Source organism: Corynebacterium sp. HMSC076C10, assembly GCF_001812455.1.
Taxonomy (GTDB): Bacteria; Actinomycetota; Actinomycetes; order Mycobacteriales; family Mycobacteriaceae; genus Corynebacterium; species Corynebacterium jeikeium_D.
In genome coordinates this window covers 1-48,058 of record NZ_KV809134.1, presented here as the reverse complement: position 1 = coordinate 48,058, position 48,058 = coordinate 1, and the positions used below count along the sequence as shown (strand labels likewise).

Annotated in this window: 48 protein-coding genes; 33 read left to right on the top strand and 15 right to left on the bottom strand. The window is 60.1% G+C overall.

Annotated elements, in window-relative coordinates:
- Positions 1 to 149: 149 nt before the first annotated feature.
- Positions 150 to 1,985, bottom strand: a complete 1,836-nt coding sequence (locus HMPREF2857_RS06820) for a long-chain-fatty-acid--CoA ligase (RefSeq protein ID WP_083310526.1) — start codon at positions 1,983 to 1,985, stop codon at positions 150 to 152.
- Between the two features lie 259 nt (positions 1,986 to 2,244).
- On the opposite strand from HMPREF2857_RS06820, the gene mshA reads away from it, so the two are divergent.
- The 5 genes from mshA to HMPREF2857_RS06795 all read left to right on the top strand — a co-directional run bounded on the left by mshA (position 2,245) and on the right by HMPREF2857_RS06795 (position 7,007).
- Entirely contained in the window at positions 2,245 to 3,507 is a 1,263-nt protein-coding gene (gene mshA, locus HMPREF2857_RS06815) for a D-inositol-3-phosphate glycosyltransferase (RefSeq protein ID WP_172620248.1), read from the top strand.
- A gap of 59 nt (positions 3,508 to 3,566) precedes the next feature.
- Complete coding sequence (locus HMPREF2857_RS06810) at positions 3,567 to 4,052, top strand: type III secretion system chaperone family protein (RefSeq protein WP_070643274.1); 486 nt, start codon at positions 3,567 to 3,569, stop codon at positions 4,050 to 4,052.
- 70 nt (positions 4,053 to 4,122) lie between these two features.
- On the top strand, positions 4,123 to 4,869 hold the full coding sequence (locus tag HMPREF2857_RS06805) for a phosphoglyceromutase (RefSeq protein ID WP_070643272.1): 747 nt from the start codon (positions 4,123 to 4,125) through the stop codon (positions 4,867 to 4,869).
- Between the two features lie 131 nt (positions 4,870 to 5,000).
- Positions 5,001 to 6,308 carry a sensor histidine kinase gene (locus HMPREF2857_RS06800; RefSeq protein ID WP_070643271.1) on the top strand — a complete coding sequence of 436 codons (1,308 nt, stop codon included), beginning with the start codon at positions 5,001 to 5,003 and terminating at the stop codon, positions 6,306 to 6,308.
- Positions 6,309 to 6,311: 3 nt separating this feature from the next.
- The gene (locus tag HMPREF2857_RS06795; protein WP_016421979.1) at positions 6,312 to 7,007 is read left to right on the top strand and encodes a response regulator transcription factor; all 696 of its coding nucleotides are present in this window, start codon (positions 6,312 to 6,314) and stop codon (positions 7,005 to 7,007) included.
- Between the two features lie 51 nt (positions 7,008 to 7,058).
- Here HMPREF2857_RS06795 and HMPREF2857_RS06790 read toward each other — a convergent pair whose 3' ends face one another.
- Entirely contained in the window at positions 7,059 to 7,991 is a 933-nt protein-coding gene (locus tag HMPREF2857_RS06790) for a DUF3109 family protein (RefSeq protein ID WP_070643269.1), read from the bottom strand.
- A 34-nt stretch (positions 7,992 to 8,025) separates the two neighbouring features.
- Here HMPREF2857_RS06790 and HMPREF2857_RS06785 point away from each other — a divergent pair, with 34 nt between their 5' ends.
- From HMPREF2857_RS06785 to HMPREF2857_RS10925, 5 genes are all read left to right on the top strand, one after another.
- The gene (locus HMPREF2857_RS06785) at positions 8,026 to 8,964 is read left to right on the top strand and encodes a Ppx/GppA family phosphatase (protein WP_161798518.1); all 939 of its coding nucleotides are present in this window, start codon (positions 8,026 to 8,028) and stop codon (positions 8,962 to 8,964) included.
- A 1-nt stretch (position 8,965) separates the two neighbouring features.
- Positions 8,966 to 10,369: a hypothetical protein gene (locus HMPREF2857_RS06780; RefSeq protein ID WP_070643268.1), complete on the top strand. Its 1,404-nt coding sequence runs from the start codon at positions 8,966 to 8,968 to the stop codon at positions 10,367 to 10,369.
- Between the two features lie 102 nt (positions 10,370 to 10,471).
- On the top strand, positions 10,472 to 11,281 hold the full coding sequence (proC, locus tag HMPREF2857_RS06775) for a pyrroline-5-carboxylate reductase (RefSeq protein ID WP_070604898.1): 810 nt from the start codon (positions 10,472 to 10,474) through the stop codon (positions 11,279 to 11,281).
- A gap of 263 nt (positions 11,282 to 11,544) precedes the next feature.
- Positions 11,545 to 11,736 carry a helix-turn-helix domain-containing protein gene (locus HMPREF2857_RS06770; RefSeq protein ID WP_005509751.1) on the top strand — a complete coding sequence of 64 codons (192 nt, stop codon included), beginning with the start codon at positions 11,545 to 11,547 and terminating at the stop codon, positions 11,734 to 11,736.
- Positions 11,737 to 11,978: 242 nt separating this feature from the next.
- Entirely contained in the window at positions 11,979 to 12,080 is a 102-nt protein-coding gene (locus HMPREF2857_RS10925; RefSeq protein WP_003855542.1) for a 30S ribosomal protein bS22, read from the top strand.
- A 238-nt stretch (positions 12,081 to 12,318) separates the two neighbouring features.
- On the opposite strand, the gene HMPREF2857_RS06765 is transcribed toward HMPREF2857_RS10925, so the two are convergent.
- On the bottom strand, positions 12,319 to 13,443 hold the full coding sequence (locus HMPREF2857_RS06765; RefSeq protein WP_016421984.1) for an HAD family hydrolase: 1,125 nt from the start codon (positions 13,441 to 13,443) through the stop codon (positions 12,319 to 12,321).
- A 164-nt stretch (positions 13,444 to 13,607) separates the two neighbouring features.
- On the opposite strand from HMPREF2857_RS06765, the gene HMPREF2857_RS06760 reads away from it, so the two are divergent.
- From HMPREF2857_RS06760 to rfbA, 17 genes are all read left to right on the top strand, one after another.
- The gene (locus tag HMPREF2857_RS06760; protein ID WP_070643266.1) at positions 13,608 to 13,850 is read left to right on the top strand and encodes a glutaredoxin family protein; all 243 of its coding nucleotides are present in this window, start codon (positions 13,608 to 13,610) and stop codon (positions 13,848 to 13,850) included.
- A gap of 225 nt (positions 13,851 to 14,075) precedes the next feature.
- Complete coding sequence (locus tag HMPREF2857_RS06755) at positions 14,076 to 15,518, top strand: glutamyl-tRNA reductase (protein WP_083310525.1); 1,443 nt, start codon at positions 14,076 to 14,078, stop codon at positions 15,516 to 15,518.
- Between the two features lie 15 nt (positions 15,519 to 15,533).
- Positions 15,534 to 16,466 (top strand): hydroxymethylbilane synthase, encoded by a 933-nt coding sequence (hemC, locus tag HMPREF2857_RS06750; RefSeq protein WP_049190547.1) that lies wholly within the window; start codon positions 15,534 to 15,536, stop codon positions 16,464 to 16,466.
- A 204-nt stretch (positions 16,467 to 16,670) separates the two neighbouring features.
- Positions 16,671 to 18,338: a bifunctional uroporphyrinogen-III C-methyltransferase/uroporphyrinogen-III synthase gene (locus HMPREF2857_RS06745; protein ID WP_070643265.1), complete on the top strand. Its 1,668-nt coding sequence runs from the start codon at positions 16,671 to 16,673 to the stop codon at positions 18,336 to 18,338.
- A 47-nt stretch (positions 18,339 to 18,385) separates the two neighbouring features.
- Complete coding sequence (hemB, locus tag HMPREF2857_RS06740) at positions 18,386 to 19,444, top strand: porphobilinogen synthase (protein WP_049172406.1); 1,059 nt, start codon at positions 18,386 to 18,388, stop codon at positions 19,442 to 19,444.
- Between the two features lie 45 nt (positions 19,445 to 19,489).
- Positions 19,490 to 20,134: a hypothetical protein gene (locus tag HMPREF2857_RS06735; protein ID WP_016421990.1), complete on the top strand. Its 645-nt coding sequence runs from the start codon at positions 19,490 to 19,492 to the stop codon at positions 20,132 to 20,134.
- Positions 20,131 to 20,511 carry a hypothetical protein gene (locus HMPREF2857_RS06730; protein ID WP_016421991.1) on the top strand — a complete coding sequence of 127 codons (381 nt, stop codon included), beginning with the start codon at positions 20,131 to 20,133 and terminating at the stop codon, positions 20,509 to 20,511. Before HMPREF2857_RS06735 ends, HMPREF2857_RS06730 begins: the two co-directional genes overlap by 4 nt.
- Before the next feature lie 19 nt (positions 20,512 to 20,530).
- Positions 20,531 to 23,122 carry a heavy metal translocating P-type ATPase gene (locus HMPREF2857_RS06725; RefSeq protein WP_069359109.1) on the top strand — a complete coding sequence of 864 codons (2,592 nt, stop codon included), beginning with the start codon at positions 20,531 to 20,533 and terminating at the stop codon, positions 23,120 to 23,122.
- A gap of 35 nt (positions 23,123 to 23,157) precedes the next feature.
- Positions 23,158 to 24,504 (top strand): glutamate-1-semialdehyde 2,1-aminomutase, encoded by a 1,347-nt coding sequence (gene hemL, locus HMPREF2857_RS06720; protein WP_070643263.1) that lies wholly within the window; start codon positions 23,158 to 23,160, stop codon positions 24,502 to 24,504.
- A 7-nt stretch (positions 24,505 to 24,511) separates the two neighbouring features.
- Positions 24,512 to 25,210: a histidine phosphatase family protein gene (locus HMPREF2857_RS06715; protein WP_083310524.1), complete on the top strand. Its 699-nt coding sequence runs from the start codon at positions 24,512 to 24,514 to the stop codon at positions 25,208 to 25,210.
- 54 nt (positions 25,211 to 25,264) lie between these two features.
- Complete coding sequence (locus HMPREF2857_RS06710) at positions 25,265 to 25,879, top strand: TlpA disulfide reductase family protein (protein ID WP_048732366.1); 615 nt, start codon at positions 25,265 to 25,267, stop codon at positions 25,877 to 25,879.
- A 23-nt stretch (positions 25,880 to 25,902) separates the two neighbouring features.
- Positions 25,903 to 26,763, top strand: a complete 861-nt coding sequence (locus tag HMPREF2857_RS06705; RefSeq protein WP_070643261.1) for a cytochrome c biogenesis CcdA family protein — start codon at positions 25,903 to 25,905, stop codon at positions 26,761 to 26,763.
- 15 nt (positions 26,764 to 26,778) lie between these two features.
- Entirely contained in the window at positions 26,779 to 28,482 is a 1,704-nt protein-coding gene (locus HMPREF2857_RS06700; RefSeq protein WP_070643259.1) for a cytochrome c biogenesis protein ResB, read from the top strand.
- Positions 28,483 to 28,656: 174 nt separating this feature from the next.
- Entirely contained in the window at positions 28,657 to 29,667 is a 1,011-nt protein-coding gene (gene ccsB, locus HMPREF2857_RS06695; protein WP_070643257.1) for a c-type cytochrome biogenesis protein CcsB, read from the top strand.
- Positions 29,668 to 29,720: 53 nt separating this feature from the next.
- Positions 29,721 to 30,713, top strand: coding sequence for a dTDP-glucose 4,6-dehydratase (rfbB, locus tag HMPREF2857_RS06690; RefSeq protein ID WP_070643256.1), 993 nt, complete (start codon positions 29,721 to 29,723; stop codon positions 30,711 to 30,713).
- Between the two features lie 102 nt (positions 30,714 to 30,815).
- Positions 30,816 to 31,505 (top strand): dTDP-4-dehydrorhamnose 3,5-epimerase family protein, encoded by a 690-nt coding sequence (locus HMPREF2857_RS06685; protein ID WP_070643254.1) that lies wholly within the window; start codon positions 30,816 to 30,818, stop codon positions 31,503 to 31,505.
- Positions 31,506 to 31,525: 20 nt separating this feature from the next.
- Positions 31,526 to 32,401, top strand: coding sequence for a glucose-1-phosphate thymidylyltransferase RfbA (gene rfbA, locus HMPREF2857_RS06680; protein WP_070643252.1), 876 nt, complete (start codon positions 31,526 to 31,528; stop codon positions 32,399 to 32,401).
- Here the strand turns inward: rfbA and HMPREF2857_RS06675 are convergent.
- Entirely contained in the window at positions 32,398 to 32,664 is a 267-nt protein-coding gene (locus HMPREF2857_RS06675) for a hypothetical protein (RefSeq protein WP_016422002.1), read from the bottom strand. The two genes, rfbA and HMPREF2857_RS06675, sit on opposite strands and share 4 nt — an antisense overlap.
- Before the next feature lie 194 nt (positions 32,665 to 32,858).
- On the opposite strand from HMPREF2857_RS06675, the gene HMPREF2857_RS06670 reads away from it, so the two are divergent.
- On the top strand, positions 32,859 to 33,218 hold the full coding sequence (locus tag HMPREF2857_RS06670) for a DUF4229 domain-containing protein (protein WP_070643251.1): 360 nt from the start codon (positions 32,859 to 32,861) through the stop codon (positions 33,216 to 33,218).
- Here HMPREF2857_RS06670 and HMPREF2857_RS06665 read toward each other — a convergent pair.
- Genes HMPREF2857_RS06665 through menE form a run of 3 tightly spaced genes read right to left on the bottom strand, consistent with a single transcriptional unit; the run spans position 33,215 to position 36,498 of the window.
- Complete coding sequence (locus HMPREF2857_RS06665) at positions 33,215 to 34,375, bottom strand: alpha/beta fold hydrolase (protein WP_083310523.1); 1,161 nt, start codon at positions 34,373 to 34,375, stop codon at positions 33,215 to 33,217. The two genes, HMPREF2857_RS06670 and HMPREF2857_RS06665, sit on opposite strands and share 4 nt — an antisense overlap.
- 9 nt (positions 34,376 to 34,384) lie before the next feature.
- Positions 34,385 to 35,281 carry a 1,4-dihydroxy-2-naphthoate polyprenyltransferase gene (locus tag HMPREF2857_RS06660; RefSeq protein WP_070643249.1) on the bottom strand — a complete coding sequence of 299 codons (897 nt, stop codon included), beginning with the start codon at positions 35,279 to 35,281 and terminating at the stop codon, positions 34,385 to 34,387.
- A gap of 56 nt (positions 35,282 to 35,337) precedes the next feature.
- Positions 35,338 to 36,498 carry an o-succinylbenzoate--CoA ligase gene (menE, locus tag HMPREF2857_RS06655; RefSeq protein WP_070643248.1) on the bottom strand — a complete coding sequence of 387 codons (1,161 nt, stop codon included), beginning with the start codon at positions 36,496 to 36,498 and terminating at the stop codon, positions 35,338 to 35,340.
- Positions 36,499 to 36,600: 102 nt separating this feature from the next.
- Here menE and msrA point away from each other — a divergent pair, with 102 nt between their 5' ends.
- Positions 36,601 to 37,257: a peptide-methionine (S)-S-oxide reductase MsrA gene (gene msrA / locus HMPREF2857_RS06650; protein WP_016422007.1), complete on the top strand. Its 657-nt coding sequence runs from the start codon at positions 36,601 to 36,603 to the stop codon at positions 37,255 to 37,257.
- Between the two features lie 99 nt (positions 37,258 to 37,356).
- Positions 37,357 to 38,538: a YkvI family membrane protein gene (locus HMPREF2857_RS06645; RefSeq protein ID WP_070643246.1), complete on the top strand. Its 1,182-nt coding sequence runs from the start codon at positions 37,357 to 37,359 to the stop codon at positions 38,536 to 38,538.
- Positions 38,539 to 38,561: 23 nt separating this feature from the next.
- Here HMPREF2857_RS06645 and HMPREF2857_RS06640 read toward each other — a convergent pair whose 3' ends face one another.
- The 7 genes from HMPREF2857_RS06640 to HMPREF2857_RS06615 form a co-directional block, all read right to left on the bottom strand.
- Complete coding sequence (locus HMPREF2857_RS06640) at positions 38,562 to 39,995, bottom strand: ABC-2 family transporter permease (RefSeq protein WP_070643244.1); 1,434 nt, start codon at positions 39,993 to 39,995, stop codon at positions 38,562 to 38,564.
- The gene (locus tag HMPREF2857_RS06635; protein WP_070643242.1) at positions 39,992 to 40,735 is read right to left on the bottom strand and encodes an ABC transporter ATP-binding protein; all 744 of its coding nucleotides are present in this window, start codon (positions 40,733 to 40,735) and stop codon (positions 39,992 to 39,994) included. The genes HMPREF2857_RS06640 and HMPREF2857_RS06635 overlap by 4 nt, the downstream gene beginning before the upstream one ends.
- A gap of 116 nt (positions 40,736 to 40,851) precedes the next feature.
- Positions 40,852 to 41,559, bottom strand: a complete 708-nt coding sequence (locus HMPREF2857_RS06630; protein ID WP_070643241.1) for a response regulator — start codon at positions 41,557 to 41,559, stop codon at positions 40,852 to 40,854.
- 52 nt (positions 41,560 to 41,611) lie between these two features.
- Positions 41,612 to 41,854, bottom strand: coding sequence for an ATP-binding protein (locus HMPREF2857_RS11315; RefSeq protein ID WP_246819647.1), 243 nt, complete (start codon positions 41,852 to 41,854; stop codon positions 41,612 to 41,614).
- A gap of 54 nt (positions 41,855 to 41,908) precedes the next feature.
- On the bottom strand, positions 41,909 to 42,841 hold the full coding sequence (locus HMPREF2857_RS06625; RefSeq protein WP_246819645.1) for a sensor histidine kinase: 933 nt from the start codon (positions 42,839 to 42,841) through the stop codon (positions 41,909 to 41,911).
- 33 nt (positions 42,842 to 42,874) lie between these two features.
- Positions 42,875 to 43,555: an alpha-ketoglutarate-dependent dioxygenase AlkB family protein gene (locus HMPREF2857_RS06620; protein ID WP_070643239.1), complete on the bottom strand. Its 681-nt coding sequence runs from the start codon at positions 43,553 to 43,555 to the stop codon at positions 42,875 to 42,877.
- 16 nt (positions 43,556 to 43,571) lie between these two features.
- A complete protein-coding gene (locus HMPREF2857_RS06615) occupies positions 43,572 to 44,354 on the bottom strand; it encodes an SDR family oxidoreductase (RefSeq protein WP_048759274.1) in 783 nt (260 codons plus the stop codon).
- A 139-nt stretch (positions 44,355 to 44,493) separates the two neighbouring features.
- On the opposite strand from HMPREF2857_RS06615, the gene arfB reads away from it, so the two are divergent.
- Entirely contained in the window at positions 44,494 to 44,937 is a 444-nt protein-coding gene (gene arfB, locus HMPREF2857_RS06610) for an alternative ribosome rescue aminoacyl-tRNA hydrolase ArfB (protein WP_070643237.1), read from the top strand.
- A 41-nt stretch (positions 44,938 to 44,978) separates the two neighbouring features.
- Positions 44,979 to 45,905 carry a pyridoxal kinase PdxY gene (gene pdxY, locus HMPREF2857_RS06605; protein ID WP_246819643.1) on the top strand — a complete coding sequence of 309 codons (927 nt, stop codon included), beginning with the start codon at positions 44,979 to 44,981 and terminating at the stop codon, positions 45,903 to 45,905.
- A 65-nt stretch (positions 45,906 to 45,970) separates the two neighbouring features.
- Here pdxY and HMPREF2857_RS06600 read toward each other — a convergent pair whose 3' ends face one another.
- Complete coding sequence (locus tag HMPREF2857_RS06600; protein ID WP_016422029.1) at positions 45,971 to 46,951, bottom strand: 1,4-dihydroxy-2-naphthoyl-CoA synthase; 981 nt, start codon at positions 46,949 to 46,951, stop codon at positions 45,971 to 45,973.
- Positions 46,952 to 46,964: 13 nt separating this feature from the next.
- On the opposite strand from HMPREF2857_RS06600, the gene HMPREF2857_RS06595 reads away from it, so the two are divergent.
- Positions 46,965 to 47,990 (top strand): o-succinylbenzoate synthase, encoded by a 1,026-nt coding sequence (locus tag HMPREF2857_RS06595; protein ID WP_070604640.1) that lies wholly within the window; start codon positions 46,965 to 46,967, stop codon positions 47,988 to 47,990.
- The last annotated feature ends 68 nt before the right edge of the window (positions 47,991 to 48,058 follow it).

Genomic DNA, 48,058 nt, shown 5'->3' with positions numbered 1-48,058 from the left:
AAAGTGGTGATGCATTCACCGCCTGACCCTACCCTCAGTTTTTTGTCATAAACCTAGTCACTAAGTCCGGGGGGAGCCGGGGATCAACCTTAAGGGGATAGGAGCCCGCTCTACTCAGGCCCCTATCCCAACTACAAAACCACCGTGAACTAATGGTGCTTGCGGTGGGAAAGCGAATCGACGCTCTGGCCCTTCTGCTCCAGCTGTGTGAGCAGTACGTCGCGGACATCGCGGCGGCGGACCTTGCCCATCTGGTCGCGAGGAAGTTCCTCCAGGTGGAAGAATGCGCGCGGCACCTTGTACCGGGTCAGGTTGTCGTAGCAGTGGTCGCGGTAGGCGTCGGAATCCAGTCGGGCGTAGTCAGCAAGGGTGATCGCGGCCACGACCATCTCGGAGCCGTCACTCTTCGGCAGGCCGACGACCGTGGCATCGGTGATGTCCGGGTGGGAGAGCAGTACTTCCTCGACCTCGGCCGGGTAGACATTGAAGCCACCGGTGATGATGACCTCCTTGATGCGGGCAACCAGTTTGATGAAGCCGTCCGACTCCATGACTCCGACATCGCCGGTGCGGTACCAACGGTCGCCAGCGGGAAGCTCAGTAGGCCCATTGGTGAAGGACTTCTCCGTTGCCTCCGGGAGGTTGAGATAGCCGGCGAAAACCTGTGGACCTCGGACGATGACCTCGCCCTCCTCGCCGTCAGCGCGGAGCTTGGTGGGATCTTCGGGGTCAACGATGGCGACCTCGGTGTCAGGGAATGGCAGACCAACGTAGCCGGGGCGGCGGTTGCCGTCCATCGGGTTGCCGACGATAATCGGCGAGGTTTCGGTGAGACCGTAGCCCTCGACGAGACGACCTCCAGTGAGCTTCTCCCACTTCTGTACAAGGGAAACCGGCAGGGTAGCGGCGCCACAAAAGGCGAACTTCACGCCGGAGAGGTCGACATTATCGCGCTCGGCTGCTTCGACAATCTTCTCGTAGAGAGTCGGCACACCAGGAACCCATGTCGGGCGGTTGTTCTTCATCACCTTCATAATCAGCGGAATCTCCGGTGCCGGCACTAGCACCAGTTCAGCGCCAATCAGCATGGACAAGTTGGTGACAATGGTCAGGCCGTAGGCATGGAACATCGGCAGAACGCCGAGGGAGATTTCCCGCTCCTTACCAAGGCCCGGCACCCAGGCCTTGCCCTGCAGAATGTTGGCTACCAACCCCTGGTGGCTCAACTGCGCGCCCTTTGGCGAGCCCGTGGTGCCAGAGGTGTACATCATCACTGCAGTGTCATCGGCAGTGATGGATTCATCGGCCTGGAGGTCGTGGCCGTCTCCGCCGACGGCGTCGTGAAGCAAAGCGTCAAAACCCATGACCTGCGGTGCGGAGGAGTGCAGCTTAGCGCGGGCGGCGCGGAGCTTCGGCAGCGGGATCGACAGGGCGGTGCGCATGACAAACGGCAGGTCCTGCAGCATATTGACCGCGATGATGGTCTCGAGCGGGGTGTTGTTGCGGAGGGCTTCAAGTACGGGGACGATCTTGTCCCAGCAGATGGCAAAGCGGGCGCCGTGGTCGTTGAACGGGTGGCGCAGTTCGTGGGCGGTGTAGAGGGGGTTGTGTTCTACGGCAACAGCGCCGAGGTGCAGAACTGCCCAGTAGGCGATGACGTGCTGCGGGCAGTTCGGCATGAGCAGTGCCACGCGATCGCCTTTGCGTACACCGAGTGCGCGCAGGCCGGCGGCAACGCTGCGAACCTTGACATCCAGCTCGGCATAGGAGGTGGAGCGACCGAAGAAGGTCAGTGCCTTGCGGCGCGGGTGGTTGCTCAGAGTGTGGCGGTAGACGTCTAGGAGGGTGTCGAAGTTGTAGTCGATGTGGGGTGGGGTCCATTCCGGATACAAGTTCAGCCAGGCCTTGGAAACCGCAGCGTTGGGTGTGGAACCGTGAGCTGGGGCGGAGTCATTTGCAGCGTGTGAGCTGGATGTATCGGCCATGGGATCCTCCTGGGTTTTTGTTTACCGCCTGATTATGTCGTGAGGTGATAATAACCTACGACGTAGTAGGTATCGACCTCTATTGTGCCGTACGTCGCACTGCGATGCCGGAATTCCGATACACGTATTTGAGGTACTCATTTGCGGGGTTGCCCCTGGCGTAGGCACTCTGGGCAGTATGAGCGAAACATTTCCGGCGGCAACGGCGGGCGCAGACGCAGCCACCTCTAATACCCCGGCGTGGCCGAACCGCATCGCGATGATCTCCATGCACACCTCTCCGCTGGAACAACCGGGCATCGGTGACGCTGGTGGCATGAATGTCTACGTGCTGCGCACCTGCGAGGAGCTGGCGCGACGCGGTGTGAAGGTGGATGTTTTCACCCGCGCCACGCGTTCCAGCGATGGGCCGGTGATTCAGGTCAGTGAGAACTTCCGCGTCATCAACATTGTGGCTGGTCCCTATGAGGGGTTAGAGAAGTCAGACCTGGCTACGCAGATGCCGGCCTTTGCCGGTGGGGTCATTGAATTCGCCCGCAAACAGGGGATTGAATACGACCTGATCCATTCGCACTACTGGCTCTCTGGCCAGGTGGGGTGGCTGCTGTCGGATTTGCTTGACATTCCGTTTGTGCACACGGCGCACACGCTGGCGGCAGTGAAGAATCTCCATCTGGCGGAGGGAGATACGCCGGAGCCGGAGTCTCGGCGTATCTGTGAGCAGCAGATTGTGGACAATGCGTGCCGGCTCATTGTCAACACAGATGCCGAGGCTAAGCAGCTAGCGGATCTCCACGATGCCGACCCGTGGCGCATTAATGTCGTGCCGCCCGGGGTGGACGTGGAGCTCTTTTCGCCGGGCAGTGATCGTGCCACCGAGCGGTCCCGTCGTGAGCTGGGCATCCCGTTGCACACTAAGGTCATTTTGTTCGTCGGTAGGCTGCAGCGGCTGAAAGGCCCGCAGGTATTGCTGCGGGGTGTCGGTGAGCTCATGCGTCGCCATCCCGCCACTAATGTCCGAGTGATTATCTGCGGTGGACTTTCCGGTTCTGGGCTGCATGCGCCCGACGAATTCACCAATCTCGCCGCGGAAGAGGGGATCGACCACCTGGTCCGTTTCATGCCCCCGCGCCCGCCGCAGGACCTGGCGAAGCTCTACCAGGCCGCAGATATTGTCGCCGTGCCCAGTTACAACGAAACTTTCGGGTTGGTGGCGATGGAGGCTCAGGCCACTGGCACTCCCGTTGTCGCGGCGAATGTCGGCGGGCTCTCCATCGCTGTCGACGATGGGGTCAGCGGTTTGCTTGTCGACGGTCACGAGCCCGCAGCCTGGGCCGATGCCCTCGGTCGCCTGGTGGAGGACGACGAGCTGCGCATTAAGTTGGCCACCCAGGCGCGCGAGCACTCCTTGGAGTTTTCCTGGCAAAAGACCGTGGATCGGTTGGCCGATGTCTATCATCGAACCGAACTCCAAAAGGAAAATTGTCCCGGCTCTATCCGGGATGCGGGCGGCTCCCGGTAGGTTTCGTTAGCTTCAGTACCGCCAGAGCCGTAGCCACAAAAGCAGGGAGATGATTCACGATGAGCACGGACATCCAAGTACAGCTGAAATCCCTCGGTGAGCAGCTGGAACGCCTCGGTGTCGAGCATGGTCTTGCAGACAATGCCGCCGTGGTGGTCCTGCCTGGTAAGAAGAAGCTCAAGACTGTCGTCGGCCTCATCCCGGCGCCCGACTCCCTGCGTGTTGAAGCCTTCGTCTGTCGCGCGGTCGAAGAAAACCACGAGGCCGTCTACAAGTGGTTGCTGCAGCGCAACCGTCGTCTGTTCGGCATCGGTTACACCATCGACGCCGCCGGCGACATCTACCTGGTCGGTCAACTGCCCGCTGAGCTTTCCGACGATGACCTCGACCGTCTCCTCGGTCAGCTGCTGGAGACGGCCGATGGGGACTTCAACCAGATCCTCGAACGCGGCTTTGCATCGGCAATTAAGCGCGAGTGGGAGTGGCGGGTTGACCGTGGGGAAAACCTGGCCAATCTGGAGCAGTTCCGCCACATGGTTGAGTAGCCGGGGGTAGCAACCCACATAGCGGGGCAACGAACGGCGGGCTTTCCCGTTTTGGGGCACAATTAGGGGTATGAGCAATGGAAAACTGATTCTTGTCCGTCATGGCCAGAGTGAGTGGAACGCATCCAACCAGTTCACGGGCTGGGTCGACGTTGCACTGACCGACAAGGGCCGCGCTGAGGCAGTACGTGCCGGTGAGATGCTCGTAGAGGCAGGCCTGAAGCCGCAGGTTCTCTACACGTCGCTGCTGCGTCGCGCAATTAACACCGCACACATTGCCCTGGATACCGCTGACCTGTTGTGGATTCCGGTTATCCGTGACTGGCGTCTGAACGAGCGCCACTATGGTGCTCTGCAGGGTCTGAACAAGGCAGAGACCAAGGAGAAGTACGGCGAGGACCAGTTCATGTCCTGGCGTCGCTCCTACGACACTCCGCCGCCGGAGCTGTCGGATGACAGTGAGTTCTCGCAGGCTAATGACCCGCGTTACGCCAACCTGGATGAGGTTCCGCGCACGGAGTGCCTCCTGGACGTCGTGAAGCGTTTCATTCCTTACTTTGAAGAGGAAATCCTGCCGCGTCTGAAGTCCGGTGAGACTGTCATGGTGGCAGCTCACGGTAACTCCCTGCGTGCACTGGTCAAGCACCTGGACAACATCTCGGACGAGGACATTGCCGCTCTGAACATCCCGACCGGTATCCCGCTGGTTTACGACTTTGATGCTGAGGGCAAGGTTTTGAACCCGGGTGGCACCTACCTGGATCCGGAAGCTGCAGCTGCAGGTGCTGCTGCTGTTGCTGCTCAGGGCAACAAGTAAATATGTAGGTGTTTGATAGGCCGATAAGGGGCGCAGCCAAGTGGGGCTGTGCTCCTTGGTCTATTTAGAGCTAGCTAGCGCAATGATTTTTCAGCGCGCGCGGATTGTGAAAAGAGCTTAGGGTAAGACCCGTGTCAAAAATCATTATCGCCGCTCTATTAGGTGCTGCGGTTATGGCAGCTGTGCTGATTCTTGGTGGAGTTGTCTCGGGTGCCTATAACGCCGCTCGGCGTCAGAAGAGCGACGAGGAAAGTTCAATAACCACCATGGCGCAGGTCATGCACCTGGCCATTCAGAAGTCTCCGACGGGTGTGGTGGTCGTTGACATCTCACGTGATTTGATTTTGTCGAACTCCATGGCGCACAAGTTGGGGCTGGTCTATGAGCGCCGCCTCAATGACGTGGGCTGGGAAGCTGCGCTCAAGGTCTTTGACTCGCAGGAGGACCAGGAGCTAACGCTGGTGCTGCCGTCGCGCCGGGCGGGGGCGCCGGACACGATCGTCCGTTGCCAGCTAACTCCGTTGTCACTGGTGGACGACCGTTTTGTGGTGATTTATGCGGCGGATGTCTCCGAACAGGCCCGTATGGAGGCCGCGCGACGTGACTTTGTGGCCAACGTTTCCCATGAGCTTAAGACTCCCGTGGGGGCTATCAGTCTGTTGGTTGAGGCGTTGAATGAAGCTACCGACGACCCGGTGGCAGTGCGTCACTTTAGTGAGAGTCTGACGCAGGAATCCAAGCGGATGTCGACGATGATTACGGAGCTCATCTCGCTGTCGAAGCTGCAGGGGGCAGAGCCGCTGCCGGACATGTCTCCCGTGAAGGTTGAAGAGATCGTCCAGGCAGCGGTGCGTCGTAACCAGATGCTCGCGGAGCAAGCGGGTATTGAAATCACCGTTGACTGTGAGCCGGAGTTGGTCGTTGAAGGTGATCGCAGCCTGCTGATCACTGCGGTGTCCAACCTGATTTCAAACGCCATCAACTACTCGCCAGAGGCCACGCCTGTGTCCGTGACTGCAGTCACGGAGGATAACGACACCGTCGCTATCCGTGTAACTGACCGCGGTATTGGCATTTCTCAGGCGAACCAGAAGCGCATCTTCGAGCGCTTCTTCCGTGCGGATAAGGCACGCTCGCGGGCGACAGGTGGTACAGGCCTGGGCTTGGCAATTGTTAAGCACGTCGCAGCGAATCACAAGGGAACCGTCAAGCTGTGGAGTCGGCTGGGCACCGGATCGACCTTCACCATTGAGCTTCCGCTGATGGAAAAGAACGGTTCCGCGTCGAATGATGGCGATGTATCTGCACGTTTGCCAATCGGCCACACCCAGCCTGCGGGTAAAATTGCGGCTAAGAAAAACGCGCAGCGAGGTACGGGCAAAACCCGTGGCAAGGATAAGGATTCCCAGAACAAGGATTCCAAGGAAGGAATGAAGTAATCCGTGACTGAGGTACTTATTGTCGAAGACGAGACGGCTTTGGCGGAGCCGCTTGCGTTTCTGCTGCAGCGCGAAGGATTCGAGGTGCGGATGGCCGCTGACGGCCAGGAAGCACTTGCAGAATTCTCCAAGGCAGAACCGGACATTGTGCTGCTGGACCTCATGCTGCCAGGTATGAGTGGCACCGAGGTCTGCAAAAACATCCGCTTAAAGTCCTCTGTCCCAGTGATTATGGTCACCGCCCGTGACACTGAGATTGACAAGGTCGTCGGCCTCGAAATTGGTGCGGATGACTATGTGACCAAGCCGTATTCCTCTCGGGAACTTATTGCCCGTATCCGAGCTGTGCTGCGCCGTGGTCGCCACGACGACTCCGACGATGTCGAAGATATCTACGAGGAGGTCTTGCGCGGCGGTCCGGTCGTGCTGGATGTCGAGCGCCACGTGGTCACCGTTGACGGTGACGATGTTGCAATGCCGCTCAAGGAATTCGACCTGCTGGAGTACCTGCTGCGCAACCGTGGTCGTGTGCTAACCCGCGGCCAGCTCATCGACCGCGTCTGGGGCTCCGACTACGTCGGCGACACCAAGACGCTGGACGTACACATCAAGCGCCTGCGCTCCAAGATCGAGCGCAATCCTTCCTCGCCGGAATTCCTGGTCACCGTTCGCGGCTTGGGTTACAAGTTCGAGGACTAGCTCAGCAGACTGCTGCCGACGGAATCCGCCGGCGGTCTGAGAAACCTCGACTTAAACCTCGTCCGGTGCCAGCCCCTCGGCCGCTGCGCGTGTGGCCGGGTGAATCGCCAGCAGTGGGTAGCCACTCGGCCCGAAAGCCTTGGCCGCGCCCGCTGCCTCTCGGGCCCGGCAGTGCTCCGCCAGAATTTCGTAGCATTCTTCGCCGATGAGCTCTATTAGCTCGGACTTGTGCGTGCGCCACACCGGCTCGCCACCGGCATGTGTGGCCGGCGCTCCCGTGCAGAACCACTCAAAGTCCTCGCCGCCATCGCCCCAGGCACGACGATCATATTCAGTAATGGTCGTGCGCAGAATCTCCTGGCCGTCTGGGCGTTCCTCCCAGTCCTCCAGTCGGCGCAGCGGCACCTGCCAGCACACATCCGGCTTGACCTTCACGGGGTCAATGTCGTTGGCCATTGCCCACTGGTGGATGGCACAGCCCGCACCATTGCGCCACCCGTCACGGTTGGCAAAAATGCAGGCATTCTTCACGACCTTCGTTTTCAGAGCAGGCTCAGGCTCTCCGTTTTCGTCGTCAAGCTCGTCCCACACTAACCACGGTTCCAACGGTTCGGAGGGGTCGGTTTCGTAGGTTTCGAGCCACTTCAGGGTTTGTTTGGGGCGGTTTTGCCACCACTGGGGCTCTGCGGAGTCGCCTTCCATTCGCTTTACGACGTCAATAACCCTCTCGCGGTCTTCTTCGTCGGTGATAAAGGCGCCATGGCCGCAGCATCCGACATCCGCGTTCGCGGAGTCGATGCCCTGGCAAGCGGAGGTGCCGAAAGCGCATTGATAGGAGCTCATCAACCAGGTTAGGTCGCAGGTGATGATGTGTTCTGGGTCCTCCGGGTGGGCGAACTCGAACCACTCGCGGGGAAAGTCATAGGCGACTTCAGCGGGAGACGGTTGCGGTCCGCGACCGGGGCGGGGGTGGGGTTGATTCACACCAATACACCGTAGACCGTCTAACCTACTAAGAGTGAGATTAGGTGTATTAGATGTAGGTAGTAATACCGTCCACTTGGTGATGGTGGACGCCCGCCGGGGCGGACATCCGACTCCGATGAGCGATTCCAAGTCGACGATGAAGCTGGTCGAGTACCTGGATAAGGACAACAACCTGTCCAAGAAGGGCATTGACAAGCTGACGGGCTACGTCGCTGAATCCAAGGAATTGGTTGAGCAGATGAAGTGCGAAGAGATGATTAGCTTCGCCACTTCAGCTGTTCGCGATGCCACGAATGCGGACGAGGTTCTCGCCCACGTTGAGAAAGAAACTGGCATTAAGCTGCAGATTCTCTCCGGTGAAGATGAGGCTCGTCTGACCTTTTTGGCAGTACGGCGCTGGTACGGCTGGTCTGCTGGTCGTCTAATCAACCTGGATATCGGTGGCGGTTCTCTTGAGCTGACGTCGGGTACTGATGAAGATCCGGAGGCGGCGTACTCACTGCTGCTCGGTGCGGGACGGTTGACCCACGAGTGGTTCGAAACCGATCCGCCGGAGCGCAAGAAGATTGACCTGCTGCGCGATTACATTGATGCTGAGCTCGCTGAGCCAGCTCGTCATCTGCGTACGCTTGGTGAGCCGGACTTGGCTGTCGCCACCTCGAAGACTTTCCGCACTCTCGCCCGCCTGACCGGTGCGGCGCCTTCCGCTGCTGGTCCCCGGGTTAAGCGCACTCTGACTGCCGCTGGTTTGCGCCAGTTGATTGCGTTTATTTCCCGCATGACGGCGGCTGACCGTGCTGAACTTGAGGGTGTTAGTGCGAATCGTTCTCACCAAATTGTCGCAGGTGCTCTCGTTGCAGAGGCTAGTATGCGAGCATTGGGATTAGAGAAGGTCGAGATTTGTCCTTGGGCGCTGCGCGAGGGCATTATCTTCCGACGACTGGACAGTGACCTATACGGAAAGGGTTGAGATGAGCGAGGAAAAGCTCACCGTTGCCGAACTGCTGGCGCGGCGGCAGAAGGAGGGAGCTCCCTCTGAACCACCGCGGCGCCGCCGTCGACGCAGCCTTGAAGAAGGCGGTGTGTCCGTTCAGGAACTCACCGGCTCAATCCCTCGTGTAAAGGCCGACGAACCGCGACGTGGTGCTCACGCTCTTTCCAACGCAGACGACGATCAGACGACTACAAGCGATCTGCTTGCCGACGAAGCTGCGGCCAACGCCGCCGACGAAGCGCAGGCAACCGAACCGGAGGTAGAAGCTCCGGTGCACTCGGAGGCTGTCGCTGAGCCAGTGGTAGTTGCTGAAGGGGCGGATTCGTCGGAGCATGAGGTTCAAGCTGAGGCCGAGGCTGAAGCTGCTGCTCAGGAAGAAGAGGAGTCGGAATTAGCTGAGGCTGATGCCGAAGTAGCAGACGCCGAGGTCGCTGAGGCCGAAGCTGACGAGGTTACCGAAGTTGCTGAAGAACCGGCTGCACCGGTTGCACCGGCAGCTCCGCAGCAGGAGCAAGCCGCGCAGAGCACACCAACTGCGCAGCCAGCAGCCCCTGCAGTGCCATTGGCAATTCCGATGGAACCCCGTCCGGTCATGGTCAACTCCGAGCGTTCGGAGATTACCTATACCTTCACCGAGCTGCGTGACATGGCAGACGAGTCGCAGCAGCTTGGGGAGCCGGGGCCAGTCGCTCGTGCAGTACTCACCGGTTCCAACGCTTACGACGACCGTCCGACTGCCTCCATTCCGGTTGTCCAGGACAAGATCGACGAAGCGTCTGAGGCATCCGTTGAAACGGATGGCGTCGACGGTGAACAGCTTGCTGAGGCTGAAGCTGCTCAGGAAACCGCTACCTTCGAGGCTGCCGACGCTGACGCCGATACCGGTGCCGCTTCCAAGGCGGCAGTGGCAGCCGCTGTTGCTCCTGGAGTTGCACAGGCGGAAGACGCACAGGCCGATATTGAGCAGGCCGAGGACGCCCCCGCTGAGGCTGCACAGGTCGAGACCACACCGACCCAGGCCGCAGCTGACGAGAAGCAGGCGGAGCCCCGGGACGTCGTTAAGCGTGAAGAATCCAAGAGCTCCAAGGGCAAGGCCGTCGCGCGCGATGGCTACGCCGAGGACAATTCCCTCTCGGTGCCGTTGCTGCTAATCCAGGTCTTCGTGGGTCTGATTGCTGGTGCATTGGTGTTCCTGGGCTTCACCATGGCCTGGTCGTCGCTGCCAAAGATTGTGGTTGTCATCATGGCTCTCGTGGTCGCTGGTGGCTTCGCGGGAATGGCGAACTACCTGCGCCGTGAGAAGGACAAACTGACACCGATTCTCGCAGGACTTGTCGGTTTGGCGCTGACATTTGGCCCCTGGATTCTCTTCCAGTTGTAGTGGGGTCAACAGAATAATCATCACCTGATGCAGGGGTCGGAAGCGTAGTTTTCCGGTCCCTGCATTCGCATGTGTGGGCCAGTTTTGGCACACTTAGCGTCCATGACAAGAATTGCTGTAATTGGTGGCGGAAAGATTGGTAGCGCACTCGTCGGTGGTCTCATCGACGGTGGTGTCTCGCCCTCCTCGATTTATGTGGTGGGGCGCACCAAGGAGAGCCTGGCCGGTCTGAAGGAGACCTACGGCATTGTCGATACCGACGACCCAGTAGGGGCCGTTGACGGTGCCGACGTGGTGTTCTTGTGCGTAAAGCCGTACTTGATTATCGACATGCTCGAGCAGATTGCCGACGTGCTCGATGACTCTGAGGTCGACACCATTGTGGTGTCGATGGCGGCTGGCATCACGCTGGACAAGATGGAAAGCGTCTGTGCTGTCGGTACTCCGGTGATCCGCGTCATGCCGAATACCCCGATGCTGGTGGGCAAGGGGGTCTGTGCAGTCGCGCCGGGCCGCTTTGTCACGGAGAGCCAGACCGACGAGGTTGTCGAACTGTTGAAGAAGGTCGGCAGCGTTGAGGTTGTCGATGAGTCGCTGATGTCTGCAGTCACTGCAGTCTCGGGCTCCGGTCCGGCTTACTTCTTCCAGTTTGTCGAGGCGATGACCGACGCGGGTGTGAACCTGGGGCTCAAGCGTGATCAGGCTAAGCGTCTGGCGTCGGCTACGGCTGCTGGTGCAGCCGAGATGATGATGCAGGAAGGTGCGGACCCGACTGCGCTGCGTGCCGATGTCACTTCGCCGGGCGGTACAACCGCTGCGGCCACCCGAGTTTTCGAGGAAGAGGGCATTCGTCGCGCGGTGCATCGTGCGCTGCAGGCTTGCTATGACAAGGCCAACGAGATGGGTAAATAAGTATTTCGCCGCGTGGAAGCGGGTGTACAAGTAACCCCAATATTTGGGGCATTGGAAATGGTCAGGGGCAGTAGCTAATCCGATACGCAGGGACGATGGGTTAGTCACAACTGTCACACCATTCGCCAATGCCCCTATTTTTTATCAAAAATCGCACCGGCACCTTGCCTACCGGTAGGATATGAAAAGCACGTGCGTGTCACGATTTTCTGCAGGAGGGGAAGCCTGCAGCGCGTCGCGTGCGCTGAAGGGAATATTTACTAATGCAGAATGCAGATAAAGGCACCTTTCTGACCGTTGCGGAAGTTGCTGACATCATGCGCGTATCCAAGATGACCGTCTACCGCCTGGTTCACGCTGGCGAGCTGCCGGCAGTGCGCGTTGGCCGTTCTTTCCGCGTCCATGAGTCCGCAGTCAAGGAATACCTGGACTCCTCCTTCTACAACGCGGGTTAATTTTTTCTGCCTTTAAGCGGGGCTGTTTGACCTGAACGCATATGTCCCCGCTATGATTAATCCGATTAGTACATGGTGCTGTGCTGCGCCCCTGTTTCCTATCGTCTTCAAGTCATGAAGTATCTAGCTGTGAAGGCGGAAGGAAAAAGGGCGTGACATCTCGGCGGTTGTAAGGCCGCATTGAGTACGCCGCCATTGTGCAAGAAAAGAAATTTCCGTCAACGAATAGCGAGGTCGAGCCGATGGGTTCCGTCATTAAGAAGCGTCGCAAGCGCATGTCGAAGAAGAAGCACCGCAAGATGCTTCGCCGTACCCGCGTGCAGCGTCGTAAGCTCGGCAAGTAAGCCAGCATTCCTGCCGTTATCGCAGGAGCGCGCGTGCTGCGTCGCGTACACGTTTTAAAAGCAGAACCCGCCCGGTCTCGTTGAGATAGGGCGGGTTTTGTCGTTGGGGGCTAATCACGGGCTGCCGATTACGGGCTGCAAATGTGAAACTGTAGGAGTTTATGACACTTTCATGCCATTTTTCGAGCCATTTTTGTCATAAACGCAGTCACTAACTCTCGAGTGCGCCTAGCAGCGTTTAACTTTCCTTGTTCGCGTCCCACAGTCGCTTGCCGACGAGTCCCGCGCCCCCGACAGCTCCTGCCAGCAGTGCTCCGATCGAGAGCCACCGCATCGTGGCGAAGGTTGCGGAGCGAAAGTGGCGATAGTCGTAGATAGTCCACCCCATCTTCTGGGCGTAATTCCGCAACTTGCGGTCCGGGTTGATGGCCACGGCGGTGCCCACCATGGACAGCATGGGAATGTCGTTGGCGGAATCTGAGTATGCCGTGCAGCGAGACATGTCCAACCCGGAAGAGGCTGCCAGAGCTGCCACCGCGTGCTTCTTACCCGGGCCGTGGAGAATATCGCCTACCAGGCGGCCAGTGAACTTGCCATCTTTGACCTCGGCGACCGTGCCAAGGGCGCCGGTCAGTCCGATGTGCTTAGCGATAACCTGGGCCAGCTGCACCGGGGTGGCGGTGACCAGCCAGACCTCTTGGCCAGCCTGGATATGTAGTTCCGCCAGATCGCGGGTGCCCTGGTAAACGCGGTCGCTGATCTTTTCTTCAAAGATTTCTTCGCCGAGTTTGACCATTTCATTCACATCGTGGCCGGCGAAAAACTCCAATGCCTGTTCACGGGCCTTAGCTACGTCGGCAGCGTTTTCCGCGCCTGAGATTCGGAATTTCAGCTGCTTCCAAATCATGCCGGCCAAATCACGCTTCTTGATGAAGCCGCGCTCGACCAAACCCATGGCAAAGAGGAAGATTGATGCGCCTTGGACAAGCGTGTTGTCCACATCGAAGAAAGCGGCTGCGCCCTGATCGCGTTCGACACCTGGAATGGGCTGCGAGAGCACACGGGCACCGCCAGCGGCATCTTCGGCACCAGCTACACTGCGAAATCCCGTAGCCAGTTCTTCGCCGCCGACGTCGTAGACTTCGCCGAGAGCTTCCAGTGCATTGGCAGCCGCTGCAGCACCAGCTTCCTCCTGTGCTTCGTCATTGAGCGGAGCGAGAACTACCTGCTCGAGGAAGTTGCGGACGTTACCCTGCGAGGACGCAAGGTCACCCAGCATGTCGATGGGGAAGGGGGAGCGGTTGTCGGCACTGAACTCACTCACGGCACGAAAATCTCTTTCCACGGTGTATGCAACCGACATCCGTTATCGGAAGCTCTTGTTGAATAGTATCCGGTCTTTAGGCAAAGCTGCGCGCTGAGATTCAAGGAGCGGATGGGGCAAGGATAAGAAGAGTCACTTTTGCAGGGGAAGTGTGGGGAGGGGGACGTCGTAAAGCGAAACAGTCGACCTTTAGACTGGCCGTTATGGTGACTGTGACGGTGATGAGTAGGAAGACCTGCGGTTCGTGCGCTCGCGTGATTGCGCAGATTGAGCCGCTAGTTCGGGACCAAAATGCGCAGTTCCAGGTGGAAGACGTCGATGCCGATCCGAACTTGGCCATGGAATTTGGCGATCGCGTGCCGGTGATTTTGGTCAATGATGAGGAAATCGCTTGCTGGGAAATCGATGATGATGAACTCCTGGAAGCGATAGTGGAGGCCGAATAAGTTCGGGAGACAACTCTGCCGAACTGCTAGGAGCTGCGGAGACATGGCAGAATGTGGAGTAGCGGCAAAGAAGTAGGGGGAGTGCTGCGAACATCGAGGTAGAGACTAAGTAAAGTATGCCTTTGTTGTGACGAGATGGCAGAGTTGTCTAGCGTTAACAGTCATAGCTGTGTGAAAAAGCCCGTAGCGGGGCCTGTGAAGGAGCAATAGAGCGGTGATTGAGCGGTGAGTGTGCTTCTCGTCGGAATGTCGTACCGGTCTGCACCGGTGACCCTTCTTGAAAAGGTCTCCGTCGGTGAAACTGAGCGAGAGGCCATTTTGGCTCGGCTGGTCGCGGATGAAGCGATCAGCGAAGCGATGCTGTTGTCGACCTGTAACCGCGTTGAGTACTACGTGGTGGCCAACGGCTTCCACTCTGGCCTATCGGCCGTGGTCCGTGAAATTGTCGGTCGTACTGGGCTCGAACTCGATGAACTGACACCGCACCTCTATGTGCGGTACGCACAGGCCGCAGCGGAGCATGCCTTCTCGGTGTGTGCGGGTCTTGACTCGATGGTGCTGGGGGAACAGCAGATTATCGGTCAGCTTCGCAATGCTTACCAGGAAGCGGACGAAGCCGGCACCGTCGGTCGCATGCTGCATGACTTGGCGCAGAAGGCGCTGCACACAGGCAAGCGAGTCCACAGCGAAACAGTGATCGATAATGCGGGCGCATCGATGGTCTCCGTGGCCATCGACGAGGCGATTGCTGCGCTGCATCCTGGGTTCAACTCTGGTGTTGACGTCGCTGAGGGTGCCGATATTCTGGCCGGACGTTCGGCCCTTATCCTCGGCGCCGGTGCGATGAGTTCGCTGGCCGCCAGTTACCTGGGGCGCTGCGGCATTGATCGTCTGATTATTGCCAACCGCACCGTTGACCGGGCGCAGAACCTGGCTAACCACTCGATCGAAGCGGGCATCCCCGCTACTGCTATTGCGTTGCATGATTTCGCTGATGTCCTCGATGATGTGGACATTCTCGTCAGTGCCACCGGAGCCATGACTCCAGTGGTCTCAGCTGCAGATGTTGTCAACCACGGCCCGCTCGCCATCGTCGATTTGTCTATGCCTCGCGACGTCGCGGAGGATGTCTCCGGGCTTGAGGGGATCGCACTCTTCAACATCGAATTGCTGCAGATGACTCGCACGGAGGTTCCGGGTCGTGATGATGAGGCTGCAGCGCGCGACATTGTGGCCGAAGAGTTGGAGTCCTACCTCACGGCGCAGCGCGCAAGCGAGGTAGCACCGACTGTTCGCGCTCTGCGTGAGCGCGCGGCGGATGTGGCGGCGGCTGAGCTCGCTCGCCTGGAGGCGAAGACACCGGGTCTTACTCAAAAGGAACGTCGCGAGGTCGAGTCCACGGTTCGCCGCGTCGTCGATAAGCTCTTGCACGCGCCAACGGTGCAGGTCAAGAAGCTTTCTAGCCAGCAGGGCGGTGGCAACTACGCGCTTGCCCTGCAGAAGCTCTTCGACCTGCCCCTATCCACCCCCTCTGGCCTGTATGCTGACACCGATATCCCCGCAGATCTCATGGTAGAGGGCCGAATTGGGCGGATGCAGGGATTTGAGCAGTATGGTCTTGACAGTAGTGCCATCATTGAAGGCGTTGCTGAAACCACCAAAAATTAACACCCGGAGGGAAACATGCCTGACCCAGCGACTATTCGTATCGGTACCAGGGGCTCGGAACTGGCTACGACACAGGCCGGTCACGTCCGTGATGCACTGATTGAGCTGGGGCAGCCTGCAGAGCTGGTAATTGTGAAGACCGCCGGTGACCATAACCGCCACGACCCGGTGGAAAAGATTGGCATCGGTGTCTTCACCCAGGCGCTGCGTCATGCACTCCGCGAGGGGGTGTGCGATATTATCGTGCACTCGTTTAAGGACTTGCCGACGTTGCCGGAAGACGACATGATGGTCGCAGCCGTGCCGGAGCGCGTCGATCCGCGAGAAGCGCTGATTTCCCGTGATGCTACGCCGCTGATGGACCTGCCTGAGGGTGCTCGAGTGGGTACCTCCGCGCCGCGTCGTGTCTCTCAGTTGCGTGCGCTGCGCTCCGATCTGGAACTTGTACCATTGCGTGGAAACATCGAAACCCGCATGGGGCGCGTCTCTGAGGACTTGGACGCTGTCATTCTGGCTCGCGCTGGGCTGGAGCGCACGGGTCGCCTCGGAGAGATTGCGGAATCCCTGGATGTGGATGTCCTCATGCCAGCCCCGGCTCAGGGCGCCCTGGCGCTGGAGTGCCGCACTGCTGACCGTGAAATTGTGGATATTCTGCGCAAGATTGACCACCCGGTGTCCCATGCCCGCGCTGTCGCTGAGCGCGCGGTACTCAATGAGCTGGAAGCGGGCTGCACCGCTCCGGTCGCGGCCTACTCAACCGTGAGCGACAGCGGTGAACTCACCCTGCAGGCGGGGGTGTTCGCACTCGACGGTTCGCGTCAGTTGCTCGAGACCGCTACCGCAAACGTGGATAAGGCCGATGAGCTTGGCCGGAAGGTTGCAGCGGCGCTGCTCGAACGGGGTGCTCATGAGGTAATGGGCGATACCCTGCGGGAATCTCAAAAGTAGCCGGTTAGTTAATTTGGCTCAAACCCTTTATGCTAATAGGCCTGTATGCATGCCGTTGGGATAAGGGTTTCCTTCGTGCGCTCGCATGTGAGATTCAGGTATCTACCTGCCACTTACATGCGTTGGCGCATGTCCTCTTTCTTCCTTAGAGACTCATCGGCACGAAAAGTGAACAACCAATAGAAAAGAAATCACTCCGCAACGATGAACACCTCCCTCCCCTCAGCAACGGGACGCATCCTGTTCGTCGGCGCTGGTCCTGGAAATCCCGACCTGCTGACGCTTCGCGCCCGTGAGATTCTCGCAGACACCGCTATCGCCTACGTCGACGCCGATGTCATGCCGGGGGTTCGAGAGCTCGTCGCAACCGATGTGCCTGTTCCTCCCGAGCTGCTGAAGGAAGCCGAGGAAGAGTACGAGCGCATGTGCGCCGCCGCCAAGGCCAAGGGATCTCGTCGTAAGCCGCCGCGCCCGGCACCACCGACCGCCGCAGATCTGCGCGAGCCTATCGACGATCCCAAAAAGATGGCCGAATTGCTCGTCGAAGAAGCTGCTAAAGGCAGTGACGTGGTGCGTTTGGTGGCAGGCAATCCGCTGACCAACGATTCGCTGCTGGCCGAAATCAACGAGGTCTCGCACGCCGATGTTGAGTTCCAGATTGTCCCTGGCATGTCCGTGCCCTCCACCGTTCCGGCATTTGCCGGTATCGCGTTGGGCTCGACGTACACGGAGACCGATCTCGGTCGCGCCGATGTGGACTGGGACGAGCTGGCCCAGGCACCGCAGCCGCTGGTACTGCAGGCCGTGCAGGACGACCTGTCCGCCATTGCCTCTGAGCTCGGTGAACGCGGTCTTCCGTCGTCGTTGCCAGTGTCGGTGACTGTCAACGGTACGACTCGTCTGCAGCGCACCTACGACGTCACGCTGGGCACCTTGGCGCAGCTCTCGGGTGACCTGACCGGTCCGCTGGTGGTCACGCTTGGCAAGGGTGTGGACAATCGTTCGAAGTACTCATGGTGGGAAAACCGCGCTCTCTACGGATGGAAGGTGCTGGTCCCACGTGCCAAGGCGCAGGCAGGCCCGATGAGTGCCCGTCTCGTTGCGCACGGCGCCATCCCGATTGAGGTCCCGACCATCTCAATCGAGCCACCGCGCAGCCCGGCGCAGATGGAACGCGCCATCAAGGGGCTTGTCGACGGCCGTTACCAGTGGGTTGTCTTCACTTCCGTCAACGCCGTCACCGCAGTGTGGGAGAAGTTCCAGGAATTCGGCTTGGACGCGCGCTCCTTCGCTGGGGTCCGCATCGCAGCCGTCGGCCATCGCACCGCCGCTGCCATCCGCGATCTCGGCATCACTCCGGAGCTGCTTCCGGATGACACTCGTCAAAATGCCGCGGGCATTGTCGACGTGTTCCCGGAGTACATCGAGGATCTCGATCCGGTCAACCGCGTGCTGCTGCCGCGCGCCGATATCGGCACCGATGTGCTTGTCGACGGTCTGATTGACCTGGGCTGGGAAGTTGATGATGTGGTCGCTTACCGTACCGTGCGGGCAGCGCCACCGAGTGCGGATATCCGCGACATGATTAAGTCCGGTGGCTTCGACGCAGTGTGCTTCACCTCGGGGTCGACGGTGAAGAACCTGGTCGGCATCGCGGGTAAGCCGCATGCTCGCACCATCATTGCCTGCATCGGGCCGATGGCCGCAGCCACGGCTCGCGAGTACGGCCTGCGGGTAGATGTCGTGCCGGAGCGCGCAAGCATCCCGGAGCTGGTGGATGCGCTGGCAGAGCATGTTGCGCAACTGCGGGCGGCAGGGCAGCTGCCACCACCGCGCAAGAAGCGTCGTCGTTCGCGTAAAACCAAGGACTGAGCAGGGGCGTACCGGAGCGAGTTCGCGTTTTGATTAAGGTTGTCTTTATGACTACATCTGGAGCTTCTGAATCATCCCGCGAAATCGATCTCGAACAGTTTGGATTTCCTCTCCCGATTCGTCGCCCACGCAGGCTGCGCACCAACCCGGTGATGCGTGCGATGACGGCGGAGACGACACTGACTCCGAAAAATCTCATCCTGCCCATGTTTGTTGCAGATGGGATTGATGAGCCGAAGCCAATCAGCTCCCTGCCCGGGGTAGTGCAGCATACCGAGGACTCCCTGGTAGAAGCTGTGCGCGAGGCTGTTGAGGCAGGTATCTCGGCAGTTGACCTCTTCGGTGTCCCGCTGGATGCGGACAAGGACGGCGAGGGCTCTGAGTCCTGGAATCCGGAGGGCGTACTCAACCGTGCCCTGCGTCGTCTCCGCGACGAGTTCGGGAATGACATTTTGATCATGGCCGACACCTGCCTGGATGAGTTCACTGACCACGGCCACTGTGGTGTGCTGGGCAAGGACCGCTTCGGCAACACGGTCGTTGAGAATGACCGCACGCTGATTAACTACATCAAGATGGCCGTTGCGCAGGCCGACGCCGGTGCCCATATCGTGTCCCCTTCGGGCATGATGGACGGCCAGATTGCCGCAATTCGCGAGGGCTTGGATGCCGCTGGCCATGAGGATGTCTCCATCATGGCGTACTCGGCAAAGTACGCCTCCGCCTTCTACGGTCCATTCCGTGAAGCTGTGGGCAGCTCGCTGCAGGGTGATCGCCGTACCTACCAGCAGGATCCTGCAAACCGTCGTGAGTCCCTGCTTGAAGTGCAGCTCGACGTTGACGAAGGTGCGGACATGGTGATGGTCAAGCCGGCCATGAGCTACCTGGACATTCTGCGCGAGGTCGCGGATATGTCGCCGGTGCCGGTTGCCGCCTACCAGGTCTCTGGTGAGTACGCGATGATTCACGCCGCTGCCGCCAACGGGTGGATTGACCTGGATGCTGCGATGATGGAGGCAGTACTGAGCATTCGCCGTGCCGGTGCGGAGCAGATTTTGACCTACGCAGCGGTGGACTTGGCGAAGAAGCTGCGCGCCCAGTTCTAATTTGCTCGGGTGAACGTGCAGTAATAATTATCGAGAAGTGGACGGATGACTAAAGAAGAGAAGAAGCCCGCAATTCCCGAGCAGGTCGAGGGAGCTAGGCAGGCGTGGCGGGTTACGGCCGTGTTGCAGCTGCTCGTCGCTGCGGTAGCTACGGTGACCTACTGGCTGCATCCGGAAATGCTGATGAGCCCCTCAACCGCTAAGGAGAATTTCCCGGGGTTCAGCGAGGGCCAGATTGATGCTGCCATGAAGGCGACTATCGTTATCGCGTTCTTTTTCGCAGTGGGGCTTTGCATCGCGTTCTTCGCCATCATCGAGCGAATGCGCAAGGGGAGCGAAGGTGCTCGCACCGTGCTGGTTATCGGCTCGCTTTACCTGGCACTGTCGGCGCTGATGTCCTTCTTCTCTTCTACGGCTTCAGAATCGGGAGTGCCGGCATCCCTCGTTCTTATCAGCGGAATTGTGCGAATCGCCTCGGCCACTGCCGCGGTAGCGGGCCTAGTGCTCGCCGCTTCGAAGGAATCCAAGGACTACTTCGATCATCAGCGCCCGTCGAAACCGTGGACGCCGTCCGCTCCGGAATCGCATCTGCCGAGAGCGTCGAAGCATGGCGCTGATCCAAAGCGGCAACAGCAGCTGGGCCAGTCACAGCCCAAGCAATCCAAGCAGCCTGAGGAGTCCAAGCGATGATGTCCCTGCCGAGTCGGCCCTGGCAGTGGGTGCTCTTCGTCGCGCTCATCGCCCAGATTGTCCTGAGCTTGATACTGGTCACCGGCGACTACTCGCAGGCTCCCGCCGCCGTTGGCCGCGATATCTACATCGTCGCCGGTGTGACGCTGGTCTGCTCGCTTATTGGTAGCGGCTGCTTGCCGACGGCCACTGAGTTCAAACTCTCCCGGAACTGCCTGCTCATCATGGTGATTATCACGGCTCTCGCCATGTTCTTTGCCATTATGGCTGGAGCGCTGACTGTATGGGTTATCGCGCCCAGCCTGGCGATGGCGTGTGGACTACTGTTGCTCTATCGTGAATTAGCGCTCACGCGCGCCAACCAGCCACAGGATTAGACGGAAAGTTTCAAAGGCCATGAGTGACACCGGTGAGTTTGATTTCTCTCTGGACAATCGCGTTGAACAAGCGATTGTGGATGCCAAGGTCGCTGCTCGTAAGGCATTGCCACGAAGCCGTCAGGACATCGACGAAGAAAGTGCCCATCAGCGGCTTGCACACCGCAGAGGCCAGTCCAACACAGCTTTCGCACTCATCCTGGAAAACTTGGAAAACGCCGAGAGTGCTGAGCGTGCTGAGCATGTTTTGGAATCCTTTCCAGATGTGACGGCCTCTGTGGTCTACAAGCCCGGACGCGCGTGGATTACAGCGCCCGATACCATCGATCCGAATCAGTTCATCGAAGCTCTCCGCGAAATTGGGGTCGAGTCGTACCTCACGCGCAGCACGCTTCGGCGTCGTGCAACTCGGCTGGATGTGTCACAACATCGCCGTCCCGCTGTTCCGGCTGCCGCTCAACAGAATGAGGAGGAGCGCATTCGCCGTCGTGAAGCGGCCCTGCGCCGAAGCGGCGGCGGTGCGGAAGTATTGTTCACGGCGCGTGAACTGGTGACCAAGCAGCGCTTTTGGGGCAGCCTGTTCCTATCGATTCCGGTGCTGGTGACGTCGTTGAACGTCAACTGGCAGTTCCCGGGTTGGCAGTGGATGTGTCTTGTGCTGACCACGATTGTGGTGTGGTGGGGTGGCTGGCCGTTCCACCGTGCAATGGCGGCGTCTCTGCGTCGGCGGATGTCGGCGCTGGATGGGGCGAGCTCCATTGCCATCCTGCTGGCGTGGCTGTGGTCACTGGCGCAGCTTATTTTTGGCCCCGCGGGACAGATTGGCTATACCACTGCGCCCACGTGGTTTGCTTTCAACTACCGGGAAAGCGCCTCGGCAGAGGTGTTTTTCGACGTTGCCTGCGGTCTGACCGTGCTGTTGCTAACAGGTCGCATGTTTACGCGCTACAACAAGGTGCGTACTGGACAGATTTTGCGCAACCTGCGCATTCCAGCTGAGCGAAACGTGACAGTCGTGCGCAAGAGTGCCAAATCCGCGGAGCCGAAACGGGTGGAGGTGACGGTCGCGGAGCTCAATATCGGTGATGACATCGTGGTTCCACCGCACTCGGTGATTCCGGTTGATGGCTCAGTCATCGGTGGTGCGTCCACGATGGATGCGCAGCTACTCGGTATCGGCGTTGAACCACAGAAGGTCAAGGTCAATTCCAAGGTTTGGGCCGGCGCAATCAACCTGGATTCGGAGCTCAAGGTGCGTGTGGAGCGCACTGGTTTCAAGACCCGGGCGTCATCGATAGCACGTTGGCTGCGTCAAGCGGTTCGAGAAGAAACGGTGATGCACCAGACCGCAGTGCACTCGGCATCAGAGCTGGTGCCATGGACGCTGTCGTTGGCGGGCGTGGCTTTTTGCGGTTGGTGGCTGGCGACGGGCACGATGAGCGGTGCCCTCGCGGTGGCGCTGGCTATGCTCTCGGGCATCGCGCCGGTGGCATTGGCAATGTCTACGTCGACCGTGCAGCGCATCGGGATTCTGGCCGGTGCTAGTAACGGAATCTTGATTCGTGGCAATGAGACTTTCCGAAAGCTGGCCGCTGCCGATGTGGTGATTTTTAACCGAGTTGGAACGCTGACCGAGGGTGACACCCACGTGCTCGGTGTCGCCGCTGAGCGCAATGAAAATCCGGATCTGGTTCTGCGTGTGGCGGGCGCTCTCATGATGGAGAGCAACCACCCGGCATCGGCGGCCATCGTACGCGCGTGCCGTGCATCCCGCGACGCCGGTTCCGGCGGTGGCGAGGTGCCGCACTGGATTGAGACCGTACACGTCGCAATTGCGGAAGATGGTGCGTTCGTTGGCCAGGTAGAGATTCCGGTGAAGGACTCCGACGACAAGTTAGAGATGCGCTTTGTTGAGGGGCGTGTTTGGCGTCCGCGTGATCTCACTGCACTCAGCGAGAAAATGGCTGTGGCTGCGCTCAGTGGCGGTACTCCGATGGTGGTGTCGTGGCGTGGCAAGGTCCGTGGTGTCATCACCATTGGTGAGGACATTAAGCCTGATGCGGTCGAGAGCATTGATCAGCTTGAGGATATGGGCGTGGACACCATGATGATCACGCGAGATCCGTATCCAGTAGCCCGTCGTTTTGCTGACCGGCTGAATATCTCACGAGTATTCGCGGGCATCATTGCCTCCCGCAAGGCCATTGCGGTGCGTTCGGTCCACAGTGACGGCGAGACTGTCGTGATGGTTGGCGACAAGGACATCCGGGACTCTCTGCGTGCCGCTGACGTGGGTGTTTTGATGGACAACACCGAAGGCAATCAGAATCTCGATGTTGATTACGCCGATGTCGTGGCACTGCGTAACAACGTGTTGTCGATTCCGGAGGCCATTGAAATCGCACGTGCTGTGGTGCGGATGATGGACTCCAACATCTACTTTGCGTGGTTCTACAACGTTGCGGTCATCCTGCTGGGTATGACCGGTATGATTCACCCGCTGCTGGCATCGCTATTGATGATTTTCTCCAGCTTGTGGATCGACTGGCGATCCCGTCGAGTGTCCTCTCGCCGCAAGCATCTATTCAGGGTGAAGCTGGGACGTTGGTAGGGCAGGGTAGCCCTTCATCCGAGTGGCCGTCTACGATGGTCACCGTGACTCAAGACATTAATGCTCCTCATGTCCCAGAAAACGTTGAGCTCACCGATCGTTCGGCAGAGTTCTTTACGCAGGCTCAGGCAGTGACGCCGGGTGGCGTGAACTCGCCGGTCCGCGCCTTCGGCTCCGTCGGTGGCACCCCACGTTTCATTGACCACGCCGCGGGCTCTCGTCTCGTGGATGTTGATGGCAACGAATATGTGGACTTGGTCTGCTCGTGGGGTCCAATGATTCTGGGCCACGCGCACCCGGCAGTGGTGGAGGCCGTTCAGAGCGCCGCCACTCGCGGTTTGTCTTTCGGCGCTCCGACGACGGCTGAGACCGACCTGGCTCGTCACATCGTTGAGCGCACGTCGGTAGATGAGGTGCGTCTGGTCAATTCCGGCACTGAGGCCACCATGTCCGCAGTTCGCCTGGCTCGCGGTTTCACTGGTCGTTCCAAGATCATCAAGTTCGCCGGCTGCTACCACGGTCACGTGGACGCGCTGCTGGCATCGGCCGGTTCCGGTGTCGCTACTTTTGGTCTGCCGGATTCGCCGGGTGTCACCGGTGCATCGGCTGCCGACACCATTGTTGTTCCTTATAACGACATTGAGGCCGTCAAGGCCGCATTCGCTGAGAACCCGGGCGAGATTGCCTGTGTCATCACTGAGGCGGCAGCGGGCAACATGGGTACCGTCGCACCGCAGGACAACTTCAACGCGAAGTTGAAGGAAGTCTGCCATGCAGACGGCGCACTGCTGATTCTCGATGAGGTCATGACTGGCTTCCGCGCTTCCTACAACGGCTGGGACGGCATTGATGGTGTGGCCGGTGACCTGACCACCTTCGGCAAGGTCGTCTCCGGTGGTTTGCCGGCAGCTGCCTTTGGTGGTCGCCGCGACGTCATGGAGTACTTGGCTCCGAACGGTCCGGTGTACCAGGCAGGCACACTCTCCGGTAACCCGGTCGCTATGGCAGCTGGCCTGGCCAACCTGGAAAATGCCACGAAGGATGTCTATGACACCGTTGCGGCCAATGCAGATCGCCTGGCCACGATTCTGTCCGACGCCCTGACCAAGCAGGGCGTGGCCCACCACATTCAGCGTGCGGGCACGATGCTCTCGCCACGCTTCGCCGAGGGCGAGGGCCACAACTTTGAGCAGATGCAGGCAGCGGATACTTTCCGCTACCCGGCTTTCTTCCACGCCCTACTGGCCAATGGTGTCTACCCGCCGGCTTCTTGCTACGAGACCTGGTTCGTCTCCGCTGCGCTGACCGACGCCGACTTCGAAATCATCGAGCGTGCAGCAGCCCGCGCGGCCGAGGCGGCGGCAGCCGCCAAGCCGGAGTAGGTGACACGTGTCGAACAAGACCAATTCGCAGGCAGCACAGCAGGAATCGCAGCCGACACAGCCGGAAAACCAGGCGTCTAAGCGTGCAACAAAGCACGCCAAGACCACGGTCGTACATCTCGTCCGCCACGGCGAGGTTTATAACCCGGATAAGATTCTCTACGGTCGCCTGCCCGGCTGGCACTTGTCTGAGCGCGGTCAGCGTCAGGCGGCGGCCACGGCCTCGTCCTTCGTAGGCCACGACATCCGCTACTTCGCCTGCTCCCCGCTGCAGCGCACGCAGGAAACCTCACAGCCATTCACAGAGGTAATCGGCGCGAAGCCGACCCTGGATGAAGATTTGCTGGAGGCTGGCAACTCCTTTGAGGGTTTGCACATCAAAGGCATTGACTCCGCACTGTGGAATCCGAAGTACTGGCCACGGCTGCGTCGTCCGAGCGTGCCCAGTTGGGGCGAGCCCTACGAGGAGATCGCGGACCGTATGTTCCACGCCATCGAGCGAGCCCGCGAGGCCGCCGAGGGAGGGGAAGCGGTGCTGGTGACGCACCAGCTGTGCATCATTGCAGCTCAGCGTCGTGCGCGGTACTTGAAGCTCGCCCACAACCCGGCAACTAGGCAGTGTGATTTGGCGAGCGTGACCTCTTTGATCTTCGTCGGAGACACCATTGTCGACGTGCGCTACAGTGAGCCGGCCGGTCACCTGTAAGGTGAATAAATAGTTTTGTTGAAGTTTCACTGACCCCGGAAGGTGGCACCCCAGGTGGCCAAGGTCTCATCGTCCCGAATTGCAGCAACGCTGGCGGCAGCAACTCTGTCTCTGTCGCTCGCGGCATGTAACCCCGGAGAGTCGGTGGGACACGACGCCGTTGCCGTTGGCGGTCAGTTCGAGTTCGTTTCTCCGGGTGGTCAGCAAATCATTGATTACGCACCGGAGGAGCGCAAGCCGGTCGGCAATGTTTTCGGTCCTTCTCTCGAGGATGACGACAAGGAAATCTCCCTTGAAGACTTCAAGGACCAGATTGTGGTTCTGAACGCCTGGGGCCAGTGGTGCGCACCGTGCCGCTCCGAGTCTGATGACCTGCAGTACGTTCAGGAACAGATGGAAGAGCAGGGAATTGGCACTGTCCTCGGCATTAACGTCCGCGACAATGTCCGCCAAGCTCCCATCGACTTTGTGAAGGACAACGGCATCACCTACCCGTCCATCTACGATCCGGCTTTCGTCAACGCCGGTGCGCTCGGTGGTATCCCGGCGTCGGTGATTCCGACGACCATCATCCTGGACAAGCAGCACCGCCCGGCGAAGGTCTTCCTCCGCGAGGTCGATCACACAATGCTGATGAAGGCCGTCAATGAAGTGAAGGCGGAGGGCTAGGCCCCGGCATGTCAACTCTTGCCATGGACACGATCTTTTCTGCCGATGGCATCGGCCAACAGTTCGCCGACGTCGCCACCGGCGGTCCCATTGTGTTGGGGCTGCTCGCCGCTGCACTGGCCGGTCTCGTCTCCTTCGCCAGCCCGTGCGTTATTCCGCTTGTGCCCGGTTATGTCTCCTATCTCACTGGTATTTCCGGAGCATCGGGGGCGCAGGGCAATGGCGTGACGACGGGAGTTGCGGACGCAACCGCCGTCGATAAGCAGGACGGCGATGGACACCGTGGCCAGCGTTCCTCAACAGCCCGCGTCGGCCTGGCTGCGTTGCTGTTCGTGTTGGGCTTTACTGTCATTTTTGTGCTGGGTTCGGCCTCTATTTTCGGGCTCGTGTCCACGTTGCGTTTGCAGGCGCGCACGCTGACGATTGTCGGTGGCGTGGTGACCATCGTGATGGGACTCGCCTTCATGGGCATGGTGCCGGCGCTGCAGAAGGACACCCGCATGGCGCCGAAGCGCTGGACCACGTGGCTGGGAGCGCCACTGCTTGGCGCGGTGTTCGCGCTGGGGTGGACGCCGTGTCTGGGCCCGACGCTGACTGCAATTATTTCGGTGTCCGCGGGCACGCAGGGTATGACCGCGGCCAGGGGAGTGGCGCTGATTATCGCTTACTGCCTGGGGCTGGGGCTGCCGTTCATTTTGGTGGCGCTGGGGTCGGCACGCGCGATGCGTGGAGTGGACTTCCTGCGTAAGCACTCGCGAACTATTCAGCTCATCGGTGGTGTGGCGCTGGTGCTGGTCGGAATTGCCCTGGTCACGGGACTGTGGGATGTTTTTGTTGCCTGGGTTCAGGCCGCTTTTATTACTGATACGGTAACGCCAATTTAGTGAAAGATTTTTTCAATGTCGGTGAATTGGAATAAGGTACGACAGCCCTTCCAGCAGGTCTGGAATTGGTTGACCAGCATGCGCACGGCGCTGATTCTGCTGTTCATCCTCGCTTTCGCAGCGGTTCCGGGTGCCCTGTTGCCACAGCGCTCGCTGAATAAGGACAAGGTCGACCAGTATCTTGCCGCCAACGGCAAGACCGCCGAGATCATGGATAAGCTGCAGCTTTTCGATGTCTTCTCGTCCGTCTGGTTCGTCGCCATCGTGGCGTTACTGCTGATTTCCCTGGTCGGCTGCATTATTCCGCGCACCATCGACCACTACAAGGCCATGAAGACACCGCCGGCCAGGGCACCGAAACGGTTGGCGCGTCTTCCGCTTCACGACGAAGCCGTGGTCGATGCTTCCGCGGACGAAGTTTCTGAGCGGGTGCGTGAGCGCCTGAACAAGTGGGCATTGACGGAAACTCCAGCAGATGAAGATCGCGCCGGGGCACGCTCCTTTTCCGCGGAGAAGGGCTACCTGCGTGAGCTCGGCAACTTGGTATTCCACCTGGGCATTGCGCTGCTGATTATCATCGTCGGCTTGGGGCGCATGATCTATTACGAGGGCCAGGTCATTCTGCTGACCAACACCGGCACCGAAATTTCTGATGACAACGTCAACAGCGCGGTGGGCGTTCCGTTCTGTAACACCGCAGCGGCGAACTATGACTCGCTGCGCTCGGGCAACACCTTCGACGGTACGACTTTGAACCCGTTCTGTATTCAGGTCGATGACTTTTTCGCCGATTACCTGCCGAACGGCCAGGCCAAGATGTTCACCTCGCACATCCGATTCGCAGAAGAAGAGGATATGCGCAAGCCGGTCGATGAGTGGGAAAAGACCACGCTGCAGGTCAACCATCCGCTGCGCGTCGCCGGTGACCGTGTGTACCTGCAGGGGCACGGCTTTGCCCCGGCCTTTAAGGTGACCTGGCCGAATGGAGAGTCGCGTACCTCGATTGTCCAGTTCCGCCCGGATGACCCGACCTTCTTCCTGTCCTCTGGTGCGCTGCGCTTTGACCCACCGGCGGGCATGTACCCGGACTTGTTCGAGCGCCGCCAGAACCAGATTGCAATCGAGGGCCTGTTCGCTCCGACCGCCGAGTTCACCGGTGAAAAGGGTGCGCTGCTGCAGTCCTCTTACCCGGCTATGCAGGACCCAGCCGTGGCTGTCGACATTTACCGCGGCGACGCGGGCCTGGACACTGGTCGCTCGCAGGGACTGTTCTCCCTCGACCGCGATCTGATGCACTCGGGTCAGCTGGCCAAGGAAGCCCGCGTCAACCTCAAGCAGGGCGAATCCACCGAGCTTGCCGACGGCACCAAGATTGAATTCCTCGGTGCGAAGGAATTCGTCAACTTGCAGGTTTCGCACGATCCCACGCAGTTCTGGGTGCTGGTGGCGACTGTGGCCGCACTGGCGGGCATGGTGATGTCACTGGGCATTAAGCGCCGGCGTGTCTGGGTGCGCATGTTCCCGCTGGAAGATGGTCGCACTCGCGTTGAGTTCGGTGGCCTTGCCCGCACCGACAAGGCAGGTTGGGGCGAGGAGTTCCAGTACATCGTTGACGACATCCTGGAGCGCGACAGTGATGACGAGGACAGCGAAGGAAACGATGCTGCCAAGGATGACACTGCTGATAAGGACAGCACGGACAATAAGACCAAAAGCTAACTGACCACTAAGTCTGGTCCATCCCTGCCACAGGGTGAATGCGCGGAGGCGAAAATTGCGCCTCCGCGCAACTTTTTTGCGTCCCCCGTGTCCCCGGCCCCTTTTGCTTAGTCCCGCTTTAGTACTAGGGTTTGAAGAAGTATTCCGCTAATTCCACATTTTGGAGCCAAGTACATGCTCGTCAATAAGACACTGGCGCAGTTTTCGGACTGGTCGTACTTCACGGCCTTCGCCTTTTATCTTGTGGCCTTTGTTGTATCCATTGCCTACTACAGCCGTCGTATCGCGGCCGCTGAAGCTAAGATCCAGGTTGCGGAACGCGAGCTGGTAGCCGCCGGTGCTGGTGATGGAGCTACCACCACCAGTGTCGCTGACTCGGGGGAGTCGGCGACGAAGGCGTCGGCAAGTGAACCTAAGAATCTGGCGCTGACGAACCGACTCGGCGTTGTGGCGGAAATGCTGATTTATGTCGGTGTGGCCGTGCACTTTGCATCGGTGCTGCTGCGTGGCCTGGCTGTGCAGCGTTTCCCGTGGGGCAACCTGTACGAGTACGTTTCGGTCTCCATTCTGATCGCAATGGTCGTTGGTGCCGGTGTCCTGCACCGCGAGACCATGCGCGTGTTCTGGCCGTGGATGCTGGCACCGATTCTGGCGCTGATGTTCTACGGCGGTAGGAAGCTCTACGCTGAGGCCGCTCCAGTGGTGCCGGCACTGCAGTCGATTTGGCTGCCGATTCACGTGTCCATCATCGCTATCGGCTGCAGTATCGCACTGATTTCCGGTGTCGCGTCGATTCTGTACATGCTGCGGATGTACAACCGCAAGGGCAACGAAAAGGGTTTCCTGGGCAAACTGGTCGCGCCACTACCGGACGCTCAGAAGCTGGATGCGATTGCTTACCGCACCGCCATTTGGTCCTTCCCGCTGTTCGGTTTGGGCATTGTGCTGGGTGCTATTTGGGCGGAGTCCGCATGGGGCCGCTACTGGGGCTGGGATCCGAAGGAGACAACGGCTCTGATCTCCTGGATTATCTACGCCCTGTACCTGCACGCTCGCGCGACCTCAGGTTGGCGTAATACCAAGGCCGCGTGGATTAACATCTTCGGTTTCGCGACCATGGTGTTCAATCTCTTCTTCATCAATATGGTGGTTTCGGGTCTGCACTCGTACGCCGGTCTGAACTAAGCCGATCAAACACGTACCAAGCCGGCATCGCCGGGTGAACTAGAATCGCTTCCATGCGTGTTCTCGTCACCGGTGGTGCCGGCTTTATTGGTTCCAACTTTGTTCTCCGTACTCTGGCCACGCGGCCGGATGTGAATGTGACGGTGCTGGACGCTTTCACCTATGCCGCGAACCCTGCGAGCTTGGACGGCGCGGACTGTGAGATCATCCGCGGCGATGTCCGCGACGCGGAGCTGATCGATCGCCTCGTTCCCGGCTTCGATGCCGTCGTCCACTTCGCCGCAGAGAGCCATAACGACAACTCGCTGGTGGATGCCGATCCCTTCGTCACCACCAATGTCATGGGCACCGTGAATCTGGCGAAGGCCTGCGTCACCCATGACGTTCGCCTTCACCACATCTCTACAGACGAGGTCTTCGGCGATCTCGCTCTCAACGATCCAGCACGCTTTACGACGGTCACCGCGTACAAACCCTCCAGCCCCTATTCGGCCTCCAAGGCTTCCGCCGACCACTTTGTCCGGGCGTGGGTGCGTAGCTTTGGGCTGGCTGCGACGATTAGTAACTGCTCGAACAACTACGGGCCTAGGCAGCATCCGGAGAAACTGATTCCCCGCCAGATTTGTGGTCTGCTGCGCGGTCGTAGCCCTCGCGTGTACGGCACTGGCGAGAACGTTCGGGACTGGATTCACGTCGATGACCACAACGATGCGGTCTGGGCAATTTTGGATGCCGGCGAGATGGGGGAGACCTACCTTATCGGTGCCGATGGCGAGCGTTCCAACCTCGACGTGGTCGGAGACATCCTCGAGGGCTTCGGACGTGCGCGGTCCGATTTCGTCCGTGTCACTGACCGCCCGGGGCATGACCGTCGGTATGCGATTGATCCCGCATCCATCCGTACCCTTGGCTGGCAGCCGCGCTACCAAGACTTTTCCGCGGGGCTCGCCGAGACCATTGACTGGTATCGTGCCAACGAGTCTTGGTGGGCCGCGGCCTACGATGCCGCTGAGGCTGGCTACGCCGAGCGTGAGCAGGAGTTGTAGTTCGCTGCCACGGCATGCCCAGCACACTCCCAACGCACGCTCAGTGCACACTCAACGCGCGCCGCAGCCTCAGGCCAGCACCCGCGTCTACACTTGTTACCCATGAGCCCTAAGAGCACATTCCAGCCCACTTCCATCGACGGCGTTTTCACCTTCGAGCCGGTCATCCACGGCGACAGCCGCGGTAGTTTCCACGAGTGGTATCGCCTCGACGCATTCGCCGAGGCCACGGGCTACCCGTTCTTCCCGGAGCAGGCCAACATGAGTGTCTCCGCCGCAGGCGTTGTCCGTGGCCTGCACTTCGCTGACGTCAGCACCGCGCCAGATGGCCACCCCGGCCAGGCGAAGCTGGTTACTTGTCCCGCGGGCCACATCCTCGACATCGCGGTTGACCTGCGTCGCGGCTCCGACACCTTCGGCAAGGTTGAGGTCTTCGAGCTCGACAGCAAGACCCGCCGAGTGGTCTATCTGCCCAACGGCATCGGACACGGTTTCGTCTCGCTTGCCGACGACTCCGTGCTCACCTACCTCACTTCCACCGGTTACAACCCGGAGGCAGAGCGTGCTGTTAGCATCCAGGACCCAACTCTCGGAATTGACCTGGCCGCGCTACTGGCCAAGGGTGGTCTCACCGAAGCGGACATGATTCTCTCCGAGCGCGATCAGAAGGCTCCGACTATCGAGCAGTTCGAGGCCGAAGGCAATAAGCTCCCCAGCGAGTTTGACTGCAAGGATCTTGAGAACATGGCTCGCGACGAGTGGGCAATCGCCAACGAAGCGGCCGGGCAGTAAGGCAGAAAGGCGCGAGCACTATGAAGGGCATCATCCTCGCAGGTGGCACCGGCTCTCGGCTGTTTCCCATCACACTTGGTGTAAGCAAGCAGCTGGTTCCCGTCTATGACAAGCCGATGATCTACTACCCGCTGAGCACGCTGATGCTAGCGGGGATTAAGGACATCCTCGTCATCACCACGCCACATGATGCCCCGCAGTTTGAGCGTCTACTTGGCGACGGCTCGCAGTGGGGCCTCAACCTCACCTTTGCCACCCAAGACGAGCCCCGTGGTCTCGCTGAAGCGTTCATCATCGGTGCGGACCACATCGGCGATGACTCCGTTGCGCTCATCCTCGGCGACAACATCTTTTACGGTGCTGGCTTGGGCACGCAGCTGCGCCGCTTCCATGACGTCGATGGCGGAGCGATCTTCGCCTACTGGGTCGCAGATCCCACAGCCTATGGAGTCGTGGACTTCGACCAAAGCGGCAAGGCCGTGGCGATTCAGGAGAAACCGAAGAAACCACGCAGCCATTTCGCGGTGCCTGGTTTGTACTTTTATGACGCCGAGGTTGTTGAGATAGCTCGCTCGCTGCAACCGTCGTCACGCGGCGAATTGGAAATCACGGATGTTAACCGCGCCTACTTGGAGCGCGGAAAACTGCAGGTAGAGGTGCTGCCGCGCGGCACGGCGTGGCTGGATACCGGCACGGTGGACAATCTGATGGCCGCGGGCGATTTTGTGCGCACAATCGAGCAGCGGCAGGGGCTAAAGATTGGCTCGCCGGAAGAGGTGGCGTGGCGCATGGGATTCATTGACGATGCTGCGCTTAGCGCGCGTGCCGACGCCCTCAGCGCCAGTGGCTACGGGGAATATCTACAGCAGTTGTTGCTGCGTGGCAAGGACGTTTAGTCAGTTTCGCCGGGATTATCGGGGTTGTCGTCCTGCTCCCGTTCGCGCCGCTCCTGCAGCTCCTGCTCACGTTTACGGCGATCGAATTCGGCCTTCTTGAGCTTCCAGAGGAACTCCGGATCATCGTCGGGAGCGAGCGGACGGGGTTCCGGTTGCGGAGCGGAAATACGTCGCATGCCGTTGCCGCGACTGCCGGGACCAAATGCCTTCCACAGCATGACTACGACAAGGATGATGAACAGCAGCAGAATGAGCCGACCCATGTAATAGCTAACCTCCTGGATTTACCGACTAGAATACGCAACGAGTCCAGTAGTGCCCACGAGGGGTATCGCACTGCATGCGGTACGGCGTACAGAGTCCGTTAGGGTACAAAGGAACGTTGGACACGAACAGCCATGGACGCTAACAACGCCCGGGGCGCAGTACAGGCGTAACACGTAGAGGTGAGGGTTTAATGACCAATCCAGCAGAGCAGGACAAGTTGGCTTCTGAGGCTGAAGTGGAGGCAGCTCCGGTGACCAAGAATGCTGGTCGCGGCAATGCCATGAAGGGGCTGTTCTGGTACGGCCTTGCGCGTCTGCTGCTGTTCCTGGTGCTGTTCTTCATTCTGCTCGTGATTATCTACCTCGTTAATGTGCAGATTCCGGCCGCAATTACGGCTGTGTTCGCACTGATTATTGCGATGCCGCTGTCGGTTTTTGTGTTCCCGAAGCTGCGCGTCCAGGCCAATGAGTCTGTTGCAGTGTGGTCGGAGAACCGCCGCGCGCACAAGGAGTACATTGCGCAGCAGATTAAGGACCGCGAGGAAAACTAGCGCACCTTCTCTAACACTCGCTCGATTGCCCGGTTCACCGCTTCAGGCGCCTCCAGCGGCAACATGTGGCCGGCCCCGTCGACTTCAACCAGTTCGGCGTCCGGCCACTTTTCCATAATTAGGTCTGCTTGCTTGCGCGGAGTGACATCGTCCTTCGTGCCCACCAGTACCGCTCCTGGCAAGCCCTCCAAGTAAGGCCCGGCTGCGAACTCGTCGTGATCCTGCAGGTCGTCGAGATATCCCACGAAAGTTTCCAGCGGTGTTTCATTAATCATGGCCGCGTGGAACTCGATGATCTCGTAGTCCGTGCGCCGGGCGAACACCGCCACCGCCAACGACGGCGCCATCAGTGACGCGATTGCCTCGCGGAACTTGCGAATCTCCTTCGGCGAGGACTCAATTGCATTGCGCGCCGCATCCGCCACCGGGGACGCCAGAATCTGTGGCACACCCTGGGCGGCCAGCTTGTCGATAGACGTGGAAATCAACACTACGCCTGCTATCCGACGGCGAATGCTTTCCTCGGCAGCCCGCACCATGTGCAGTGCAATCAAACCGCCTAGCGAATGCCCAACCACGATGAGTTTTCCGGTCGTGGCACGCTCGGCGATCACGGCCAGCGCATCGGCCGCAGCACCTTCGACCGTGCAGAGTGAAGCCGGAACCGCTCCGGTCTGGCCGTGGCCGCGCAGATCCATAGTCAACAGGCGTGCTTCCGGGTGCGACTTGCGCAGCGCGTTGAACTGCCGGTACCAGGACTCACCAGCCAGGGTGAAGCCGTGGACGAAGACGATGGTCACGGGTTCTTTGGCGGGTTCGCTAGGTTCAACCTCGTACCAGTGCACCGGAATATCGGTGGTGACAGCATCCGGCTTGTCGCTGGCCTTCCGCTCATCGTCCTTGGCCGCAATCTCGGCTGCGACCGGTGCGGTCTTGATATGCACCACGCCGGTTGACGTGAGGTCGGTTAGGCCCGGTTCACGGGTCTGCGAATGCAGCGCGCCGTGCTCCAGCGCCAGTCGCCGGCGTCCCGATTTGGTCAGGCGCAGAGCAGCGCTGCGGGCGAAAGCTGGAGCCTTGGCTGCTGTGTCGCCAACTCGGGTTGCGGCCTCCTGGACGTCGTCAAGCGCCTTGTGCGTCAGTGTGCGGAAGTCCATCGGTACCCCCTAGCTGAGCGCGAGTGCGAGTGCCGTGATGACGGACCAGGCAAGCATCATCTTGCCGGTAAGCCCCAGTACCGGGATGAGCTCCTTTCCCTTTCTATGCGTGCGGATTGGCTCGGAGGCCTTTACCCACAGCGGCACGATGAGCAGACCCACCAGCGCCCATGGGCGCCAGAAAGCGATAAAGATGCTGGCCAGCGCGGGCATGAGGGAGAGAATCTGCCAGACGATGCGGGTGCGGAAGTCGCCCAGGCGAACTGCCAACGTGATCTTGCCGGTGGCGGCGTCGGTGGGGATGTCGCGCAAGTTGTTCGCCAGGTTCACGGCAGAAGACACCGAACCAATACCAATTGCGCAGGCCAGGCCGACCCAAGACAGCGAGCCGGTCTGGGTGAATTCCGTGCCGAGCACCGCGACGAGACCGAAGAAGACGAAGACCGAGACCTCGCCAAGTCCGCGATAACCGTAGGGATTTTTACCGCCGGTGTAGAACCACGCAGCCGCGATGCACAGTGCACCGACCAGAATGAGCCACCACGCGCTCATCAGGGACAGCGCCACACCGGCAAGACCGGCGACACCAAAGGAACCGAACGCCGCGTACTTCACAACCTTCGGCTCGACCAGACCAGAACCCGTCAGGCGCAGCGGGCCCGAGCGGTCATCGTCAGTGCCGCGGATGCCATCGGAGTAGTCGTTGGCGAAGTTCACGCCCACAATCAACGCCCACGCGACAACCAGCGCGAGCACCGCACGTCCCCAGATAATCGGCGCGTGCGTCGATGCCGCTCCGACACCGACGATGACCGGCGCAAACGCATTCGCCCAGGTATGGGGGCGCGCGCCTTCCAGCCAATCGCTTAACGACGCCGTTGCAGGACTCTTTGGTGCTTCAGACATGAATTAATAATAGGACGTGACACCAAATGCCTTGAACTAATGCGTGTCTGAATGAGCTAAAAGAGCGCCGCGACTTTCTTCCGGTCGACCTTGCCCGGACCAATCAGTGGCAGAGCCTCCACACGACGCAGGTCCTTCGGAATCATCCAGTGATTGATTCGCCCGGCGTCTTCAGCATCGCCGAGGCCGTCCATAATATCGCCGAGCTCAGCCGTGCCTTCATACGCTGCGACGATAGCGTGGCCGAGCCGTGGGTGTGGCACACCGACCACGCAGGCCCCCGTAACTCCATCGATGGCGAGCAGTTCACGTTCGAGGACTTCGGGGTGCAGCTTTAACCCGCCGGAGTCGATGATGGTGTCCAGGCGTCCCGTAATGACTAGTCGGCCATCGCGGATCTCACCCGCATCGGAGGTGGCGAACCAACCTGGTTTATGGAAAGCCTCGTGACTGGGCGCATTGCGGTAACCGTGTGCAATCATCGGTCCGCCCAGCCAAACGCGACCATTTTCGATGGCGACCTGTGCACCCTCGATGGGCTGCCCGTCATAGACGCAGCCGCCGGCTGTCTCGGAGGAACCATAGGTGGTCACGACGTTGATGCCCAGCTCTTCAGCGCGTGCTGCCACCTGCGGGTTCAAAGCTGCGCCGCCGACAAGTACGGCATCGAAGAGGCGCAGGGCTGCCGCACCAAAGGGTTCTTCCATGGCCTTGGCTAGCTGCATCGGAGCCAGCGAGGTGTAGGCGCGGTGGCCGGCGCCAGCGCCTGTGAGGGTCTCGGCGCCGTCGGCGAATGCGGCAACATCAAAACCGTCGGTCACATCCACACACACCGGATCCGTGCCAGCGAGCAGCGAACGAATGAGAACCTGCAGGCCAGCGATATGGTAGGCCGGCATCGCCAGCATCCACTGTCCTTCACCGCCGAGCCACTGATGTGTAGCGGTAGCAGAGGAGACCAAGTTATCCACCGTCAGCTGTGCACCCTTCGGTGTGCCGGTGGAACCGGAAGTGCCGACAACAAGCGCGATGGACTCATCAATCGGCTCACCTGCGCGTTGCGAGTTCCGCAAGATTGAGGCGCGCGTGCCGTCGTGAAGCGGAACGGGAAGAAGAGAGACCTCACCGTCCAGCGCGGCGCGGAGGTCGGGCAGGATGGCGGTCGGGTCGTGGGGATTGACGGAAAGCAGGCTGAGCGTACGCACAACCCAAACCATAGCCCGTGTTGTGCCGTAGTTTCTGGTGGCGAGGTCGGAACAATCGTGGCCTCGGGCGCGTTGCGCAGACCAAAGACAGTCATAGATAGAAAGGCGTAGAAGATGGGTTGGATTTTTGGCAGGTCCGCAGAGCTGGTGCCGGAAGATGAGGCGCTCAAGGGCGGCTCGCACCCGGTGTTGGAAAATCCGAAGCCGCATGCGGTGCTCGGCACGCCGATCACCGGCCCATGGGAGGAAGGCCAGGAGGTCGTCTACATCGGGATTGGCTGTTACTGGGGTGCTGAGAAGCTGTTTTGGGAAACACCGGGCGTGCTCAGCACGTCGGTCGGGTTCGCCGGTGGCGTGACGCCGAATCCCACCTACCGCGAGTCCTGCACCGGACGCACCAACCACACCGAGATTGTGGAGGTCGTCTACGACCCGGAGCAGATTAGCTTCGACCAGCTGATCGCCAAGGCCTTCGAGGCCCACGATCCCACGCAGGGCTACCGCCAGGGTAATGATGTCGGCACGCAGTACCGTTCCGCGATCTACACGACGACGCCCGAGCAAGCGCGCCGGGCACAGGAGATCGCCGATGCCTACGCGCCGAAGCTTGCCGACGCTGGCCTGGGGGCCATCACCACGGAGATTAAGCCACTCGCGGAGACCCCGGCAGGGGAGTACTACCGGGCTGAGGATGAGCATCAGCAGTACTTGTTTAAGAATCCGAACGGCTACTGCCCAGTGCATTCGACCGGCGTGGCCTGCGGAATTTAAAGGCGAAACTTCGTAGAACGCTTAATTGCGATTAGTAAAACTCACTGAGAAAAGTAAGGTGGTTATATCAATCAGATAGTCGAATAGGAGTGAACCCTTGTGGTGAAGCAAGTACTGCGCGTTGCATTTGCCTTCGTCGGCATTGTCGTCGGCGCGGGCTTTGCGACGGGTCAGGAAATCATGCAATACTTCGTCGCCTTTGGCATCAATGGTGTCTGGGGTGCCGTTCTCTCAGCGGTAATCATGAGCCTGATGGCGATGATCATTTTGCAGCTGGGAAGCTACTTTCAGGCCAGCGAGCACGGCGAAGTTTTCCGACGCGTATCGCATCCCATCTTTTCACGCGTACTGGACATCGGCGTGATTATCACGCTCTTCGCCACGGGGTTCGTCATGTTCGCCGGTGCCGGTGCCAACATGGAGCAGCAGTGGGGCATCCCCGTGTGGATTGGTGCCGTAATCATGGTGCTGGTGACCATCGCAGCCGGTTTCCTCGATGTTGACCGAGTGACCACCGTGATTGGTTCCATCACACCGTTTATCGTCGGCTTTATCCTGCTGGCCAGTGTTTATACGCTGGCGTTCACCGATGCCACCCCAGCCGCGGAGCAGGCAGCTGCCGTTGCGGAAGTCCCGACCACTCTGCCGAACTGGGTTGTCGCCGCAGTGAACTATGTCGGCTTTAACCTGATGGTTGCGGTTTCCATGGCGATTGTTATTGGCGGTAGCCTGTTCAATCCCCGCGCCGCTGGAGCCGGTGGGTTTACCGGTGGTTTGATCTACTCCGCGATGTTGCTGATTACAACCATCACGCTGTTCCACACTGTTGGTACTGTCGCCACCGATGCCGTGCCAATGCTCACCGTCATTAATCGACTGCACCCGTGGCTGGGCCAGGCCATGGCCGTGGTAATCCTTGGCATGATCTTCAACACGGCACTTGGCATGTTCTACGCACTGGGGCGTCGTGTCACCGCAAATCACCCGGAAAAATTCAAGATTGTCTACGTCGCGCTGGTCTTGCTCGGTTTCGCCTTGAGCTTCATGGGCTTCCAGAACCTAATCGGTTGGGTCTACCCAATCCTGGGCTACATCGGTCTGCTGCTCATTACTGTCATGCTTGTTGCCTGGTTGCGCGGCCGCGAGCGCATCAGTGAAGAGACTTCCCGCCGCAAGCGCATCTTCCGCCTGGTCCGCCGTGGCCGGAACAAGGAGGCCCGCGAGGAGATTGAAGACTCCAACCTCAGTGTCGAAGAGGTCCGCGAGGCGATCGAGGAGTAGGTGGGCTGCTCGTAGCGCCGCCGTCAGTCTTGGGATCGGATCGCTTTCAATGATGTCGCCCGAGCCCAAGCCACGAACGCCGCCATCACAATGGCGGACACGAGAACCATCACTGGCCACCGATCGGGGTAATCACGGACTACCCAAGTCCATCCCCATTCCGAGGTCCACCACAACGGTGAGGCGCTGAGGACATCACCGCCAACCATCACCGCCCAACCGCCGAGCGCGACCGAGACAAAGATTGCGGCCGCCACACTGCGACGCGCAATCAAACCGGTCACGGCCACAATCATCGCGGCCACAAGAGGCGCGATGACCGCCTGGTACGGCCAGGGGTTAATGCCGGTCTGGCTATTGGTCTCGCCGCCTGCACCACTGATAACCACCGCAACCACGAGCACCGGTACGAGAAACGCCATATCCAAGGCAAACAGTCGGAGCGTGATGCTGCGTCGCGCACGCCGATACATCAGTGCTGGCCAGGCATCGGCTTGCGAAGTCCATGTCATGATGGCCACCACGGTTGCAGCCGTCGGCACGCAGACGAAACTCAGCAGCCCCAGCGCATACTCCGGGTTCCACACCACACGCACGACCGCAAGGCCGGCAAGCATCAGCGCTGCGAGGCTCCACCAGGTGCGCCAGGGAAGGGTCGCGCTCATGCCATGGCTTAACGACGAAGTGCTGCGTTCCCGGCCCGTCGGCAAGCTGAGAGATTTTCCGTGCGCAAGCAATGCGATGGCAAATAGACCTAGCCCGAGGAGTAAATGCAGCAACGCGGGCGGCAGGATGGCGATGTTCCAGATCTCGCTGTCGGCGGGAGCCGAGATGGAATTAGCCTGCACTCCGTGGATAGGTAACGTTGGGCGGATTGCCCAGGTCCACGGGAGAACTTTCCAGTTTGGGCTCATGGCGTCCAGTGTTCCTGCGATGGCCCAAGCGATGGAAGCGAGCGGAGCGAGGAAGAGAGCTGCGCGTGGCACAAGGCGCCATAGGGCAAGGCCGAATGTCCAGAAGACGAAGAATGACAACGTGCTAAAGAGCGTGAATTGCGATGCGGTGCTCACGCTCCGGGCAAGGAGTGCAGCCATCAATGCGTGACCGAGGGCCGCGGAGGCAATGACAGTGGCTGCGCGGGCAAGGAGCACTCGAGTGCCCGAGATATTGCGCCAGATTAGGCCGCCTTGGCGGAGTTTTTCTTCACGGTTTTGGCCAATGACGGACGTAATAGCAGCCAGGGGAGGAAGCAGGATAAGCGAGTAGATGTGGGCGCTCGCCATGGCGGTGGCGTCAACGCCTCTAGAAAAGACCATGCTGACCAGAGCGATTGCCACCATGATGATGGGAAGAAACATGGTGAGTGACCACTTCGCCCGCAGTAGCTCGGCGCGGAAGTAGCGGCGAGTAGGAACGGTGCGCGTGTTAAGAGTGCGCGTGTGCGGTTGAGTGCTCATCGGGCAACACCTACTGCGGTGAAGAAAGCTTGCTCGAGGGATTGACCAGAGGCCGCAAAGTCAGTCAGCGGGCCTTCGTAGACCAGTCGGCCACCGGCGAGGACACCAAGGTGGTCAACGCTCTTTTCGACTTCTCCGAGTTGATGGGAGGACACCACGACGGCCTTGCCACTAGCGGCAAGATTTCGCAACAAGGTGCGCAGGCCCACGATAGCTTCGGGGTCGAGGCCGTTGGTGGGCTCGTCGAGAAGCACAATGTCGGGGTCGGTGAGCAGCGCCATCGCCAGGGAAAGACGAACCTTCATGCCGGTGGAGAATGCACGGGCACGCTTGTTACCAGCATGAAGCCCGACTAAGTCGAGGACTTCGGCGATACGGCTCTTGTCCGTGCCGGTCAGATGTGCGTGCACTTTGAGATTGTCGGTGGCTGAGAGCTGTGGGTAGAACGCCGGGCCATTGATGGAGGCGCCGATGCGGTCCAGATCGACAACGGACCACGGGTGTCCCGCGATGCTGATTTCACCGGAGTAGGGAATTAGCCCAAGCACCGTGCTCATCAGCGTGGATTTACCTGCGCCGTTGAGTCCCAATAGCCCGTAGACCTCGCCGGCGCGGACGTTCATATCGAGGCCGTTCAGGACAGGTTCGTTCTTGCCGTAGGAGACAGTGATGCCGCGCAGCTGAAGGAGGGGAGCGGCGGCATCTGCGGAAGGGCCTGAGGTAGGGGTTGGTGCGTTCATGCCTTAAGTAATAGGCATGGCTGGTTCGGTTCGCGCCCTCCCTGAGGATGAGGTGGCGGAAATATCCTCCCTAGGGAGGAGACGATAGCGAGGATGACGGTACCAGCGAGGAGAAGCTACAGCAGCCCGTTTTTCGCAGCCCAAATGACAAGATCCACGCGACTGCGTGAGCCCGTCTTGGTCAACAGGGATTTCACATGGGTTTTCACTGTCGTTGTAGCGACAACCAACCTGCGAGCAATTTCGTCATTGGAAAGCCCTTGGCAGACGAGGTTCAAAATCTCCTGTTCGCGGGGTGTGAATTGGGTTCCTGTGTGAGTGGGGTCTGAGTCAGCGCCATGTGTCGAGAACGCTCTCGCTGGCTGTCCTGAGTGCGGTGCGCGCGGTGAAACATGCCGCAACACCATCGGCGTCACCTTCGGATCGATGACTCCTTCACCACGGTGGATACGCATGATGGCCGAAAGCAGCTCACGGGGATTGGAGTCTTTGAGCAAAAAGCCTGCGGCCCCAGCTTCTAAAGCGCCGAGCACCAGGTTTTCTTCGCGGAAAGTGGTCAGCACCAGGACTTTCGGAGTGGAAGCGCGAGCCGCACCTCCGGACGGCACGCCTCGCACAATCTGCCGTGTGGCCTCGATACCGTCCATCACGGGCATTCGAATGTCCATGACGACCACATCCGCACCGGAGGCACGACGCACAGCCTCGGCGCCGTCGCCCACGGCACCAATGACTTTCATCTGCGGGTGGGCATCAATAAGCTGCGCGAAAGACTGTCGAATCAGAGCCTGATCTTCAGCCACTAGTACTCGAATTACACCCATTGCTCGTCTTTCTCGACAGAATCGCCAGTCAGCCTTGCTTCGGTCGAACTGCTTACAGCCGAATACTGACGCGGAACATGCCGTCGCTTTCACCATAAGTCATCTCGCCACCGAGCTGAGCCACGCGTTCATTCAGACCAATCAGGCCAGCGCCAGCTCGCTTCTTGGGGTCCAAGGTGTCGCTTTCAGCCCTGTTTGCGGTCACCAAATGAACCCGCGCCGGGCTGTCATCAGCGTCGGCAGGTGGATCGATTACCAGTGCCAGCTGACCATTACCCGATGAGTGCTTGGCCATATTCGCGGCCAACTCCGTCACTGCCCGCACCAGAGTCAGTCGCTTCGCGAGTGGTCAATCCGCCAGGTCTCCATAAGACTCCGGCAGAGTCACCGAAACATCGCGACCCGGCGGACAAACAGCCGCAACTAGACGTGGAATCTCATTCGGGTCAGCGCTATTCTCACCGCCTTCACGTAGTGCATCGACAAGCGCATGCACATCCCGCAACGATTGTTCTGCGGTCTGGGCAATACCTTCCAGCGTGGTCTTTTCAGCGGCGGATTTCGCTCGGGAGTCATCCATCTCCGCCAGGTACAGCGCGGTTTGGGCCTGAACCTTGATAGAGGTGAGTCCGTGCCCCACGACGTCGTGAAGCTCCCGGGACAACTCCAGTTTGTTGCGCGCCACGACGTTTTCCAACTCCGCGGCATGTTCCTCGGCGTTGATTCGGAGCCACAGGGGCACTGCGTACGCGCTCGCCGTAATGAGCACCGCCGGTAGTCCGAAGACCAAGAGTCGTTCCGGGGTAAAGCCGAAGGCAGGAACTGCCGGGTTGAGGAAGCTGCCAATCAACCCTAAAAACAGCCCAACGATGCCCCAGGTGCGATTCGGTTCCCACCTGGTCACAGCCCATAGAGATAGTGGGGCAGCAACAATAATGGGGTCTAGCCCAAGGTTCACTGGGGATAGCCACACCAGCAAGGCGAGACCCGCTAGGGCACTGTACGTAACCACAAACGATGCGCGCACTGCTTTACGACGAAACGCTGCGGCTGCGGCAATCATCGCGGACAGAATCACATTGGTGACATATGTGAAGCTCGGGCCATAAGTAAGTAGCGGCGTCATGCTCAACCAGCAGCACAGCAGGAAAGCAGCCGCAATAGCGAGATCGGCAGCTGGGAACGAGCCGACAAAGAAACGCACCCGGCTGTGCCAGTCGAGTGGGGCAGGGGTCTGCGCGGTGGCAGGCTGTGCGTGCATGGAGGAAGCGGTGCGCTGCATGTGTCTAGGCTAGCGGTCGGTGGCTTGCGCGGTTTAGTGTGAGTTTTCCACTTGCCGGAATGTGATGTTGATGCGGCCCTCTTTAAGCCCGCAGGCCTCCGGCAAAGTGCCCGGACGAGTCTTGGGCACACCATGAAACGCAAGCCGCTTGGGACCACCAAACACAATCACATCTCCGCTGGCGAGAGTCACGTCATCCCAGGGCTTATTGCGGTTCTCCGTGCCTCCAATGCGGAACAGAGCCTCATCGCCGATAGAGAGCGACACAATCGGGGCAGGGGAGTTTTCGTTTCGGTCCTGGTGCATCCCCATGGTGGCCCCGGGTGGGTAGTAGTTGACCAACGCCATGTCGGGCCGAAAAGTGGAGGGCCACTGGTTGAGGGATTCGTCGTAAAGCGCGGCGGCACGAAGTGCTTCGGTGGCGAGCTGTAGCAGATTGTCAGGCACGGGCGGGACGCGAACGCCGCCTGCGTGCGTGACGTAGCGGTAGGGATTGGTGGCCCACATGCGGCCGAGATGCAGCATAAAGACCTGCATCTGACCACTTTTGAGCTGCGGGCGAGTCATGGCCAGCGGCGTTCCGGACAGACTGCGCGCGATGTCGCGGAGTTGCGTGATGATGTCCGACTGCTGGTCCAGCGTAAGCCACCCCGGCAAATGAACAACTCCCGGCGTGATGCGGGCATCGTCGCGCGGGAGTTGATCAAAGAGCATAGGTCTAGTTTGCCTGCTAACCCGCGATGATTGCGTTAACCGGGCGGGACAGGAACTGCGGACCAATCTTGCCCAGGTAGCGCAGGATAAAGTCCGCTGCCGACACCGAGTAGAAGTGACGCTGGCGCTCAATGAAGTTCTGCGGGTGCGTTGCCTTCCACACAGCATCAGCGACCTGGTCCGGCGTGATACGCACGCCAAGACGACGGGTGGAACCAGCAGAAACGTCCGCCAGCTTGGTCTTCGCCCACAGCGGCATGATTGCGACGACGCGGATCTTGTCCTTGCGCCACTCCAGATCCAGAGCCTGCGTCAGACCAGAGACGTAGAACTTCGACGCGGAGTACGGCGCGATGTGCGGCTGGCCGTAGATGCCCGAAGCCGAACCCATGTTGACCAGGTGAGACCCCTTAGTGCGCTTCAGGTACGGGTGCGCCGCCTTCGCGCCCAGAGTCAGACCGGTGCAGTTGATGTCCACCTGCGCGCGGATAATCTCCGGTGACTGGTCAGTGATATCGCCATCGCCGATGATGCCCGCGTTATTGTCCAGCACCGTCAGCTTGCCGCCGGTGTGGGAGGTGAAGTCCGCAAGCGCGTCCTCCCACTGCTTAAAGTCCGTCACGTCCAGCTTGCCGACGATTACCTCCGGGCGCTCAGCCTTGAGCTTCGCCAGGGCATCCTCATTGATGTCGTAGACGCCGACGGTCCAGCCTGCAGCCAGGAACTTCTCGGCCACCGCGCGGCCGATGCCCTGCGCGCCGCCGGAGATGAAAATGGACGGGGAATCAGAAGTGGCCATGGTGTCTCAATCCTGCCTTTTCTTGCTGTTTTTATAAGTGGATAAATGTTATTTGCCAGCTTAGGTGAGTATTTGTTGTTTAACCGCGGATTAGAGGAAACGCGCCCTGATTACAAACGCGCCCTCTACACTGGCCACCATGAAACCCCTGAACATCCCACCAGGTCCCGGCATCCCAAAGGGCCTCGTCATCCCCGCGGCGGAGCTCACTGAACGCTTCGCGCGCTCCGGTGGGCCGGGCGGTCAGGGTGTTAACACCACCGACTCCAAGGTGCAGCTATCGGTGGATATCGCCGAGCTCAGCGTGCTGTCCGATGTCCACCGCCGCCGCGCTCTCCAGAACCTCAGCCACCGACTCGATGGCACCACCCTGACCGTGTCCGTCACCACGCAGCGCTCCCAGGTGCGCAACCGCGCGGAAGCCAGGCGGCGCTTAGCGGAACTCATCCGAGAAGCTGTGCAGCCACCGCCTCCGAAGCGCCGGCGGACTCGACCGAGTCGGGCCTCGATTGCCCGTCGTAAAGCGCAGAAGCAACGGCGCTCCGAGCTCAAAGCCAGTAGGCGCCGACCCAGCGCCTACTAGGGAATATGGGATTTTCGCGCATCCGTTGCAATATAGATGGTATGAGCGAAAACCAGGCCCCTACTGAAAAGGCAGCTGAAACTGTCGCGGAGTTCAACCGCGTGCCCTCGATTCTGTCCATCCAGTCGCATGTGAGCTATGGCCACGTGGGCAACTCCGCTGCGGTCTTCCCGCTGCAGCGCGCAGGTTTTGAAGTGTGGCCGGTCCACACCGTCGATTTCTCCAACCACACCGGCTACGGCCAGTGGCGCGGCCCGATGATTCCGGCCACGGATGTGCGCGAGGTCATCAAGGGTATCGATGAGCTGGGCAAGCTTGACGACGTCGACGCGATTATCTCCGGCTACCAGGGCGGTAGCGATATTGCGGATGTCATCATCGAAGCCGTGGCGCTGGCCAAGCAGCGCAACCCGAAGGCCATTTACTCGTGTGACCCGGTGATGGGAAATGCCAAGAGTGGCTGCCACGTGTCGGATGACATTCCGCCGCTGCTGCGCGACAAGGTCGTGCCGGTGGCAGATGTGATTACGCCAAACCAGTTCGAGCTGGGATACCTGACGGGCCGCGAGGTCAGCGACCTGGAGTCCACCATTGCGGCAGCTCATGCTGCTCGTGAGATGGGTCCGGAGGCCGTGTTGGTGACCAGTGTGCTGCGTCCGGAGCGCAAGGAGGGCGAGATTGAGATGCTCGCCGTCAATGGTGCGGGCGCATGGCTGGTGGCGACGCCGTACCTGCCCCTGAAGCGCAACGGTTCCGGCGATGTCGCGGCTGCGCTGTTTGCAGGCAACCTGCTGCGCGGTCGCGGTATTTACGGTGACCTTTCGGTCGCGTTGGGTAACACAGCGGCCAGTATCTTTGAGCTGCTGAAGGTCACGCACGAGTCCGGCTCTGGCGAGCTGGAGCTCGTGCGCGTGCAGGAGGCCTACGTTCACCCGGAGCAGCGTTTTGAGGTTACGAAGGTTCAGTAGGGCTGGGGTGCAGTAGGGCTGGGGGTTCACGCCGCTAAGCCAGCCCTAGCAGTGTCCCAACAGGCCTAGTAATAGAACGGGAACTCGTCCCAGTTCGGGTCGCGCTTTTCCAGGAACGCTTCCTTGCCCTCGACGGCCTCGTCGGTCATGTACGCCAGGCGAGTAGCCTCACCCGCGAAGACTTGCTGACCCATTAGGCCGTCATCGGTCAGGTTGAAGGCGAACTTCAGCATGCGCTGCGCCGTCGGGGACTTACCGTTAATCATGCGACCCCACTCGACCGCGACATCTTCCAACTCAGCGTGGTCGGCGACCTCGTTGACGGCGCCCATGCGGTGCATGGTCTCAGCGTCGTAGGAGCGGCCGAGGAAGAAAATCTCGCGGGCAAACTTCTGGCCAACCTGCTTCGCCAGGTAAGCCGAGCCATAGCCGGCGTCGAAAGATCCCACGTCAGCGTCGGTCTGCTTAAATCGGGCCTCCTGGCGCGATGCGAGCGTCAGGTCACACACGACGTGCAGGGAGTGTCCGCCACCTGCGGCCCAGCCATTGACCACGGCAATGACAACCTTCGGCATAGTGCGAATTAGGCGCTGCACCTCCAGGATGTGCAGGCGGCCTCCCTCGACCTTGGCGCGCGCGGTATCGATGGTGGATGCGTCCGCGGTAGCGTCGTCATGCTCGTGGGACGTTGCGTACTGGTAGCCGGAACGACCGCGAATGCGCTGGTCGCCGCCCGAACAGAATGCCCAGCCACCGTCCTTGGTGCTCGGGCCGTTACCGGTCAGCAGCACTACGCCGACATCCGGGGTGCGGCGCGCGTGGTCGAGCGCGCGGTAGAGCTCATCGACGGTATGCGGGCGGAATGCGTTACGAACCTCCGGGCGATCAAACGCAATACGCACAATACCGTTCTCGCGGCCCTCGCCGACGTGCCGGTGGTAGGTGATGTCGGTCAAATCCTCAAAACCATCAACCGTCTTCCACTGCTCGGGGCGGAAAGGGTTATCGGTCGAGTACTTCGCGGTATCAGTCATGGCTTCCAGCATAAAGGTCTCTAGCATGAGGGGTATGTCTGTGTCCGCTGCGCCCAACATCCAGCTTCCGCCCATCGATGACATCCTCGACCGCGCCCACGTCGTCGCGCTGCCCATGGCAGTGAAATTCCGTGGCGTCACCACCCGCGAGGCACTCCTCATCGACGGCCCCGTCACCTGGGGCGAGTTCGCTCCCTTCCTGGAATACGAGGCGTCCGAGGCCGCCGCGTGGCTGCGCTCGGCCATCGAATGCGCATACGTCGGCCTGCCCATCCCGAAGCGCGAGTTTGTCGAGGTCAACGCCACCATCCCCGCCGTCACACCCGACCAGGTGCCGGAGGTCGTGGCGCGCTACCCCGGGTGCCGCACGTTTAAGGTCAAGGTCGCAGAGAGCGGCCAATCGCTTAACGACGACATCGAGCGCGTAGCCGCCGTCCGCACCGCGGTGGCCGAAGCTTATGGCTATGAACCTGTCGTGCGGGTCGATGCGAACCGTGGCTGGTCGGTGGAGCAGGCAATCCGCGCCGCTCATGAGTTGGGGCCGCTGGAGTACATGGAGCAGCCCGTTGCGACTGTCGCCGAGCTCCGCGCGGTCCGCGACGCAGTGGGGGAGTTTTGTCCGATTGCTGCCGATGAGTCGATTCGCAAGGCCGAGGATCCGTATTTGGTTGCGCGCGAACAGGCGGCGGACGTGGGCGTAATGAAGGTCGCGCCGCTTGGTGGACCACGCTGCTTGCTTCGGTTGGCCGAGGAGCTCGCGATGAAGGTGACGGTCGCCAGCGCCCTGGACACCGGTGTTGGCATGGCCGCCGGTTTGTTCACGGCGGCGGCCCTGCCTGCCACAGAGCTGCAGCCGGAGCCGAACGCGGCGGGTTTGGCCACGTCCTCGCTGTTTATCGAGGACGTCATCGAGCCCCGGCCACTTATCGATGGCCGACTGCCCGTCACCAACCCCGCTCCCGACCCTTCCCGCCTGGCCGAGCTCGCCGCGCCGGGCCCCCGCCGCGATTGGTGGTTCGACCGCCTCCGCGCGGCGTACGCCCATCTATAACGCCAAGAAAGTGACTAGGTTTATGACACTTTGAGCCCGGTAGGGTCAGGCGGTCATTGCATCATGGA

What these genes read in the sequence shown, in the direction of transcription:
- HMPREF2857_RS06660 (WP_070643249.1), bottom strand. Translation starts at nt 35,281, where the DNA reads ATGTCTGAAGCACCAAAGAGTCCTGCAACGGCGTCGTTAAGCGATTGG.
- HMPREF2857_RS06820 (WP_083310526.1), bottom strand. Translation starts at nt 1,985, where the DNA reads ATGGCCGATACATCCAGCTCACACGCTGCAAATGACTCCGCCCCAGCT.
- HMPREF2857_RS10925 (WP_003855542.1), top strand. Translation starts at nt 11,979, where the DNA reads ATGGGTTCCGTCATTAAGAAGCGTCGCAAGCGCATGTCGAAGAAGAAG.
- HMPREF2857_RS06705 (WP_070643261.1), top strand. Translation starts at nt 25,903, where the DNA reads ATGGACACGATCTTTTCTGCCGATGGCATCGGCCAACAGTTCGCCGAC.
- HMPREF2857_RS06745 (WP_070643265.1), top strand. Translation starts at nt 16,671, where the DNA reads ATGAACACCTCCCTCCCCTCAGCAACGGGACGCATCCTGTTCGTCGGC.
- HMPREF2857_RS06735 (WP_016421990.1), top strand. Translation starts at nt 19,490, where the DNA reads ATGACTAAAGAAGAGAAGAAGCCCGCAATTCCCGAGCAGGTCGAGGGA.
- HMPREF2857_RS06730 (WP_016421991.1), top strand. Translation starts at nt 20,131, where the DNA reads ATGATGTCCCTGCCGAGTCGGCCCTGGCAGTGGGTGCTCTTCGTCGCG.
- arfB (WP_070643237.1), top strand. Translation starts at nt 44,494, where the DNA reads ATGAAACCCCTGAACATCCCACCAGGTCCCGGCATCCCAAAGGGCCTC.
- HMPREF2857_RS06635 (WP_070643242.1), bottom strand. Translation starts at nt 40,735, where the DNA reads ATGAACGCACCAACCCCTACCTCAGGCCCTTCCGCAGATGCCGCCGCT.
- HMPREF2857_RS06620 (WP_070643239.1), bottom strand. Translation starts at nt 43,555, where the DNA reads ATGCTCTTTGATCAACTCCCGCGCGACGATGCCCGCATCACGCCGGGA.
- msrA (WP_016422007.1), top strand. Translation starts at nt 36,601, where the DNA reads ATGGGTTGGATTTTTGGCAGGTCCGCAGAGCTGGTGCCGGAAGATGAG.
- hemL (WP_070643263.1), top strand. Translation starts at nt 23,158, where the DNA reads ATGGTCACCGTGACTCAAGACATTAATGCTCCTCATGTCCCAGAAAAC.
- hemB (WP_049172406.1), top strand. Translation starts at nt 18,386, where the DNA reads ATGACTACATCTGGAGCTTCTGAATCATCCCGCGAAATCGATCTCGAA.
- HMPREF2857_RS06765 (WP_016421984.1), bottom strand. Translation starts at nt 13,443, where the DNA reads ATGTCGGTTGCATACACCGTGGAAAGAGATTTTCGTGCCGTGAGTGAG.
- HMPREF2857_RS06670 (WP_070643251.1), top strand. Translation starts at nt 32,859, where the DNA reads ATGACCAATCCAGCAGAGCAGGACAAGTTGGCTTCTGAGGCTGAAGTG.
- HMPREF2857_RS06625 (WP_246819645.1), bottom strand. Translation starts at nt 42,841, where the DNA reads ATGCAGCGCACCGCTTCCTCCATGCACGCACAGCCTGCCACCGCGCAG.
- menE (WP_070643248.1), bottom strand. Translation starts at nt 36,498, where the DNA reads ATGGTTTGGGTTGTGCGTACGCTCAGCCTGCTTTCCGTCAATCCCCAC.
- HMPREF2857_RS06780 (WP_070643268.1), top strand. Translation starts at nt 8,966, where the DNA reads ATGAGCGAGGAAAAGCTCACCGTTGCCGAACTGCTGGCGCGGCGGCAG.
- HMPREF2857_RS06685 (WP_070643254.1), top strand. Translation starts at nt 30,816, where the DNA reads ATGAGCCCTAAGAGCACATTCCAGCCCACTTCCATCGACGGCGTTTTC.
- rfbB (WP_070643256.1), top strand. Translation starts at nt 29,721, where the DNA reads ATGCGTGTTCTCGTCACCGGTGGTGCCGGCTTTATTGGTTCCAACTTT.
- HMPREF2857_RS06640 (WP_070643244.1), bottom strand. Translation starts at nt 39,995, where the DNA reads ATGAGCACTCAACCGCACACGCGCACTCTTAACACGCGCACCGTTCCT.
- HMPREF2857_RS06805 (WP_070643272.1), top strand. Translation starts at nt 4,123, where the DNA reads ATGAGCAATGGAAAACTGATTCTTGTCCGTCATGGCCAGAGTGAGTGG.
- HMPREF2857_RS11315 (WP_246819647.1), bottom strand. Translation starts at nt 41,854, where the DNA reads ATGGCCAAGCACTCATCGGGTAATGGTCAGCTGGCACTGGTAATCGAT.
- HMPREF2857_RS06600 (WP_016422029.1), bottom strand. Translation starts at nt 46,951, where the DNA reads ATGCTGGAAGCCATGACTGATACCGCGAAGTACTCGACCGATAACCCT.
- pdxY (WP_246819643.1), top strand. Translation starts at nt 44,979, where the DNA reads ATGAGCGAAAACCAGGCCCCTACTGAAAAGGCAGCTGAAACTGTCGCG.
- HMPREF2857_RS06770 (WP_005509751.1), top strand. Translation starts at nt 11,545, where the DNA reads ATGCAGAATGCAGATAAAGGCACCTTTCTGACCGTTGCGGAAGTTGCT.
- HMPREF2857_RS06595 (WP_070604640.1), top strand. Translation starts at nt 46,965, where the DNA reads ATGAGGGGTATGTCTGTGTCCGCTGCGCCCAACATCCAGCTTCCGCCC.
- proC (WP_070604898.1), top strand. Translation starts at nt 10,472, where the DNA reads ATGACAAGAATTGCTGTAATTGGTGGCGGAAAGATTGGTAGCGCACTC.
- ccsB (WP_070643257.1), top strand. Translation starts at nt 28,657, where the DNA reads ATGCTCGTCAATAAGACACTGGCGCAGTTTTCGGACTGGTCGTACTTC.
- HMPREF2857_RS06615 (WP_048759274.1), bottom strand. Translation starts at nt 44,354, where the DNA reads ATGGCCACTTCTGATTCCCCGTCCATTTTCATCTCCGGCGGCGCGCAG.
- HMPREF2857_RS06760 (WP_070643266.1), top strand. Translation starts at nt 13,608, where the DNA reads ATGGTGACTGTGACGGTGATGAGTAGGAAGACCTGCGGTTCGTGCGCT.
- HMPREF2857_RS06725 (WP_069359109.1), top strand. Translation starts at nt 20,531, where the DNA reads ATGAGTGACACCGGTGAGTTTGATTTCTCTCTGGACAATCGCGTTGAA.
- HMPREF2857_RS06630 (WP_070643241.1), bottom strand. Translation starts at nt 41,559, where the DNA reads ATGGGTGTAATTCGAGTACTAGTGGCTGAAGATCAGGCTCTGATTCGA.
- HMPREF2857_RS06700 (WP_070643259.1), top strand. Translation starts at nt 26,779, where the DNA reads ATGTCGGTGAATTGGAATAAGGTACGACAGCCCTTCCAGCAGGTCTGG.
- mshA (WP_172620248.1), top strand. Translation starts at nt 2,245, where the DNA reads ATGATCTCCATGCACACCTCTCCGCTGGAACAACCGGGCATCGGTGAC.
- hemC (WP_049190547.1), top strand. Translation starts at nt 15,534, where the DNA reads ATGCCTGACCCAGCGACTATTCGTATCGGTACCAGGGGCTCGGAACTG.
- rfbA (WP_070643252.1), top strand. Translation starts at nt 31,526, where the DNA reads ATGAAGGGCATCATCCTCGCAGGTGGCACCGGCTCTCGGCTGTTTCCC.
- HMPREF2857_RS06665 (WP_083310523.1), bottom strand. Translation starts at nt 34,375, where the DNA reads ATGGACTTCCGCACACTGACGCACAAGGCGCTTGACGACGTCCAGGAG.
- HMPREF2857_RS06810 (WP_070643274.1), top strand. Translation starts at nt 3,567, where the DNA reads ATGAGCACGGACATCCAAGTACAGCTGAAATCCCTCGGTGAGCAGCTG.
- HMPREF2857_RS06675 (WP_016422002.1), bottom strand. Translation starts at nt 32,664, where the DNA reads ATGGGTCGGCTCATTCTGCTGCTGTTCATCATCCTTGTCGTAGTCATG.